The 56,908-nt window shown below is 61.8% G+C and carries 54 protein-coding genes and 3 tRNA genes (1 of these 57 cut by a window edge); 28 read left to right on the top strand and 29 right to left on the bottom strand.

Translation table 11 applies throughout. The features are described from left to right. The 4 genes in view from LDN70_RS00285 to LDN70_RS00270 are tightly spaced (at most 46 nt apart) and all read right to left on the bottom strand, a layout consistent with a single transcriptional unit that may run on beyond the window. Positions 1–64: the beginning of an acetyl/propionyl/methylcrotonyl-CoA carboxylase subunit alpha gene (locus LDN70_RS00285; protein WP_223941356.1), read on the bottom strand. 1,697 nt of this gene lie to the left of the window's left edge; only the first 64 of its 1,761 coding nucleotides appear in the window; its start codon is at positions 62–64; its stop codon lies beyond the left edge, outside the window. Positions 65–71: 7 nt separating this feature from the next. Further along, entirely contained in the window at positions 72–1,733 is a 1,662-nt protein-coding gene (locus LDN70_RS00280; protein WP_223941355.1) for a 5-oxoprolinase subunit B/C family protein, read from the bottom strand. Positions 1,734–1,738: 5 nt separating this feature from the next. Continuing rightward, entirely contained in the window at positions 1,739–3,088 is a 1,350-nt protein-coding gene (locus tag LDN70_RS00275) for an MFS transporter (protein WP_166842638.1), read from the bottom strand. Between the two features lie 46 nt (positions 3,089–3,134). Continuing rightward, positions 3,135–3,893 (bottom strand): LamB/YcsF family protein, encoded by a 759-nt coding sequence (locus tag LDN70_RS00270; protein ID WP_166842637.1) that lies wholly within the window; start codon positions 3,891–3,893, stop codon positions 3,135–3,137. Positions 3,894–4,002: 109 nt separating this feature from the next. Here LDN70_RS00270 and LDN70_RS00265 point away from each other — a divergent pair, with 109 nt between their 5' ends. After that, the gene (locus LDN70_RS00265; protein ID WP_142937262.1) at positions 4,003–4,701 is read left to right on the top strand and encodes a GntR family transcriptional regulator; all 699 of its coding nucleotides are present in this window, start codon (positions 4,003–4,005) and stop codon (positions 4,699–4,701) included. A 114-nt stretch (positions 4,702–4,815) separates the two neighbouring features. Here the strand turns inward: LDN70_RS00265 and LDN70_RS00260 are convergent, their stop codons facing one another. Next, positions 4,816–5,541, bottom strand: coding sequence for a LysR family transcriptional regulator substrate-binding protein (locus tag LDN70_RS00260; protein WP_166842636.1), 726 nt, complete (start codon positions 5,539–5,541; stop codon positions 4,816–4,818). A 33-nt stretch (positions 5,542–5,574) separates the two neighbouring features. On the opposite strand from LDN70_RS00260, the gene LDN70_RS00255 reads away from it, so the two are divergent. Continuing rightward, on the top strand, positions 5,575–6,024 hold the full coding sequence (locus LDN70_RS00255) for a DUF5997 family protein (protein WP_223941354.1): 450 nt from the start codon (positions 5,575–5,577) through the stop codon (positions 6,022–6,024). 54 nt (positions 6,025–6,078) lie between these two features. Here LDN70_RS00255 and LDN70_RS00250 read toward each other — a convergent pair whose 3' ends face one another. Next, positions 6,079–6,462, bottom strand: a complete 384-nt coding sequence (locus tag LDN70_RS00250) for a VOC family protein (RefSeq protein ID WP_223941353.1) — start codon at positions 6,460–6,462, stop codon at positions 6,079–6,081. A 169-nt stretch (positions 6,463–6,631) separates the two neighbouring features. On the opposite strand from LDN70_RS00250, the gene LDN70_RS00245 reads away from it, so the two are divergent. Further along, entirely contained in the window at positions 6,632–7,210 is a 579-nt protein-coding gene (locus tag LDN70_RS00245) for a hypothetical protein (RefSeq protein ID WP_223941352.1), read from the top strand. Here LDN70_RS00245 and LDN70_RS00240 read toward each other — a convergent pair. The 3 genes from LDN70_RS00240 to LDN70_RS00230 all read right to left on the bottom strand — a co-directional run bounded on the left by LDN70_RS00240 (position 7,182) and on the right by LDN70_RS00230 (position 11,146). Next, complete coding sequence (locus LDN70_RS00240; RefSeq protein ID WP_223941351.1) at positions 7,182–8,693, bottom strand: APC family permease; 1,512 nt, start codon at positions 8,691–8,693, stop codon at positions 7,182–7,184. The two genes, LDN70_RS00245 and LDN70_RS00240, sit on opposite strands and share 29 nt — an antisense overlap. A 23-nt stretch (positions 8,694–8,716) precedes the next feature. Next, a complete protein-coding gene (locus LDN70_RS00235) occupies positions 8,717–9,631 on the bottom strand; it encodes a universal stress protein (RefSeq protein ID WP_223941350.1) in 915 nt (304 codons plus the stop codon). Between the two features lie 90 nt (positions 9,632–9,721). Continuing rightward, the gene (locus tag LDN70_RS00230) at positions 9,722–11,146 is read right to left on the bottom strand and encodes a flavin monoamine oxidase family protein (RefSeq protein ID WP_223941349.1); all 1,425 of its coding nucleotides are present in this window, start codon (positions 11,144–11,146) and stop codon (positions 9,722–9,724) included. A gap of 55 nt (positions 11,147–11,201) precedes the next feature. On the opposite strand from LDN70_RS00230, the gene LDN70_RS00225 reads away from it, so the two are divergent. After that, positions 11,202–11,942, top strand: coding sequence for a TetR/AcrR family transcriptional regulator (locus tag LDN70_RS00225; RefSeq protein ID WP_223941348.1), 741 nt, complete (start codon positions 11,202–11,204; stop codon positions 11,940–11,942). On the opposite strand, the gene LDN70_RS00220 is transcribed toward LDN70_RS00225, so the two are convergent. Together LDN70_RS00220 and LDN70_RS00215 are read right to left on the bottom strand one after the other, a co-directional pair. Then, positions 11,927–12,751 carry a hypothetical protein gene (locus LDN70_RS00220; RefSeq protein WP_223941347.1) on the bottom strand — a complete coding sequence of 275 codons (825 nt, stop codon included), beginning with the start codon at positions 12,749–12,751 and terminating at the stop codon, positions 11,927–11,929. The genes LDN70_RS00225 and LDN70_RS00220 overlap by 16 nt on opposite strands. Then, complete coding sequence (locus tag LDN70_RS00215; RefSeq protein WP_223941346.1) at positions 12,748–13,356, bottom strand: RNA polymerase sigma factor; 609 nt, start codon at positions 13,354–13,356, stop codon at positions 12,748–12,750. The genes LDN70_RS00220 and LDN70_RS00215 overlap by 4 nt, the downstream gene beginning before the upstream one ends. Before the next feature lie 166 nt (positions 13,357–13,522). On the opposite strand from LDN70_RS00215, the gene LDN70_RS00210 reads away from it, so the two are divergent. The 8 genes from LDN70_RS00210 (at position 13,523) to LDN70_RS00175 (ending at position 23,494) form a co-directional block, all read left to right on the top strand. After that, a complete protein-coding gene (locus tag LDN70_RS00210; protein WP_223941345.1) occupies positions 13,523–14,650 on the top strand; it encodes an L-talarate/galactarate dehydratase in 1,128 nt (375 codons plus the stop codon). A gap of 10 nt (positions 14,651–14,660) precedes the next feature. Next, positions 14,661–15,359 carry a FadR/GntR family transcriptional regulator gene (locus LDN70_RS00205; RefSeq protein ID WP_142937273.1) on the top strand — a complete coding sequence of 233 codons (699 nt, stop codon included), beginning with the start codon at positions 14,661–14,663 and terminating at the stop codon, positions 15,357–15,359. Between the two features lie 299 nt (positions 15,360–15,658). Continuing rightward, complete coding sequence (locus tag LDN70_RS00200; RefSeq protein ID WP_223941344.1) at positions 15,659–17,068, top strand: FAD-binding oxidoreductase; 1,410 nt, start codon at positions 15,659–15,661, stop codon at positions 17,066–17,068. A 53-nt stretch (positions 17,069–17,121) separates the two neighbouring features. Beyond that, positions 17,122–18,774, top strand: a complete 1,653-nt coding sequence (locus tag LDN70_RS00195) for an ABC transporter substrate-binding protein (RefSeq protein WP_223941343.1) — start codon at positions 17,122–17,124, stop codon at positions 18,772–18,774. Next, positions 18,771–19,724 carry an ABC transporter permease gene (locus LDN70_RS00190; RefSeq protein ID WP_223941342.1) on the top strand — a complete coding sequence of 318 codons (954 nt, stop codon included), beginning with the start codon at positions 18,771–18,773 and terminating at the stop codon, positions 19,722–19,724. Before LDN70_RS00195 ends, LDN70_RS00190 begins: the two co-directional genes overlap by 4 nt. Beyond that, positions 19,721–20,575 (top strand): ABC transporter permease, encoded by an 855-nt coding sequence (locus tag LDN70_RS00185; RefSeq protein ID WP_223941341.1) that lies wholly within the window; start codon positions 19,721–19,723, stop codon positions 20,573–20,575. The genes LDN70_RS00190 and LDN70_RS00185 overlap by 4 nt, the downstream gene beginning before the upstream one ends. A 1-nt stretch (position 20,576) precedes the next feature. Beyond that, positions 20,577–22,298 carry a dipeptide ABC transporter ATP-binding protein gene (locus LDN70_RS00180; RefSeq protein ID WP_223941340.1) on the top strand — a complete coding sequence of 574 codons (1,722 nt, stop codon included), beginning with the start codon at positions 20,577–20,579 and terminating at the stop codon, positions 22,296–22,298. Continuing rightward, positions 22,295–23,494 (top strand): aminotransferase-like domain-containing protein, encoded by a 1,200-nt coding sequence (locus tag LDN70_RS00175; RefSeq protein WP_223941339.1) that lies wholly within the window; start codon positions 22,295–22,297, stop codon positions 23,492–23,494. The genes LDN70_RS00180 and LDN70_RS00175 overlap by 4 nt, the downstream gene beginning before the upstream one ends. A 61-nt stretch (positions 23,495–23,555) precedes the next feature. Here LDN70_RS00175 and LDN70_RS00170 read toward each other — a convergent pair. Further along, positions 23,556–23,638 (bottom strand) — tRNA-Leu (locus tag LDN70_RS00170). A gap of 375 nt (positions 23,639–24,013) precedes the next feature. On the opposite strand from LDN70_RS00170, the gene LDN70_RS00165 reads away from it, so the two are divergent. From LDN70_RS00165 to pknB, 7 genes are read left to right on the top strand one after another with little or no spacing between them, the layout of a single operon-like run. After that, positions 24,014–24,763, top strand: coding sequence for an FHA domain-containing protein (locus LDN70_RS00165; protein ID WP_142937274.1), 750 nt, complete (start codon positions 24,014–24,016; stop codon positions 24,761–24,763). Between the two features lie 5 nt (positions 24,764–24,768). After that, positions 24,769–25,248 carry an FHA domain-containing protein FhaB/FipA gene (locus LDN70_RS00160; RefSeq protein ID WP_024818875.1) on the top strand — a complete coding sequence of 160 codons (480 nt, stop codon included), beginning with the start codon at positions 24,769–24,771 and terminating at the stop codon, positions 25,246–25,248. A gap of 3 nt (positions 25,249–25,251) precedes the next feature. Continuing rightward, positions 25,252–26,967, top strand: a complete 1,716-nt coding sequence (locus LDN70_RS00155; RefSeq protein WP_223941338.1) for a PP2C family protein-serine/threonine phosphatase — start codon at positions 25,252–25,254, stop codon at positions 26,965–26,967. Beyond that, positions 26,964–28,391, top strand: a complete 1,428-nt coding sequence (locus LDN70_RS00150) for an FtsW/RodA/SpoVE family cell cycle protein (protein ID WP_142937276.1) — start codon at positions 26,964–26,966, stop codon at positions 28,389–28,391. Before LDN70_RS00155 ends, LDN70_RS00150 begins: the two co-directional genes overlap by 4 nt. After that, positions 28,388–29,845, top strand: a complete 1,458-nt coding sequence (locus tag LDN70_RS00145; protein WP_142937277.1) for a penicillin-binding transpeptidase domain-containing protein — start codon at positions 28,388–28,390, stop codon at positions 29,843–29,845. The genes LDN70_RS00150 and LDN70_RS00145 overlap by 4 nt, the downstream gene beginning before the upstream one ends. After that, positions 29,842–31,683, top strand: coding sequence for a protein kinase domain-containing protein (locus LDN70_RS00140; protein ID WP_223941337.1), 1,842 nt, complete (start codon positions 29,842–29,844; stop codon positions 31,681–31,683). The genes LDN70_RS00145 and LDN70_RS00140 overlap by 4 nt, the downstream gene beginning before the upstream one ends. A 10-nt stretch (positions 31,684–31,693) precedes the next feature. Next, positions 31,694–33,601, top strand: coding sequence for a Stk1 family PASTA domain-containing Ser/Thr kinase (gene pknB / locus LDN70_RS00135; RefSeq protein WP_223941336.1), 1,908 nt, complete (start codon positions 31,694–31,696; stop codon positions 33,599–33,601). A 10-nt stretch (positions 33,602–33,611) separates the two neighbouring features. On the opposite strand, the gene LDN70_RS00130 is transcribed toward pknB, so the two are convergent. Genes LDN70_RS00130 through LDN70_RS00120 form a run of 3 tightly spaced genes read right to left on the bottom strand, consistent with a single transcriptional unit; the run spans position 33,612 to position 35,251 of the window. Beyond that, positions 33,612–34,253 (bottom strand): aminodeoxychorismate/anthranilate synthase component II, encoded by a 642-nt coding sequence (locus LDN70_RS00130; RefSeq protein ID WP_105691191.1) that lies wholly within the window; start codon positions 34,251–34,253, stop codon positions 33,612–33,614. Next, positions 34,250–34,420 carry a hypothetical protein gene (locus LDN70_RS00125; RefSeq protein WP_011772805.1) on the bottom strand — a complete coding sequence of 57 codons (171 nt, stop codon included), beginning with the start codon at positions 34,418–34,420 and terminating at the stop codon, positions 34,250–34,252. The genes LDN70_RS00130 and LDN70_RS00125 overlap by 4 nt, the downstream gene beginning before the upstream one ends. A gap of 3 nt (positions 34,421–34,423) precedes the next feature. Beyond that, positions 34,424–35,251: a class E sortase gene (locus LDN70_RS00120; RefSeq protein ID WP_166842626.1), complete on the bottom strand. Its 828-nt coding sequence runs from the start codon at positions 35,249–35,251 to the stop codon at positions 34,424–34,426. A gap of 158 nt (positions 35,252–35,409) precedes the next feature. Here LDN70_RS00120 and LDN70_RS00115 point away from each other — a divergent pair, with 158 nt between their 5' ends. From LDN70_RS00115 to LDN70_RS00085, 7 genes are all read left to right on the top strand, one after another. Beyond that, entirely contained in the window at positions 35,410–35,664 is a 255-nt protein-coding gene (locus tag LDN70_RS00115) for a cell division protein CrgA (RefSeq protein ID WP_142937281.1), read from the top strand. Positions 35,665–35,709: 45 nt separating this feature from the next. Further along, positions 35,710–36,219, top strand: a complete 510-nt coding sequence (locus LDN70_RS00110) for a methylated-DNA--[protein]-cysteine S-methyltransferase (protein ID WP_142937282.1) — start codon at positions 35,710–35,712, stop codon at positions 36,217–36,219. Continuing rightward, positions 36,219–36,746, top strand: coding sequence for an RNA polymerase sigma factor (locus LDN70_RS00105; RefSeq protein WP_142937283.1), 528 nt, complete (start codon positions 36,219–36,221; stop codon positions 36,744–36,746). The genes LDN70_RS00110 and LDN70_RS00105 overlap by 1 nt, the downstream gene beginning before the upstream one ends. Beyond that, positions 36,746–37,375 (top strand): methylated-DNA--[protein]-cysteine S-methyltransferase, encoded by a 630-nt coding sequence (locus LDN70_RS00100; RefSeq protein WP_142937284.1) that lies wholly within the window; start codon positions 36,746–36,748, stop codon positions 37,373–37,375. Before LDN70_RS00105 ends, LDN70_RS00100 begins: the two co-directional genes overlap by 1 nt. Then, positions 37,372–38,097 (top strand): alpha-ketoglutarate-dependent dioxygenase AlkB family protein, encoded by a 726-nt coding sequence (locus LDN70_RS00095; RefSeq protein ID WP_142937285.1) that lies wholly within the window; start codon positions 37,372–37,374, stop codon positions 38,095–38,097. The genes LDN70_RS00100 and LDN70_RS00095 overlap by 4 nt, the downstream gene beginning before the upstream one ends. 104 nt (positions 38,098–38,201) lie before the next feature. Next, positions 38,202–38,801 carry a DNA-3-methyladenine glycosylase I gene (locus LDN70_RS00090; RefSeq protein ID WP_142937286.1) on the top strand — a complete coding sequence of 200 codons (600 nt, stop codon included), beginning with the start codon at positions 38,202–38,204 and terminating at the stop codon, positions 38,799–38,801. A 729-nt stretch (positions 38,802–39,530) separates the two neighbouring features. Beyond that, the gene (locus LDN70_RS00085) at positions 39,531–40,157 is read left to right on the top strand and encodes a GyrI-like domain-containing protein (protein ID WP_223941335.1); all 627 of its coding nucleotides are present in this window, start codon (positions 39,531–39,533) and stop codon (positions 40,155–40,157) included. On the opposite strand, the gene LDN70_RS00080 is transcribed toward LDN70_RS00085, so the two are convergent. Both LDN70_RS00080 and LDN70_RS00075 read right to left on the bottom strand, forming a co-directional pair. Next, entirely contained in the window at positions 40,154–41,008 is an 855-nt protein-coding gene (locus LDN70_RS00080; RefSeq protein WP_166842624.1) for a rhomboid family intramembrane serine protease, read from the bottom strand. The genes LDN70_RS00085 and LDN70_RS00080 overlap by 4 nt on opposite strands. 21 nt (positions 41,009–41,029) lie before the next feature. Continuing rightward, entirely contained in the window at positions 41,030–41,572 is a 543-nt protein-coding gene (locus LDN70_RS00075; RefSeq protein WP_011772794.1) for a peptidylprolyl isomerase, read from the bottom strand. 154 nt (positions 41,573–41,726) lie between these two features. On the opposite strand from LDN70_RS00075, the gene LDN70_RS00070 reads away from it, so the two are divergent. Together LDN70_RS00070 and LDN70_RS00065 are read left to right on the top strand one after the other, a co-directional pair. Beyond that, positions 41,727–42,662 (top strand): hypothetical protein, encoded by a 936-nt coding sequence (locus tag LDN70_RS00070; protein WP_142937289.1) that lies wholly within the window; start codon positions 41,727–41,729, stop codon positions 42,660–42,662. Positions 42,663–42,805: 143 nt separating this feature from the next. Further along, the gene (locus tag LDN70_RS00065) at positions 42,806–43,681 is read left to right on the top strand and encodes a glycosyltransferase family 2 protein (RefSeq protein ID WP_142937290.1); all 876 of its coding nucleotides are present in this window, start codon (positions 42,806–42,808) and stop codon (positions 43,679–43,681) included. Positions 43,682–43,699: 18 nt separating this feature from the next. Here the strand turns inward: LDN70_RS00065 and LDN70_RS00060 are convergent, their stop codons facing one another. From LDN70_RS00060 to dnaA, 12 genes are all read right to left on the bottom strand, one after another. Continuing rightward, on the bottom strand, positions 43,700–44,608 hold the full coding sequence (locus tag LDN70_RS00060) for a DMT family transporter (protein WP_142937291.1): 909 nt from the start codon (positions 44,606–44,608) through the stop codon (positions 43,700–43,702). A 146-nt stretch (positions 44,609–44,754) separates the two neighbouring features. Beyond that, positions 44,755–44,830 (bottom strand) — tRNA-Ala (locus tag LDN70_RS00055). Positions 44,831–44,900: 70 nt separating this feature from the next. Continuing rightward, positions 44,901–45,020 (bottom strand): DLW-39 family protein, encoded by a 120-nt coding sequence (locus LDN70_RS00050; protein WP_217639245.1) that lies wholly within the window; start codon positions 45,018–45,020, stop codon positions 44,901–44,903. A gap of 48 nt (positions 45,021–45,068) precedes the next feature. Further along, positions 45,069–45,142: transfer RNA gene (locus LDN70_RS00045), tRNA-Ile, on the bottom strand. 113 nt (positions 45,143–45,255) lie between these two features. Beyond that, on the bottom strand, positions 45,256–45,957 hold the full coding sequence (locus tag LDN70_RS00040; RefSeq protein WP_142937292.1) for a DUF3566 domain-containing protein: 702 nt from the start codon (positions 45,955–45,957) through the stop codon (positions 45,256–45,258). Further along, complete coding sequence (gene gyrA, locus LDN70_RS00035) at positions 45,954–48,623, bottom strand: DNA gyrase subunit A (RefSeq protein WP_223941334.1); 2,670 nt, start codon at positions 48,621–48,623, stop codon at positions 45,954–45,956. The genes LDN70_RS00040 and gyrA overlap by 4 nt, the downstream gene beginning before the upstream one ends. Before the next feature lie 63 nt (positions 48,624–48,686). Further along, a complete protein-coding gene (gene gyrB, locus LDN70_RS00030) occupies positions 48,687–50,768 on the bottom strand; it encodes a DNA topoisomerase (ATP-hydrolyzing) subunit B (RefSeq protein ID WP_286198871.1) in 2,082 nt (693 codons plus the stop codon). Between the two features lie 337 nt (positions 50,769–51,105). After that, complete coding sequence (locus tag LDN70_RS00025) at positions 51,106–51,660, bottom strand: DciA family protein (protein ID WP_062072222.1); 555 nt, start codon at positions 51,658–51,660, stop codon at positions 51,106–51,108. After that, entirely contained in the window at positions 51,647–52,840 is a 1,194-nt protein-coding gene (recF, locus tag LDN70_RS00020) for a DNA replication/repair protein RecF (RefSeq protein WP_223941333.1), read from the bottom strand. Before recF ends, LDN70_RS00025 begins: the two co-directional genes overlap by 14 nt. A 23-nt stretch (positions 52,841–52,863) precedes the next feature. Continuing rightward, positions 52,864–53,748 (bottom strand): phosphogluconate dehydrogenase (NAD(+)-dependent, decarboxylating), encoded by an 885-nt coding sequence (gene gnd / locus LDN70_RS00015; protein ID WP_166842621.1) that lies wholly within the window; start codon positions 53,746–53,748, stop codon positions 52,864–52,866. Between the two features lie 41 nt (positions 53,749–53,789). Then, positions 53,790–54,914, bottom strand: coding sequence for a DNA polymerase III subunit beta (dnaN, locus tag LDN70_RS00010; RefSeq protein WP_011772783.1), 1,125 nt, complete (start codon positions 54,912–54,914; stop codon positions 53,790–53,792). A 575-nt stretch (positions 54,915–55,489) separates the two neighbouring features. Next, positions 55,490–56,908, bottom strand: a complete 1,419-nt coding sequence (dnaA, locus tag LDN70_RS00005) for a chromosomal replication initiator protein DnaA (protein ID WP_024818846.1) — start codon at positions 56,906–56,908, stop codon at positions 55,490–55,492.

Below are 56,908 nucleotides of genomic sequence, written 5' to 3'. Positions count from 1 at the left end.
CGTCACAGGCTCGGGCGACGCGGACGGCGATCTCGCCACGGTTCGCGATCAGGACCTTGCGCATCAAATACTCACTTCTCTGGGGTCTTCGTAAAAGTCGTGGTGAAGCTTGGGGAATCCGGAACCAGCCGGAAGCGGATCTTTCCGCCGATGGGCACTTGCGCGGCGAGATCAAGATGTTCATCGCGCACCACACCAATCACGGGATATCCGCCGGTGATGGGGTGGTCCGCCAGGAACAGGACGGGCAATCCGGCCGGCGGAATCTGAAGGGCTCCGGCCATGGTGCCCTCGCTGGGAAGCTCACCTTCACGGGTGCGCTTGAGCGGAGTCCCGTCCAGGCGCATGCCCACACGGTTGGACTGCGGCGTGACAAGCCATTCCTGGTCGCAGAGCGAATCAAGGGCTTCCGGCTCGAACCAGTCCGCCCGCGGCCCGGGGACCACATCCAGTACCGTAACGCCGGCGCCCGGAAACTTGGGCTGCAATTCGGGCTCACCCACCGCGGTGGAAACTGTGTCCTCGCCGACGGGAAGCTCCTGACCAGCCATGAGAGGGCCCGGTCCGATCCCTGACATCGTGTCCGCTGAGCGACTACCCAGCACCTCCGGCACATCCACTCCGCCTCGGATTCCCACATAGTTTCGGAACCCTGACTCGGGAGCACCCAAGGTGAGCACTTCGCCGTCGAGCAGCGCGAAAGGTGTGGCCATCGGAACGGTCCGCATCGCGCCCGGCCGATCGCCGTCGTCGGACTCTTCGGACTCAACCCTCGACGGCGACTGGATGGTCAGCGTACTCGGCGCACCTGCCACGGCAATCACCTGGTCACCGACGGCCTCGACGGTGAGCCCGCCATTGACCGATTCGATGGCCGCAGCTGAAGGAGCGTTCCCCACCAGCCGGTTAGCCCGCCGCAGGGATGCCCTGTCCAGGGCCCCGGCGGCAGAGACACCCAGCGGACCGAAACCCCGGCGGCCGAGGTCCTGGATCAGGCTCTGTGCACCTGGATTGAGAATCCGAAGACCGGACTCAGTGTGGTGCTCCGTTTCAGGCTCGCGCGCCGAAGCTCCAGCAGTCACAACCTCGCGGACCGCGCGGTACTGAACCCGGTCGCCGGGCCTGACAAGCGCCGGCTGCGACCGGTCCAGATCCCACATCCGTGCGCCGGTCCGGCCGATCAGCTGCCAGCCACCCGGGGAACGGCGCGGGTAGACGGCAGAATACTGACCACCGAGGGCAACGGATCCAGCTGGAACCGCCGTACGTGGGGAGGAGCGTCGGGGTACCGTGAGGACCTCATTTTCGCCCACCATGTAGCCAAAACCGGGAGCGAATCCAGCGAAGGCTACGGTCCAGATCTGGCCTGTGTGCGCAGCTACAACGCCGTCCACGCTCAGCCCGGTGAGCTCCGCGACGTCGGCGAGGTCGTCGCCGTCGTACACGGTATCGATGACCACCAGGCCGGAGTCGGTGACCTCCGGGGCAAACAGTTCCAACTCCATGAGCCGCGCGCCGATGGCGCGGGTGGCGGCAGCGGACTCCCCCACCACCATCACCGTCTCCGCGGCGGCGAGAACGTCCACCTGTCCGGGAAGCGGGGACTTGTAGAGCATGTCCTGCAGTGCAAGGACATCCTGCAGCCCGTCCAGCTCGGCCAGAACCGCCCGGGTGCCGACGGGCCTGACGGAGCGGACCCTCTTAGCAGTGGTGGTTTGCATTACGGTTTCCATTTTCGCTACGCCGCCGGCTGAGCTTGGGTCCCCTGCATCAGTCGGACATCTTCTTCCGGCTTGGGGTCGCGGCCCAGGAGCATGCCGACGATGGTGACTACTGCAGCGACGAGGATGTAGACGGCGATCAAGTACCATCCGCCACCTGCTGCGCCGTAGAGGGCGGTGAAGATGATGGGAGCAACGGCTCCACCAATCACGCCGGCCAGGGTGTAGGCCAGCGAGCTGCCGGCGTACCGGAGCCTGGCCGGGAACTGCTCGGTGATGAAGGCCGCTTGGGGGCCGTACATGAACGCGTGGAGTGCCAGGCCGATCACGGTGCCGACGGTCAGCATGGCCACGGACTTGCCCTGGATCATCAGGAAGAACAGCGGGATGTAGGCTGCGGTGGCCGCTGCTGCGATGCCGTAGACCCAGCGGCGGTTGAAGCGGTCCGTCAGGGCGCCGGCCAGCGGAATCAGGAAGAGCTGGAACGCGGAGCCAATGAGGATGGCGGACAGGACGTTGCCGGTGGTCATGCCCAGTTCCTTGGTGGCATAAACCGCCACAAACACGGTGAACAGCGCGTAAAGGATGTCAGGGCAAACACGGGAAAGCGCTGCTGCCACCAAAGCCTTGGGTTGTGTGGTGAAGACTTCCTTGATGGGAGCCTTGGGGCGATCCCCGTGGGCCTGGATAGCCTTGAAGACGGGGGTTTCTTCAAGCTTGAGCCGGATGATCAGGCCGAAGACCACCAAGAGTGCGGAAGCCAGGAAGGCTACGCGCCAGCCCCAGGAGAGGAATGCTTCTTCGCTGAGGGAAGCGGCGAGAATGGCCAGAACACCGTTGGCCATGAGGTTGCCGGCGGGCGGGCCGATCTGGGCCGCGGAAGACCAGAAGCCGCGCTTGTTGGGGTCGCCGAATTCGCTGGACAGCAGCACTGCACCGCCCCACTCGCCGCCAACGCCAATGCCCTGCGCCAAACGCAGCAACACAAGAATGGTGGGGGCCGCGACACCGATCACCGAATAGTCCGGCAGGGCACCGATGAGGACCGTGGCCACGCCGATCAGGACAAGCGTGAAGACCAGAACGTACTTACGGCCAATCTTGTCTCCCAGGCGTCCGAAGATCACGCCACCAATCGGCCGGGCCAGGTAGCCAACTGCAAAGGCTGAGAAGGAAAGGAGCAACGCCACGAATTCGTCGTTGCCGGGGAAGAAGATCTTGGGGAATACGAGGGCCGAGGCCACCGAGTAGATAGCGAAGTCATAGTACTCAAGCGACGTTCCGGTAAGACTGGCGACGTATGCCTTGATAGCGCCAGGCGGTGGCTTCCTTGTCACTGCCTTGGCTGCGTTGTTGGTGCTGGTCATGATGTCCTCCGGGGGGATGAGGGATGGTGCGGGAGCCCGGGGCGGGCTAGAGGAACGAGCCGACCGTGACGCCGGCGTCGGCCAGAGCGGACTTCACAGCGGTAGCCATTGCAACGGCTCCCGGTGAGTCACCATGCACACAGATGCTTTCTGCGCGGATTTTCAGGATGGAGCCGTCAACGGTCCTGACGGATTGTTCAGTAGCCATCCGAAGGACGTGTTCGGCCACTTCGGCGGGATCATGCAGAACCGCGCCCGGCTGGGATCGCGAAACCAATGTTCCGTCCGGGTTGTAGGCGCGATCCGCGAACGCTTCGGAAACAGCCCGGAGGCCGGCTTCCTCTGCGAGGCGCAGGACCTCGGAACCAGGAAGGCCAAGGATCGGAAGGTTGGGGTCAACCGATCTCACAGCCTGGACGACGGCCCGTGCCTGGGCGGTGTGCTTCACGATTGCGTTGTAGAGACCACCGTGGGGCTTCACGTACTGGACACTGGCCCCGGTGGTGGCAGCCAACGCTTGCAGCGCACCAATCTGATAAAGCACGTCATCGGCCAGTTCCATGGGATCGATATCCATGAAGCGGCGGCCGAATCCCGCGAGGTCGCGGTAGCCGACATGGGCGCCAATAACGACGCCGGCCTTGGCCGCCTTCTCGCAGGTGCTGCGGATGACGCTGGGGTCGCCAGCATGGAATCCGCAGGCAACGTTGGCGCTGGAGACCGACTCGAACATGGCCGCATCATCACCGAGTGTCCAGCGCCCGAAAGACTCTCCGACGTCGCTGTTCAGATCGATGATTGCCATGATGTGATCCCTGCCTCGTGATGTGCGTTACATCTAGGATGCACCAATCTGCTGGATTGTTCAACAATCCAGCGATCCCAATTTCCGGCAATCGTGTAATTTTGGTGTCATGGCCGGTGTAGATCAGGAAAAAAACGAACACGTTGGCCTTGATAGTGCGCGGGCACGCGTCCGGATGAGAGTTCCGTCTGTTGCTGAGAGAGTCGCCGAAGAACTCCGGTATCAGCTCGCCGAGGGATTCCTGGTGCCGGGCGCCAAACTCACCGAAGCCACTATTGCCGAGGACCTGGGAGTATCCCGGAACACCGTCCGCGAAGCGTTCGCCGAGCTGGCCGGTGAGCGGCTGCTCCTCCGCCAGCCCAATAAGGGTGTCTTTGTGGCCACCCTTGAAGCAGGCGACATCCACGACGTCTACACGGTCCGCCGCGCCATAGAGGTCAGTTCAATCCGCGCGGGTGGTTCGCCGGAGCGGATCGCCGCCGTCAGGGCCGCCGTCGAGGAAGGGAAACGGGCGGCAGCTGCCAACGACAACGAAGGCCTGGGCAGCGCAAACCAGCATTTCCACGGTGCAATCGTGGCCCTGGCCGAGAGCAACCGGCTGAACACGATCATGGCGCAGATCCTTGCCGAGATGCGGCTCTACTTCCACAAAGCCACCATGAACGCGCATTTCTACAGCGACTGGCTGAAGGAAAATGAGCAGATCTGTTCAGCGTTGGAGTCCGGGGATCTGGAAGAGGCCGGGGATCTTCTCCTTGCCTACCTCAACCGATCAGAGCAGCAGCAAAGCGCTATCCACGGCGGGTAAGCCCGGACTAGGCCGCGTTCCTCCCCGGTTACCTCACTCGAAAGTGAAAGATACCAGCGATCTGGCCGCAAAGTCCGGCACTTCTACCCACTAACTGGGCAGGAGCGTCACCGCTTACCGCTTGCCCTTCTTGCGGGACCCCTTGCCACGGCCCTTGTCCGGGTTCGGCGCATAGCGCTGTGCGACTGCGGGCTTTTTGGGGCCACCGCCGCGTCGATCCGGCTTAGGCACCTTCTTGGGCTTCTCCTGCTGCGCCGAGGGCTGGCGTGAGCTCTGCGCCGTCCGGCCGCGCACGATCCCTATGAACTCCTCGATCACGGGACTGTCCGTTCCAACCAGCCAGGCCAAGCCGATCTGCGTGGTGGGAGCCCCGGTCAGGCGGCGCATCACCGTGTCCTTAACATTGAGATGCCGCGCCACGGACATCGGCAGGATCGCCAGTCCAGCACCGGATGCCACCACTTGGAGGGCCATGTCCGGCCCGCCCATCTCGTCAACATCCAGGAAGTTCTCCTCGACGAGGTCTTCCAGCGCGACCTCCTCAAACACTGAGATCTCGTGCCCCTTGGGAGCGACCACCACGGGCTGTTCCTCATACAGGGGGATGACGTTCAAACCTTCGCGGTCCACGGGCAACCGAACAAAGCTGAGGTCAGCCAAACCGTCACGCAACACCGAAACTTGAGCGGCGTCGTCGGACATGAACGAGTGCAACGGGAAGTTGGGCATCCGTTCTTCCCACCGCCGGATCCATTTCCCAGGAGTCACACCCGCAACATAGGCGAAGCGGAGACCGGCTAGGGGTTCGGTTGTTTCGGCGGATTCTTCAGCGTCTGGCACACACTCACAGTACCGGCCAGATACCCTTGAAGCATGACGTCCTCGAACTCCCAGTCCATGAAGCCGGCAACAGTTGCCAAGAAACTCGGTATCTACCTGCCCGCAACACCCCAGGAGTTCCAGGATTCGTCCATCACACGCGACGAATTCGCCGAACTCCAGGCCAACCCGCCGGCGTGGCTCGCCGAACTGCGCCGCAACGGCCCGCACCCGCGCCCGGTAGTCGCGCACAAGCTCAACATCTCCATCAGCGGCCTGGCCCGCGGCGGAGTAGAAGAAGCACTCACGACGGCGGAAATCGCCGAGCTGCTGCAGTCTCCCCCGCAGTGGCTGGTCACCGAACGCGCCACACACGCAGCTGTTCGCTCCGAGGCGCAGCGCGTCAAGGACGAAGCCGCCAAGAAGGCCGCCACCAAGGAAGCCAGGGACAATGCCGCTGCAAAGCGTGATGCTCCGAAGACCTCCAAGCGCGATCACGCGTAGCTTTCACTAACTGTGGCCGGGACCAGCGGGTCCCGGCCACAGTTATTTAAGGCACTAGTCCTGGTGGAGCTGAATGAAGTTGCCGCACCCGTCATCGAAGACTGCGCTGACGCCGGAGGGATCCTCAGACGGTTCACCTTGAAACTTCACGCCGGCGGCAAGCAAACGCTCATACTCGGCCTGGACGTCGGGCACACCAAAGGTGATAGCAGCCAGGCCGGACTCATGGAGTGCGTTCATGTAGTTCGCGGCGATGGGGTTATCGCTCGGCTCCAGAAGCAGCCCCGGCGACGTGCTGTTGTCCGCTCCCGGATCCTTGATGATGAACAAGTTGTATTCAGGCATCGCCATCAGGGTCTCGAAGCCCAGTGTCTCCGTGTAGAAAGCGTGAGCTGCTGCGGGGTCCTTGACGTGGATGCTGCACATTTTCATTCTCATGCTGCCTAGGCTACGCCCCGGGTGCGACACAGTCCCGGGCAGGAATCACCCTGATCCGGACAATTCACCTGCGTTTGCGGTGGTGAATTGTCCGATGGAGGGTGTCGCGCGGATCCAGCCACTGGCGCATACTGAATGCAAAGCAGCGAATTCGCCTGGAGGTGGTCCGATGCCCGCCATGATGCTCCTGTGGGGTGCAGCTCTGGTTCTCGCAACCGCAGCAACCACGTACGTCCTGCACAGGAAACTCAGCTATGGGCGTGGGCAGGAACCGGACGGCGTCTTTTGGGACGTGTTCGGCGGCCTCGTGGTCGTTACGCCCGCCATCCTTGTCCCGGCTGTGCATTGGCCACCGGCCGGGCTGATCATGATGTTCGTCGGCATCGCCACCGCGGCAGCCACCCTGGCGAGCATCCGCAAAGTCGAACGCCTCCACGCAGCCGAGCCCCGGCGTCGTACCGGTTTTGCCGATGACGCCGCCCGCCACGAGAACCTCCTTGAACAGTGGAGCCGCTACGAGCTTGATCCCGCCAGGACCATCGATTTCCCCGCCATGACCGATGTGCGGTCAGCGGAGACGGCGGCGCTGACGCGGGCCATGCGGGAGGCCGAGTTCTGCAAGGTGACGGCTGGGACGGATTACCGGGCCGCCGTCGAGCGCCTTGCGGGGGCCCTTGAAGCAGCCGAGCGAGCTGCGGGCGTGCCAGCCTCATCACTGGCTACGCCCGGGTCAACACCTTGCCCTTGAAGAACTCAGGGCGCACCTTGTACATCACCAGCATGATCACCACGCCGAGCAGGATGACGCCCATTCCCAGGACGAACACCAGTCCGACACCGCCCACCGAGGAGCCCGAGCCGTACTCCGGATCCATGGAATCAATGGCTGTTTTGACGAACATGACCAGCAGGATCACGCCGCCCAGCAAGGGTGCCAGGAACTTGAAGAAGAACGCCCGGACGCTGCTGAACGCCGATGTCCGGAAGAACCAGACACAGGCCAGCGCGGTAATGCCGTAGTAGAAGCAGATCATCATGCCCAGTGCGGTGATGGTGTCCCACAGCGCGTTCTCGGACACCGTCCTTGTGATGACGTAGAAGCCTGCGGCAGCGATGGCAGCTGCAATGGTGGCGAAGCTGGGCGACTTGAAAGTGGGACTAATGCTGCCAAAGCGAGGTGAGATAGCACGGTAGTGGCCCATGGCCAGCATGGTTCGTGCGGGCGACACGAACGTCGACTGCAAGGACGCGGCGGAGCTGCTCAGGATCGCCAAAGACATGAGGATCGCGAACGGACCCATCACCGGGCCGGCAAGGACGGCGAAGATACTGGACTGGTTCTCCGGGTTGCCGGCCCCCAAACCGGTCTCGCCAACGCCAGCAAAGGACAGGGTAGCCAGTGCAACGGTCATGTAGATGACCACGATCACCAGCACTGTGATGGTGGCTGCGCGGCCGGGTGTCTTCTCCGGGTTCTTGGTTTCCTCGTTCATGGTGAGGGTGACGTCCCAGCCCCAGTAAATGAAGATCGAGAGCGATACGCCCGCAGCAAACGAGGAGAAGGAATCCACAGCGAACGGGTTGAACCAGTCCGGCGAAATGGCGGTGGCGTCAAAGGCCGTGCCGTTGGCCACATGGGCGAACGCCGAGACCGCAAACCAGCCCAGGACCAGCAATTGGAAGGCCACCAGCACGTACTGCACGCCCTTGGTGGTCTCCATGCCGCGGTAGGAAATCCAGCAAGCCAAGGCGATAAACACGAGCGTGGTGGCGATGTTCAACGGCAGGATCTTGCTCAGCTCACCCAATGCCGGATTACTGAAGATCTGCCCGAGCATGAGGTAGAAGAAGTCCACCGCCACCGCAGCCAGGTTGGACAACACGATGATCGTGGCCGCGATCAGCCCCCAGCCACCCATCCAACCGATCCACGGACCAAAGGCGCGCGTCGCCCACGTGAAGGAGGTGCCGGCGTCGGGCATTGCGTTGTTCAGTTCGCGGTAGCCGAGCGCCACCAGCAGCATGGGGATGAAGCCCACCAGGAAGATGGCGGGCAGGTGCACGCCAACCTCAGACACTGTGGGGCCCAGGGCCGCGGTGAGCGTGTAGGCGGGCGCGATGCAGGAAACACCGATCACGACGGCGCCGATCAAGCCCACCGATCCGGCCTTCAGTCCCTTTTCACTCAGGGATGATTCCTTCGACTGGACCGTCTTTGGTGCAGTTGACATGGGTTCTGCCTCTCAGGCGATTGCTAGGCGCTGTGGCGCGTGTAGTCGCGGGGGACCACAATCATGGGAACGGGGAGGGCACGCAGGATCCGGTTTGCGGTGCTGCCCAGGAAAGTGGCCCGATGCTGGGCCAGGCGACTGGAACCGATCAGCAGGATTTCGCCGTCTTCCCAGTCGAGTCGGTCAACGGCTTCTTCGATGGTGCGGCCCTGCGCCACCACGATCTCCGGCTCACCTTGAAGGGAACCGGCGGCCGTCACGTCTGAAGAACCGGCGGCGTCCGCAGAACCGCCCGCGTCCGCGGAACCCCCGACGGCGGCAAGCCGGTCGGCGGCATGCACCCAGGCGGCGTCGGCCAACCCAGGCGAGTTACCGCCGTCGAGCGCCAACAAGGAGACGAGCCGCAGCGGAAGGCCGCGATCGCGCGCAGATTCAACGGCGACGTCGAGAAGTTCATCAGCGCCCGGGCGCGTCCCGAAACCGCAGCTCAAGCGCGTTATCGGATCCGTACGCTGATACCCTTGCGGCGCCAAAGCCACCGGAACCGGCGATGAGTGGAGCAGTGAACTCGCCACGGAACCGATCGTGAACCGCTTGAGCAGCCCGCCGTTGCTGGCGCCTATGACCAAGGCCGCGGCGTCGAATTCCACTGCGGCCTCGATCAGCGTGCGGGCCTCGGAATCGCCGCGGCGGATGTGCGCGCGTGCGGTGACATCCGCCGGGATCAACGCCAGGCCCTCGTCCAGCCAGCGCTTCGCTTGGTCGGTGAGGATGTCGTTGTAGCCGGCCTCGGGCGGATAGACGGCATTGAAAGGGGAATCCTCGGGGATCACCAGGACCAGATCCAGGCTCACATCGTGGTTCCTGGCCAGCGCGACGGCGAGGTGAACGGCATCGCGCCCCCTCGCATTGGCGGTGTAACCCACTACGTAGCGCATGGTGGTCCTTTCTGGAGTACCGCTTAAAAGGTGGTGCCGGCAGGCCGGGAATGACGCTCCCCCGGCCTGCCGCTTAGTTCTTTTCTGCCGCTAGACGGCTACCGTTGCCAGCTTGTTGGCTTCAACAATGCGTGCGGCAGTTGCTTGGCCCATGCGGACCGCACCATCCACGTGCTGGTAGCCCTCGGCTGCGAGGTCGGACGAGGACCAGTAGATCGGCCCGACGTTCGCGTGCTGGTCCTTGCCGTAGCGGTGCAGGCCGCCGAGGTCGTAGCTGGACGCGTAGGCACCGCGGGTCCACTCTTCGGAGCCCCAGTCGGATTCGTAGTAGACCTCGGGCGTGAGGGCCTTATCGCCCAGGAAGCCGGCGATCGATTCCAGGATGGCCTTCTTGCGGTCTTCGGCGCTGAGCTCGAACACGGCGTCGGCCTTTTCGTCGGATACGAAGCCCACCAAAGTGCCGCGGGAATCGCCGTGGTTGGTGTTGTCGTAAACCTCCTGGACCAGTGCGCCTGCGCTGAAGCCCGTGCCGGAAAGTCCTTCTTCGCGCCAGAACGGGGTCTCGTAAACAGCGTGGACCTTAATCACCAGGCCCAGCGACTGGTGCTGGTGCATCTGGTGCTGGCGACGCGGCAGCGGCGGCTCGAAGGAAACGCGGGAGTACAGGTTGGGCGGCACCGCCATGATCACGAAGCGGGCGTTGACGGTTGCCTCATCCGAAACAACGGTCACGGCGTTCTCTGACCAGTTGATGGTGCGGACCGGGCTGTTGAGTACGACGTCGTCACCCAGTTCTGCTGCCTGCAGCAGCGAAACCCGCTGCATACCGCCGATGACGCGCTTGTCCAGAATGAAGTCTTCGTCGGTCAGGTGGCTAAAGGAACCGGCCGAGGCCGCCATCAGGACTGCCTGGAGTGCGGAGAAGGCGTGTGCGGGCTTGGTGAGCATGCCACCGGCGATGAAGAGGCCAATGTTGTTGCAGGCTTCCTCGTCGCTGGAGTTCTGGCGGAGCCAGTGGTGGAAGGAGATGGTGTCCAGCTCGCGTGCCTTGGGGTGGGCCCAGGGTTCGGTGGGGCCGATCTCCGCAGCGAGCTCATCCAGGATGGCTACCAGCTTGTCCATCTCGGCCTTGGTGGTTTCGTTTACCGGGAAAGTGTCACCGGTGTACTGGGTGCGCTTGCCGTCTGCACCGATATAGACGGACTCGCCTTCGCGGTAGCGCGAGTACATTTTGAGTCCGAGCTCGTCCAGCAGTTCCATGAGGGCTGTCTGGTCCGGGGAAACCCACTGGCCGCCGATCTCCAGCATGGCGCCGTCGATGGTATCCGTCCAAGTGCGGCCACCCACGCGGTCGCGTGCTTCGAGCACCGCAACGCTGAGTCCGGCCTTCTTCAATTCGCGTGCTGCCGTCAACCCTGACGGTCCGGCGCCGACGATCACAACGTCGCGTTCAAGATTCTGCATGATGTCCTCTCCGTGGCCGTCCGTGGTGGCTGACCAATAAATGAATGGCATTCATTTATAACCATAATAGCGCTGGAGTCCGCCCCTGTGAAGACCCAGTGGAATAATGCTGGGGACACAGGCAGCAGAAAGGCTCCCGATGCCCGAACCCACCCCCGCTTCTTCCGCCCGACCTGCTCGCCGGCGCGCCGGCAGGCCGACCGCGGCTGTCTTGGACCAGGACGGGATCACGACGGCGGCACTGGAGTTAATCAGCAGCAAGGGTTACGACGGACTCACCATGGCCGCCCTGGCACGCTCCCTGGGCGTCGCGCCTTCCGCCCTTTACAACCATGTGGCCTCCAAAGATGACGTGCTCATTCTGCTCATGGACCATTTGGCCGCAATGGTGGACGTTTCCGCATTCGGCACCGAACCGTGGGATGAAGCCGTACGCCGCTGGGCCTGGTCCTATAGGGACGTTTTCTCCGCGCACACCCCCCTGATTCCGATCATTGCCGTACTGCCCGTGGCCAATGCCCCCAAAACGCTCGCCATGTACGAGTCAGTGACCGCCGGTTTCCGCGATGCCGGGTTCCCGGAGGACCGCATTATTTCCGCAATCGTGGCCCTGGAAGCCTTCGTGTTTGGCGCCGCTTACGACGTCACGGCCCCGGATGACATCTTCGACGCCGGCAGCCTCGCCCAGCAGGTCCCCAACTTCACGGCCGCTGTGGATAGGTTGTCCCTGGCAGGCCAGGAGCGGCCAACCGACGCAGCTTTCGTCCTGGGACTTGAAACCCTGATTGCGGGTTTCGGGGCGCTCCGGGATCAAGTTCCCAAAGGTGCGCATCAGAGGCTGAGGTAGCGGATTTCCCTGGTGTTGTCGCTGTAAGTCACCTCGACGGGTACTTTTTCCTCTGACGAGTTCGTCAGCTCCCCTCCCGGAAGCCAGAAGGCGAACTGGCCCTTCGATACTGTGGCCGTAATCTTCTCGCCTGCCGTGCTGATGTAGGTCATGGAGGCCACGTCCGGGCCAACTTGCCCTGAAGCCATCGAGAGCGGATTGTCACCGATGACGCCGGTACCGAGTTGGCTGGTTCTGATATCCCTGCCGGTGGGCTTCTTGCCATCTCCCGGCTTTCCTACTGAGCCAAAGGAACCCCTTTTGAACCATGGGGCCGAGGAATCGGTGGTGCAGTTAGCTTCGAAGCCGTCAGTGCTGCTGAGGACAACCGTGGTCCAGGCTCCCCGCTTTTCTGCAATTGCCACGTCAGCTACTGCCACGTCATTGACGTACATGCCATCACCAATCCTTTTGCTGGACCGGGCGCAGTCGGAAACCGCGCTATCGCGCTCGGCACCTATCAGCGCACCCGGCGCGGCGGTCCACGTTGCAAAGGCCGGGTCGCCTCCCGAGAGAGCCGGCCCCATCAGGAATCCAACTGTGGTTGCGAAAGCAACTGCACCCAAAGCAAGGGCGCGACGACGACGACGGCTTGGAATCGACGTCGACGTTTGGTGTTCTGCAGGTTCGGCGCCCCTGGCGGCTGGAGTTGGGTGGGACCGAAGAATCAGTTCCAGATCTTTCTGCGAACGTCGCGGGTCAGTAGGTTTGTTCTGCTCGGCGGCGTCCATGGACCGCAGAAGAGTATCGATGTTCCGGCTGTTTTTCATGGTGTGGTGGCCTTTTCGGAAGATGTGGCTGGCGCCGGCGACTCTTGGCGCGGGATGTGATCAAGGAGTAGCCGCAGGGCTCGCCTTGCGCGGGTGAGGCGGAGCCGGAACGCAACGGGAGAAATGCCCAATACCCGTGCTGCCTGGGGTGCGGCCAGGTTCTCGAAGATCGCCAGCCCGAGGGCCTCTTGATGGATCGCGGAGAGCAGCTCCCAGGCTCTGCCTAGATCAACGCGGCTGCTGACCAGATCAGCGTGGGAATCGGCGTTGGATACAGAGGTCGCGTCGGCGAGGCGGACGCCCAGCGCGTGTCGACGCTGCTCTCCACGGCGGGCGTTGAGCATGAGGTTTCGAGTGATGCCAAAGATCCATGCCCGCGCATCGTCCTCGTGCTGAGGCGTTTCAGAAAAGCGCCGCCAGACGATGAGAAATGCCTCAGCCACTACGTCCTCGGCATGTGCCGCGTCTGTGCGGCGCTGAACGAACTTGAGCAGGTCAGCATAGGCGGATTGATACAGCGCCCGAAAGGCTTCTTCCTGGTCGGGGGCTCTCGATAGGTAGCTCATACCCAGTACCTGTCCGCCACGTACCTCAGTGTGTTGCATTCGCGCGATAAATTCTTGGAACTCAGGGGAGGGTGTCCCCCCAAGCCGGGTGCCGCCGTCGTGCGTTCCCGTGTGACGTCGCTTGGGCAAACCTAACCCTTGTAGTACAAGTACAAAACTTGTATCCTAAGTGACAGGCAAGGACGCCGCATTTACTAGGAGAACCATGAGCACCGTAGATCTGATTCGCCACATCAAGCTGTCCACGGCACGTTTACCCCTCACCGTACCCATCAGCGATGCCAAGGTCTTCACCGGCAGGCAAAAGCCCATGACCGAAGTGGTCTTCCTGTTTGCCGAGATCGCCACGGAACAAGGCCACCGCGGCCTGGGATTGAGCTACTCCAAACGCGCCGGCGGCCCTGCGCAGTATGCGCACGCCAAGGAAGTGGCAGAAGGGATCATCGGCGAGGACCCTAACGACATCGGCAAGATCTACACCAAGCTCCTCTGGGCCGGCGCCTCCGTGGGCCGTTCGGGTGTGGCTACGCAGGCCCTGGCGGCCATCGACATCGCGCTCTACGACCTCAAAGCCAAGCGCGCCGGACTCCCCCTCGCCAAGCTCCTAGGCTCCTACCGCGACTCCGTGCAGACCTACAACACCTCCGGCGGGTTCCTCAACGCCACGCTGGACGAGGTCAAGGAACGCGCCACGCAATCCATCAACGATGGCATCGGCGGCATCAAGATCAAGGTTGGCCTGCCCGACTCCAAGGAGGACCTGCGCCGAGTTGCCGGAGTCCGCGAACACATCGGCTGGGACGTCCCGCTCATGGTGGACGCCAACCAGCAATGGGACCGGGCCACCGCGCTGCGTATGGGCCGCCAGCTGGAGGAATTCAACCTCATATGGATCGAAGAACCGCTGGATGCCTACGACTTCGAAGGCCACGCGCACCTGGCCCGGGTTCTGGACACCCCCATCGCCACGGGTGAGATGCTCGCCTCCGTAGCCGAACACAAGGGCCTTATTAACGCGAACAGCTGCGACATCATTCAACCCGACGCACCACGCGTCGGCGGCATCACCCAATTCCTGAGGCTCGCAGCGTTGGCGGATGAACGCGGGCTGGGCCTGGCACCCCACTTCGCCATGGAAATCCACCTTCACCTGGCCGCCGCGTACCCCCGCGAGCCGTGGGTGGAGCACTTCGACTGGTTGGACCCGCTGTTCGAGGAGCGCCTCGAAACCAAGAACGGCCGCATGATCGTTCCGGACCGGCCGGGGCTTGGTGTCACCCTCAGTGAGCAGGCCCGCGCCTGGACCACCGAATCAGTAGAGTTCGGCGCGTAATCTTGAACCCATGAGCCGAAACCTGACCGCGGATCTCGCCGCCGATCTTCGCAACCGCATTGTGGACGGCGTCATCCAGCCAGGTGAGAAGCTCCCCAGCGAAAACACGCTCATTAGTGAGTTCGGGGTGAGTCGGACCGTGGTTCGCTCTGCCCTGACCCGGCTGCAGGCCGAGGGGTTGGTGGAAACCGAACGCGGGCGGGGCAGCTTCGCGCTGACCCCGCCGGCAGACGGCCCGTCTCCGGCGCCCGGTTCCCGGGCTGTTTCCAGCATGGAAGATCGGCTGCAGATGCTGGATTTCCGCGTTGGCGTGGAAACAGAAGCTGCCGCTTTGGCCGCGCGGAACCACACGGAGCGCCAGCTCAAGGCGATGCACGGAGCTTTGGAACAGTTCATCGCCAGCTCCGGCCACCCGGCACACTCCATGAAAGCCGATTTCGAGTTCCACCGGGCCATTGCCGCCGCCACGGGCAACCCCTTTTACACGGACTGCATCTCCGCCCTGGGCCAAACCATGATCACCATGCCACGCCCGCGCCTCGTCGCCAGCGACCACCAGGACTCACCCGAGCGCTTTGCCCAGGTCGTCCACGAGCACTCCTCTATATATGCGGCCATCGCGGAGGGCGACCAAGTGGCTGCCGCAGCCGCCATGCGCTTGCACCTGAGCAACTCACGACGCCGGTTCGCGGCTTCCGCGCGCGCCTAACCTCCCGCACACCCAACTAAGTAGCACTTAAGCGCGTTTAGCGGTACCGCGACATATGACGTCGCGGCGCTTTTTACTGGGACACAATTCGACTTTCAGCGTCCCCTTTTGACGAAATAGGAATCCCCACGACGCCCCATTGAGAACTATTGATCGACATTTCAGAAAACTGGCGCGTAAATTCCGAGTCCCGCTAACTTTTGAAGAACCCGTCATTTGTGACCGGGAAATCCATCAAAAGCCTTTGGGTGCTTCACGCAGGAATGCCTTGTCATGCACCCGGACAGAGAGACGCCGGCATGACAACACAGCTCACCCATGAACACACCGCAATCCAGACTTACGTCCAGGAGCTCAGGCGCCAGGTTGAGGGCATCGAGGTCCTCGAGCCGGGCATCGGGACCACCCGCTACAGTCACGACGCAGCCACGGCCAAAACCGCAGCTTCAAGCGGAAACCCGGGCCCCGCCGTCGTGCTTCCGGCAACAGCAGCGGACGTTCAGAAGGCGGTAAGACTCGCAGCAGAACATGGCGTGACACTGGTCCCCCGCGGAGCCGGGACGGGTTTGTCGGGCGGGGCCACGGCACACCAGGACCAGGTGGTCATTTCCACGGAAAAACTGACCGCCATCATCGAGGTCTCCCCGCTGGACGAAGTAGCGGTGGTTGAACCGGGCGTCATCAATGCGGACTTGAATAAGCATCTTGAACCTTTCGGGCTTTTCTACGCCCCGGATCCCGCCAGTTTCGATATTTCCTCCATCGGCGGCAATATCGCCACGAATGCCGGCGGGCTACGGTGCGCCAAGTATGGGGTGACCCGGGAGTCCATCCTTTCTCTGGACGTCGTCCTCGCAGATGGCAGCCTCATCACTATTGGTCACCGCTCCATCAAGGGCGTCACAGGACTGGATTTGACCTCGTTGTTTGTGGGTTCAGAAGGCATCCTTGGCATCGTCACCAAGGCAACGGTCCGCCTCCGCCCCATCCCCGTGGCCCGCATGACGGTCAGCGCGTTCTTCAACAGCACCGCGGAGGGCACGGACGGGCTGGCAGCCATCACCTTGTCGCCCGTGCGCCCGGCCGCGATCGAGTTCTTCGACACCCCCAGCCTGGCCAACATCGACGCCCACTCGGGGACCAGCCTGCGCAGCCGCGGTGCTGCGTTGATTCTCATCGAGATCGACGGATACGGCATCGGCGACCAAGCGGCGGACCTCGCCACCGCGCTCAGTGCGGTTGGTGGCCGCGTCACCGTGGAGTCCGACGACGACGGCGTGCGGCTGTGGGAACTGCGCCGCAGTGGCCGCGGCCTCCCGCAGGACAAGTGGTACATCGGCGAGGACATCGCCGTTCCCAAGTCCCAGCTGCCCAAGGTCTACGCCTCCTTCCCGGCCTTGGAAGCGCGCTTCGGCGTGGACATCTCGGCGGTATCGCACGCGGGCGACGGGAACCTTCACCCGCTCATCACCAAGGACAAAACGCCCGACGACGGCGCGAACCCGCCTGCCCCGCTTCTGGAAGCTGCCACTGAACTGGTGAAGGTGGCGCTTTCACTCGGCGGCACGGTGACCGGCGAGCACGGGGTAGGAACCATCAAGCGCGAATGGGCCGCGCTGGAACTCTCGGAGCGCAGCCGCGAGCTGCAGCACGCCATCAAGGCTGCAATCGACCCCCAGCAACTTCTCAACCCTGGCAAGGCCATCTAGCACCCTGCCCCCAGCATCACCCAACGCAATCCCCCAACGCATCAGGAGCACCCATGAACACCTTCAAAACCCCCGAATTCCGCAGGCGGGCCTTCTTCGCAGGCCTCGGCGCCCTCTCAACCGCTGCCCTCGTCACAGCTTGCGGAGGGACGACGGCCAGCACTGGCGCCGGCTCCACCACTCCGGTGGACGGCGGCAACATCACCTTCCTCATCCAGGGCTACGACACCGGGTGGGTCTCCAGCAAGACGTCCATCTCCAGCTACGAGGGCAACCTCTGGGGCCAGATCACTGACAAGCTGGTGTACGTCAATGAAAAGGGCGTGTTGAGCCCGTGGGTTGCTGAGAGCTGGGAAGAACTCAACGGCGCCAAGGACTTCGTGATCCACCTGAAGAAGGGCGTGACCTTCTCTGACGGAACGCCGCTGGATGCAGCGGCGGTGGTGGCCAACCTCAACGCCTGGGCCAAGGGCGATTCCACGCGTGGCGTCAGCAAGGTGGGCCTCTTCCCGTCCAGCAACTTCGTGTCAGCAGAGGCCTCGGATGCGGAAACCGTGAAGGTGTCCTTCTCCTCTCCCGCGCTGGGCTTCATCGCCACTCTGGCGTACCACGGCTGCATCCTGCTCTCCCCGAAGACCCTGGCTCTGCCGGTGGAAGCCCAGGCCGACCTCAGCCAGGAAATCGGCAGCGGACCGTTCGTGGTCAAGTCCTGGAAGCAGGGCGACACCTACGTCCTGGAGAAGCGCAAGGATTACAACTGGGGTCCCGCAGCGCTCGGCCACACCGGTCCGGCGCGACTGGACACCATCACGTACAAGGTCATTAAGGACACCTCGGTCCGGACCTCCACGGTGGTCTCCGGCCAGGCCGATGTTGCCTTCAACGTTGAGCCCCAGGAAATCGAATCGCTCAAGGCACAGGGCTTCACGGTGGGGACGCCGCGCTACCTGGGTTTCGTGGACGGATTCCAGGTCAACACGCAGGCCTTCCCCACCAACGATCCCGCTGTTCGCAAGGCTATCCAGCACGGCATCGATCGCGAAGAGATCCGCAATACGGTCTACACCAGCGACTGGAACGCGGCCACCACGTTTATCCAGGGCAACGTCCCGGAGGCAGGCGAGTTTAGCGACTCCTTTGAGTTCGACGCAGAAAAGGCCAACAAGCTTCTGGAGGACGCCGGCTGGACCAAGGGTTCTGACGAGTACCGCACCAAAGACGGCAAAACCCTCGAATTTACCCTCACGCCTAATCCCTATGTACCGTCCACCAAGGCCGAGGACGAGCTCATTGCCCAGCAACTCAAGAAGGTGGGTATTAAGATCAACCTCAAGGTGGTGGACGTGGCCGGCTACGCGGCCGTGCAGGCCAGCAAACCGCCGCTGTTCCAAACCTCACGCAGCTTCGTCGACGTCGGAACGGTCGCCGGAGTCCTGACCAGCCAGAACAAGGGCGAGGACTGGTTCGGACTGGGTACCAGCGACCAGAAGCTCAACGACCTCTCCACTGCGATCGCCACGGCTTCGGACCGGGCATCCCGCGAGAAGGTCGCCGACGAGCTCCAGCAGTACGTCCTGGAGCAGGGCTACTTTATCCCTCTTAACCAACTCGTCCAGCGCCTTTACCTGATCAGCCCGAAGATCAAGGATGTCCAGTACAACGGCCTGGCCTACGCCAACTTCTACACCGCGTGGATCTCGCAGTGACCAGCGATTACAAGCGCTTTGCGTTGACCCGCGCGGGTCAGGCGGTCGTCGTCGTTCTTCTGGCGTATGTCCTCACGTTCCTGGTGATCAGCGTCCTCCCCGGTGACGCCATCACCAACACGCTCCGGGACCCACAGCACGGCCTGAGCGAAGAAGACATCCAGCGCATCGTGGCGTTCTACGGCCTGGATCAGCCGGTGATCGTGCAGCTGCTGCTCTCGCTGGGACGGTTCCTGACGGGAGAGTTGGGCTTCTCGCTGCAGTCCAATCTTCCCGTGTCCCAGATCGTGGGAGATGCGCTGCCTTCCACGCTCACTCTTGCCACCAGCGCGCTGCTCATCGCCATAGTTTTCGCGGTGGTCATCGCGTACGGCGCCCAGTATTTGCCGGGCAAGTGGGCGGCTACCGTCCGTTCCATTCCGTCGTTCTTCCTGTCGGTCCCCAACTTCGTGATCGGCCTGGTGCTGATCGAGTTCTTTGCCTTCCGGCTCCATTCCTTCACCACCACAGATCCCAACAGCCCGGTGGCGACGTTGTTCGCCGCGATCACCCTGGCCATTCCGGTCTCCGCTCCACTGGCCGAGGTGTTGATAGCGAGTTTGGACCACGAATCCCGGCAGGAATACGCCGTGGTGGCCCGTTCACGCGGGCTGACCGAGGCCAGGCTCTTCGCCAAACACCTGGTGAAGCCGTCCGCCCTCCCTTCCGTGGCCATGGTGGCGCTCATTGTGGGTGAGCTTCTGGGCGGCTCCGTCATCACCGAGACCATCTTCGGCCGTGACGGCATCGGCACCGTTGTCCAGAAGGCGGTGACGGGAGAAGACCAACCCGTGCTCCAAGCCGTGGTGTCCCTCTCAGCCGTGGTCTTCGTGGCCGTGAACCTCGTGGCGGATCTTGCCTCGCCGCTGTTGGATCCACGCGTCAAACTCCGGGAAAAGGTGGGCGCATGACTGCCACGCTTGGCTACACCCAACTACGCAATGTTGGAACAGCATCCAAAAAGCTCAATGCGGGACTGCCTCCAGTCACCGTAATCCTGTCTTTCGCCGTGGTCCTGCTGGTCATCCTGTGGTCACTCGTCCCGGGCTTCTTCACATCCTTCAGCCCGGTCACGGGCGATACCGCGAGCAAACTGGCGGCACCGAGCGCCGCGCACTGGTTCGGCACGGACTACCTCGGACGCGACCAGTACGCACGCGTCGTCTACGGCACGGCGTCCTCCGTCACCAGCGCTTTGGTGGCGGTGCTCATCGGATTGGTGGTGGGCAGCATCATCGGGCTCGCCAGTGGATTCCGTGGCGGCTGGCTGGACTCCATTCTGGGCCGGTTCGTTGACGTTCTCCTCGCCATCCCCGGGTTCCTGCTGGCCGTGGTCATCGTCAGTTCGCTGGGTTTCCAAACCATCAACGCCGCCATCGCCACCGGAGTGTCCGCCGTCGCGGTCTTTGCCCGGCTGATGCGCGCGGAAGTGATGCGCGTCCGCAGCGCCACGTACGTGGAGGCGTCCTATCTGGAAGGCGGGAACCGGCTGCACGCGTTGCTCGGCCATATCCTCCCCAACGCCTACAGGTCCGTGCTGGTACTGGCGGTGCTCCAGTTCGGCACGTCCATCCTGATCATTGCCTCACTGGCCTTCCTGGGTTACGGCGATCCGCCCCCGGCCTCCGACTGGGGTCTCCTAGTGGCCTCGGGCAAAACCTACGTAACCGCTCCATGGCTCGTCTACGCGCCGGCGCTGGTCATCGTGGTCACCGTTTTATCCGTCAACCGCATCAGCCGCTGGCTGCGAAAGGCGAAATGACATGACCCTGAACACCAAGGACCGCAACGTGTCCGCAGACCTATTAACAGTGCACGGTTTGTCCATCGCCTACGGTCCCACCGCCGTGGTCCATGACGTCTCCTTTTCGGTGGCCAAAGGCGAGAGCCTGGCGCTCATCGGAGAGTCGGGATCGGGCAAGTCCACTATCGCCAAGGCCATCCTCCGGTTGCTTCCCCACGGAGAAGCGACGGCCACGGGGCGTGTAGCGCTCAACGGACAGGATGTCCTGGCGCTGCCCGAGAAGCACTTCCGTCCCCTCCGCGGCCGGGAACTGGGCTTCATCCCCCAGGACCCTGCATCGGCTTTGAACCCCGTGCGGACCATCGGCGCGCAGGCCCACGAGGCCGCCGCGCTGCTCGGCGAAACAGACCCAACGGTCCGCCGCGCAAAAATCCTGGACGTGCTGGAGCAAGTAGGCCTCCCGGACCCTGCCCGGGTTTACGATTCCTACCCGCACCAGCTCTCCGGCGGCATGCTTCAGCGCGTGCTGATCGCGCTCACGGTGTTGCCTCGTCCGGCGCTGATCGTGGCTGATGAACCAACTTCCGCTTTGGACGTAACGGTTCAGAAGCTCATCCTGGACATGCTGACCGAGCTCCGCCGCGAGCTGGACATCAGCCTGCTCCTCATCACGCATGACCTCGCGATCGCCGCCGAGCGCGCCGATTCCCTGGTGGTGCTGAAGGACGGCTCAGTGCAGGAAAGTGGACCGTCCCTGGAAGTGTTCGCTTCGCCTACCACCGATTACGCGCGGAGCCTTCAGGCCGACGTCCCGGCGCTCCACCCGGACCGGTACCGCAACCAGCGCATCACCCTTACGGAAGCGAACCACCTTGAGGAAGCGCACGACGGCGGCTCCCGCACTCAGGCTGTTGCTTCACCGACAGCGGGACCCCAGATCGATGTTCAAGGGGTGACCAAGCGCTTCTCCGCCGGCGGAAAGGACGTCCTCGCCTGCGACGGGGTGTCCTTCTCCGTGGAACGTGGCCGAACGCACGCGCTCGTCGGCGAGTCCGGGTCCGGCAAAACCACTGCGGTCCGGCTGCTGCTGGGTCTTGAACAGCCGGACGCTGGGGAGATTACGGTAGCCGGCCAATCGACGTCGGGCCGTTCCAGGTCCGACGTCCGCGAGATCCGCCGCCATCTCCAGTTGGTCTACCAGAACCCGTTTACGTCCCTCGACCCCACATGGCGGGTGGGCAGGATTGTCCGCGAACCACTGGATGAGTTCGGCGTGGGCACCAAGGCAGAGCGTGCCCAGCGGGTTCGCGAGGCTTTGGAAGCCGTGGGCCTTCCATCCGATGTGGCCTCGAGGCGGCCTGCGCACCTGTCCGGCGGCCAGCGCCAACGGGTGGCGATCGCCCGGGCGCTGGTGGTGAGGCCCGACGTCGTGGTTTTGGATGAACCCACCTCCGCACTGGACGTGAGCGTCCAAGCGGGAATCCTCGAGCTGCTGTCCAAACTGCAACGTGAATTGGGGCTGACGTATCTCTTCGTTTCGCACGACCTCGCACTGGTGAGGCAGGTGGCCGACACCCTCTCCGTCCTGCGTCGCGGCCAAGTGGTGGAGGACGGACCTGTGGAGGAGATCTTCCACAGACCACAACACCCCTATACCCGCGCCCTCCTTGAAGCGATTCCCCTGGCAGCCGTGGCCTCAGAGCCGGCAGCCGACCAACAACTAGCGAAGGCAACAGCATGACCGTGAACCTGATATCCACCCGTCGGCCCGCGCTCATCGAGGCCTTTACCGCCCCCAAAGGCTTTGGGGACCAGACGCTGCGTGATCGGCGGGCAGATGCGATCGAGCTTCTTGGTGGCATTCCGGATCCCAGCGTCCTCCCCACGGAGGAACTGGCCGCCGCCACAACACGTGTGCTGTCCAAGCCCGGCGTCCCTGCGCTCCAATACTCACGGACAGAGGGTATTTCGCCGCTGCGGGAGTGGATCGCAGAACGCGAAGGCGTCTCTGTTGACCGGATCCTCATCACCAACGGCGGGTTCCATGGACTCTCCTTGGCAATCCAGTCCGTAGTGGAACGCGGCGACCTGGTGGCCGTGGACAACCCGATCTTCCCGCTGTTCCTCCGCGGGCTCCAGCTCTCTGACGCACGGACTCTGCCCGTATTTGTGGGTCCGCAGGGTCTGGACGTCGATCAGCTCTCGGACCAGCTCAGGGGCGGTGCCCGACCATCCGCCCTATATACAGTGCCTGACTTCCACAACCCCTCCCAAGGCACGCTGTCCGGAGAGGCCCGGAAAGAACTCGTGCGGCTGGCCGAACACTACGGATTCGTGGTCCTGGCGGACAACCCGTACCGTGAGCTTCGCTTTACGGGCGAGCAAGAGACTGTGGAGGAGTTCAATAACTCGGACCACGTCCTCCACATCAACACCTTCACCAAGACACTGGGGCCGGGGTTGCGCCTTGGATGGACCGTGGCTCCGGAGCGCTTGGCGCGTGATCTGGTGGCATTGCGCAGCCGCCAGGATTCCCACAGCTCCACGCTGGTCCAGGCCATCATCGGGGAACTGGTCACGTCCGACCCTGGAATTTTCGACGCAACCCTGAACCGGGCCCGCGCCCTGTACCGGAACCGCGCTGAAACGCTGGTTGCCGCCCTGCACCGGGAAGCTCCTGGAGCTTTTGAGACTGTTCTCCCGGACGGCGGACTGTTCCTCTGGCCCAAACTGGCAGACAACTCCGTGGACCCTGAGCAACTGGCCGCTGATGCCAGCGCAGAAGGGGTGGAGTACCAGCGGGGTTCGTTCTTCCCCTCAGGGCCCGGAACGGACGCTGACCGGCACCTGCGCCTGGCGTACGGCGACGTTGCGGCGTCAAAGCTGGAGGAAGCGGCTGCGCGCCTGGGACGTGCGCTGAAGCGGCAAGTTCCATAGGCCTCACCCAACTGGAAAACAAAAGAGCCCCGGTCCTAAGACCGGGGCTCTTTCACTTGCGTGCGCGAGGGGGGATTTGAACCCCCACACCCTTTCGGATACTGGCACCTGAAGCCAGCGCGTCTGCCGTTCCGCCACTCGCGCGCAACTTCTTTTTCCGGACTTCCGCTGGTCTCCCAGCTTCGTTTCCTTCAAAAGCAGCGAGATCAAGCATAACGGACAGTCGCCGCAAAACACCAATCGAAAGGTAGGAGGCGTCCCCGAAGAGGCCAGGAGTCCCCCAACAATGGCTTAACCAGGTGAGAATTTCAGCCCTCCCCTCCCGCGCTACCATGGGCCGGAAACGAACTTTTCCGGGTCGCAAGGCGTTGTGGATTAAGGCCATTCCCAGTCAGTCCCAGTAGTATCGGGAAGTGGAAGGGCCGTCAGGCGCGTACTTCGCTGTGTGTGCGGACGGATCAATGGACGGACTATCGGACCAGGCACAACGGGTGCCGCGGCAAGGAAAGGAGAAGGACCATGGGTTTGCTGGATAAAGTCGAGCGCGGCATTGAAAAGGCTGTCCGCAACGTCTTCTCCACGGGGTCGCGGGCACGTGTTGAGCCAGTGGAGATTGCAAGCAAGCTGAGGCGCGAGTTGGACAATAAGTCCATCACCATCGCTGCCGGGCGGACGCTGGCTCCAAATGTCTTTGATGTCCTGTTGAGTGACGAGGACTTTGCCCGGGCCCAGGAATGGGGAACACCATTGGCCGAGGAATTGTGCGACGTCGTCATCCAGCACGTCCGTAGCCAGGGCTACACGCTCCAAGGCGCCGTGCGCATTTCGTTCCGACGCAACGACGAGGAACGTGCCGGTCACTTCGAGATCGCTTCGCGAACAGAGAAGCAGTCAAACGACGGATCAGCACCGGCGCCGTCCCCCAGGGCCAACGTCCCCGCCGCTCCGGTGCGGCAGCCCACGCGCATGCAGCCTGTACTGGACATCGGCGGTCAGCGGTATTCGCTCAACGCCCTGTCCGTGGTGCTTGGTCGCTCCTCCGAAGCCGACATCCTGGTGGATGACACAGGTGTTTCACGGAAGCACCTTGAGGTCCGCACGGAAAATGGCACCACGTGGGCCGTTGATCTCGGCTCCACCAACGGCAGCTACGTTAATGGACATAAAGTGAACGGCAGCGTGGAGCTTACAGACGGCTCAACCATCACGATGGGACGTACCAAGATCATTTTCCGCCTCCTCCCCCAAACCCCGGGCGGTCACGCGTGAACGACATCAGCGAACTGACCATCACAGCGCTTCGCTTCGGATTCCTCCTCCTACTCTGGGTCCTGATTTTCAGCATCGTCACCACCATGCGCCGCGACTTCCAGATAGGCCGCAAGGCTGTCACCGGCGTTCCCACGGCACGGGAAGTCCGCAAGCATCCTGAACTAGCGGCTTCGCCGCCGCCGGCAATCCAGCATGCGCGAACACTTGTAGTTACTGAGGGTCCCCTCAAAGGCACCACGGTCCCCCTGGCGGCCAGCCCCATTCTGCTGGGCCGCGCGCAGGAAGCCACGCTTGTCCTGGAGGACGACTACGCTTCCGGCCGGCATGCACGCCTGTTCCCGCAGGGTAGCCGCTGGTTCATCGAGGACCTGGGCTCCACCAACGGCACCTACCTGGCCGATCAGCAGCTCACCCGCGCATTGCCTGTTGAGCTTGGCGTCCCCGTGAGAATCGGCAAGACGGTCATTGAATTGAGGCCGTAGTCCATGGCCTCCCCCGAGACCCCCAAAGGCCAGGAAAAGCCTGCGGAGCGCCCGCTCATCATGCGCTACGCCGCTCGTTCCGACGTCGGACGGATCCGCTCCAAGAATGACGACTCCGCATATGTGGGTCGCCATCTTGCCGTGGTGGCCGACGGCATGGGCGGTCACGCCGGCGGCGATGTCGCTTCCGCTTCAACGGTTCTGGACATGATCCACCTTGATCATGACGACTATCCGGAGGGTGCGGACACCGTCCTGGCCGACGAGATCCAGACCGCCAATTCCCTTCTTTCCGAGCTCGTGCACCAAAATCCCAAGCTTTCGGGGATGGGCACCACCGTGACAGCCCTGCTTTTGGAGGGCCGCAAGCTCCACTTCGCCCACATTGGCGATTCCCGCGCCTACAGGCTGCGCAACAAGAAGTTTGAACAGGTCAGCATTGACCACACGTTCGTGCAGCGGCTCATTGACGAGGGCCGGCTGCGCCCGGAGGAAGCCGAAACGCATCCGCACAAGAACGTCTTGATGCGAGTCCTCGGCGACGTCGATGCCAGCCCCGAGCTGGACCTGGATGTCCTGGATGTGGAACCTGGCGAACGCTGGCTGCTCTGCTCCGACGGACTCAATTACGTTGCCGGCCACGTGGTGGAGCGCATGGTCCGTGAAACCAAGGACCTACGCGAATGTGCTGAGATCCTTGTTGACCTGACCCTTGAAGCCGGCGCCCCGGACAACGTCACCGTGGTGATGTTGGAGATTGCGGAGGAGACCGACGACGACGTCAACACGGCCGCCGTCGACGTCGTTCCGGCAGCGGCGCTTGCCGCGGTTGACGAGCCTGACGCGGTGACGGCCACCAAGTCCGCCGATGATGTGGCTGCGGACAAAGCTGTAGAAGACAGCAAAACCGAGTCGAAGCCCAAAGCCGAGCAGCAGGCAGGCGCTGGATCGTCGTTTAGTGCGGGCAATCCTGACAACAAACAAGACGCGGCTGACGACACTTCAACCGGCGAGTCCACTGAACCTCCTGCCACCACCGACCCGCACCTCGGCGAGCATTTGTCGGCGGAAGTGCTGCGCGAGGAATTGGCCAGTCGGCCTCATGAGCTTGTTGGTGCAGCTGCAACCGCCGCCGAAACGGGCTCCATTCCCACGGTGGCCGGCCGCACTGTGGCACGGAGGGCAGCTACTGTCCTGACACACAAGGCTGAACAGGACCGCGTTGAGGTGGAAGAGCCGCCGCGACGCCGCGTGCGCTGGTTGATGCCTGCGGTTGCAGCGGTGGTTGTCCTGGGTGTGGTGGTGGGCCTCTGGCTTGGCTATGCCTGGACCCAAACGCGCTACTACGTGGGCGAATACGATCAGCGGGTCGCCATCTTCAACGGAATCTCGCAGCGGCTCGGCCCCATTCAACTTTCCCGGCTTGAAGCCGTAACCGATATCAGGGTGGATTCATTGCCGGAATACGGCCAACAGAGCGTACGCCAGACAGTACCGGCGGGCGACCTCGACGGTGCGCAGGACATCGTGGAGAACCTGCGGAACACCGGCAGCGCCTCTGCGAACTGCCCCAGCCCCGCGCCCACGGCCGCGGGCACCGCGTCGGGATCGGCAACCCCTACGCCAGCACCTACGGCCACTGTGCCCATTCCCAGCACGGCCGCCGTCGCCAGCCCCACTCCTTCGCCCGTCCCGACTCCCTGTGAGGCGGCCAAATGATGCAGACTGAGATAGCCCCCAAACCCCGCCGGAACGTTGAGCTGGTGCTCATCGTCCTGGCCCTTGCCGTGGGCATCGGCGCCAGTGCCTTGGTGAGTATCAACTCGGAAGTCGGACTCGATAGCGACTTCTGGTTCCAGTCCAGCCTTTTGGCCGTGGCTGCTTTCGCATTCCACGTCGTCCTCAGGCTGCGCGCGAAGTATGCAGACCCGGTAATACTTCCCATCGTGGTTGCGCTCAATGGCCTCGGCCTGGCGTTGATCCACCGGATGGACGGTCCCGGGGACGATACGGGCAACAACCAGCTCCGGTGGACCCTTATTGCCATGGCGGTCTCCATAGCCGTGATCTGGTTCCTCAAAGACCACCGGATCCTGCGCCGGTTCACGTACATCTCCCTGGCGGTCAGTGCGTTCCTCCTGGTCCTTCCTTTGATCCCCGGCATCTCCGCGGGTGAAATCCTTGGCGCTCGGGTCTGGATCCGCGTTGGGCCCATGACGTTCCAGCCCGGTGAAATCGCCAAGATCACCCTGGCCATATTCTTCGCAGGGTATCTGTCCTCCAACCGGGACCTCATTCTGCTGGCGGGCCGGAAGATCGGCCCTATGCAGTTCCCCCGGTTCAAGGACCTTGGCCCCATGATCACCGCCTGGCTGGTGAGCATCGGCGTCCTCGTCTTCCAGCGCGACCTCGGATCTTCCATCCTCTTCTTCGGCCTGTTCATTGTGATGATTTACGTGGCCACCAGCCGTATCTCCTGGGTGGTCATCGGCCTGCTGCTGATTCTGGGCGGAGGCTTCATTGCTTCCCAGATCTTCTCCCACGTCGCTTTCCGCATCGATAGCTGGATCAATGCCTTCACACCGGAGGTCTTCGGCAGGTCACCCGGCGGTAGCGGCCAGATCGTGGAGGGCTTGTTCGGCATGGCCGACGGCGGCCTGGTGGGCACTGGTCTTGGCCAGGGCCGGCCGGATCTGGTCCCGTTCGCCAACAGCGACATGATTGTGGCCCTCATTGGTGAAGAGCTCGGCTTGATAGGCCTCTTCGCCGTGGTGATGCTGTACATGTTGCTCTTCACCCGCGGTTTCCGCGCAGCTTTGGGCACCCGGGACGCTTTTGGAAAGCTCCTCGCCTGCGGCTTGTCCTTTGCCATTGCCCTGCAATGCTTCGTAGTGATTGGCGGCGTCACCCGGCTCATTCCCTTGACCGGCCTCACCACTCCGTTCCTCGCAGCCGGCGGCTCTTCGCTTCTGGCCAACTGGATCATCGTTGGCCTGCTGCTCATGATCTCCAACACGGCCCGCGGCCCGGTGGACACCACCCCCATGGTTAACAAACCGCCCGCAAGCAGCACGCCGGACAGCCGCAAACCGGCTACAGGACAGACACCCAGCGCACCAACAGAGGCGGTGAAGCAACAATGAACCAGGCTATTCGCAGCAGCTGGATGGCTGCCGTCGCCATGTTCGCGTTGATCTTCGGCGCCATTAGCTACGTCCAGGTGATTGGTGCTGACGACCTCAACGCCAACCCCTGGAACCAGCGCGCTGTTTTGGCATCCTTCTGCAACGAGCGCGGCTCCATCATTGTGGGTGGAAAACCGGTGGTTGAGTCGGTTCCCGGAACGGAGTCCTGCGCCTTCCAGCGCCAGTACAACCAGCCACAGCTGTATGCCGGCATCACCGGATACTTCTCCAAATTCTTTGGTTCCACCGGCTTGGAACAGTCCATGGGGGAAACCTTGGCGGGCAACTCTGATCAGCTGTTCCTGGATCGCATGAGCCAGATGTTCCTCGGTAAAGAGCCAAAAGGAGCATCTGTGGAGTTGACCTTGGATCCTGCCCTGCAGCAGTTGGCCATGGATCTGATTCCTGAAGGCCAGCGGGGCTCCATTGTGGTCACCAACCCCAAGACCGGCGCCATTTTGGCCATGGCTTCCAAGCCGACCTATGATCCCAACCTGATTGCCACCCATGACCGGACCACAGCGGAAGCAAATTATGCACAGCTGAACCAGATTCCGGGTATCAACCTGAACCAGAACGTCAGCGGTCCTACAGGTAACCTGCTTTCGCCCGGCTCGGTCTTCAAGCTCATTGATACTGCTGCGGCACTGAATTCCGGTAAGTACAACAAGGACAGCGAACTCCCGAATCCCAGCAGCCTTCCCTTGCCCGGCAGCAGTGCCAGCCTGCCCAACTATGCCGGCGGCAACTGCAACGTCCGTGAGACAGCGTCCTTCGCCTTTGCCCTGGAGCAGTCGTGCAACACCCCGTTTGCGAGCATTGCACTTGACCTTGGCCAGGACGCCATCAGGGAACAGGCGCAGAAGTTCGGCTTCGGCCAGGATTTCGGTGACCAGCTCAAGCTGCAGCAAGCCATCAGCGTCTTCCCGGAGGACCTGGACCAGGCCCAGTTGGCACAGTCGTCTGTGGGTCAGCGCGATGTGAAGGCCACGCCGCTGCAGATCAACATGATGACGGCGGCCATTGCCAACGGTGGGGTGCAGATGAAGCCCAACCTGGTTGAGGCCATCCGTGCGCCTGATCTTCGGGTCATCAACGAACCCAAACCTGAAAAACTGCGGACCAGCACTACGCAGCCAATCGCCAGCCAGATCACTGAGTGGATGACCAGTGCCGTAGACAATGGCATTGCCAAGGGTGCAGCCGTTCCGGGCGTCAAGGTGGCCGGCAAGACAGGTACCGCCGAGCTCGGCGATTCAGGTTTGAATAACTCATGGTTTACCGGGTTCGCCCCGGCAAACGACCCGCAAGTAGCCGTCACCATTGTCATGGAGAGTGTGGACGTGCTAACCGGGGCCCAGCTAACCAGTCCGAACGCAAAGAAGATTTTTGAGGCGGTGTTGAATAAGTGAGGCCTACTTCAGGAATCACACTCGGCGGCAGGTTCCAGCTGACCAGTCGTATTGCGATTGGCGGCATGGGCGAGGTCTGGAAGGCCAAGGACCAGATCCTGGGCCGGATCGTTGCCATCAAGGTGCTTAAGGAGGAATACACGGGTGACCCCGGCTTCCTCCAGCGCTTCCGTGCCGAGGCACGACACACCGCGCTGCTCAACCACGTGGGCATCGCCAATGTCTTTGACTACGGCGAGGAAGCCGGTTCGGCCTACCTGGTCATGGAGCTTGTGCCCGGACACCCGCTGAGTGGCATCCTTGAGCGCGAACAGGTCCTGTCTCCGGACATGACGCTCTCCATCATTTCCCAGACAGCACGCGCCCTGGCAGTTGCGCACGCGCAGGGTCTGGTCCACCGTGACATCAAGCCGGGCAACCTGCTCATCACGCCGGACAACCGGGTCAAGGTCACCGACTTCGGCATTGCCCGATTGGCAGATCAGGTGCCGCTCACGCAGACCGGCCAGGTCATGGGCACCGCCCAGTATCTGGCTCCGGAACAGGCAACCGGACAGACGGCAACGGGATCCTCGGACATCTATTCGCTCGGTGTCATCGGCTATGAGTGCCTTACAGGCCACCGACCGTTCTCCGGTGAATCGCAGATTGCCATTGCCCTCGCCCAGGTAAACGACGCACCGCCGCCCCTTCCGGAGACGCTGCCCACGCCCGTGCGCGCCCTCCTGATGTCCATGCTGGCCAAGGATCCCAAGAACCGCCCGGCCAACGCCATCAAGCTGGCCGAAGCCGCTGAAGCCATCCGCAACGGTGACATCGCCACGGCGCACGCCGACGTACCCGGCATGCTGTTGTTCGAATCCACTACCGGGCCCATCACGGCACCGGTGGACACCGCAACGGCACCCACCGGCGTCGTCACCTCGCCTTACGGCAAGGAGCAGTCGACGACGGCGACCTCCGCACTTCCGGTGCTGGGCGCCGGCGCTGCAGGAGCTGCTTTGGGAGCCGCAGCCGCATCTGACAACCCCCTGACGCGGGCGAACGCCTTGGAGGCAGAGCGTCAGCTCACCGACGACGAAGAAGTGGTCTACACCGACGACGAGAACTTCGATGACGCTGAGCCGGAGCGCAAGAAGCGCAGCCCGTGGACATGGCCTCTGGTGGCCCTGATCCTTCTGGTCCTGTTTGCTTTGGTTGGTTTCCTGATCTCCCAGTCGGGATTCTTCTCGCCGAGCCCCGCGCCCAGCGAGTCCACCACCACCAGCACCAGCCGGAGCGCCAGCCCTACCTCTACGTCGGCCACCCCGACGCCGAGGCCCTCGGAGACCACTGAGGCACCCCAGCCCACGCAGTCGGTTCCCCAGAAAATCAACGTCATTCCTGAGCAGTACCAGGGCCAACCTTTCGAGACGGTGAGCGGACAACTTCGCGCCTTGGGTCTTGGAGTGAACGGTCAGGAAGTCTTCGACGACACCGCCCCCGTTGGAATCGTTATTAGCCTCAACCCCACCGGTCCTGTTGACCCGGGACAAACCATCACCGTGACCTACTCCAAGGGCCCGGAATTGGTGGCCGTACCTGCCATCGCGCCGGGAGTTGACGAAGCCCGGGTCCGGCAAGCCATTGAAGGAGCCGGACTGCAGTGGGTGGCAGGAGAACCCGTCAACGGTGCCATCGGCCAGCAGCCGGGAACGTTCGTGCGTTCCTCACCTGCGGCCGGCACCCAGGTGGCAGCGGGCTCAACGGTCACTTACTACCTGTCCAAGGCTCTGGTGCCCACCGAGCCTGAAACTCCCACTTCCACTCCCAGCGGCTCCGCCAGCCCCAGGAACTAAGTAAGCCGCCATGTCAACGCCACGTCCAGGTCCTGCGCACCGAGAGGAGAACACGCCCGTGTCTTCCCAGCGCATCCTCAATTCCCGCTATGAACTTGGCGAGTTGATCGGTCGTGGCGGCATGGCCGACGTTTACCGGGGAACAGACACACTGCTGGGACGCACCATCGCCGTCAAGGTGCTACGCGCCGACCTTGCCCGGGACCCCCAGTTCCAGGCCCGTTTCAAACGCGAGGCCCAGGCTGTCGCCGCGTTGAACCACCCGTCCATTGTGGCCATCTTCGATACCGGGGAATACTCGGTTCCTGGAGGCCCGGGGGAAGACGTGCGTGTCCCGTACATCGTCATGGAGTACGTGGCCGGACGCACGCTGCGCGACATGATCAAGGCCAACGAGCTTGGCGTTGAGGATTCCGTCGGTTTTACCCTGGGTGTCCTCGGCGCTCTCGAATACAGCCACCGCGCAGGCATCGTCCATCGCGACATCAAGCCTGCCAATGTGATGGTCTGTGCCGACACCGGCGATGTAAAAGTCATGGACTTTGGCATCGCGCGCGCCATGGCCGATTCTGCCGCCACAATGACCCAAACGCAGGCCGTGGTGGGCACCGCCCAGTACCTTTCGCCGGAGCAGGCCCGTGGTGAAACGGTGGATGCACGCAGTGACCTCTACTCTGCCGGTTGCCTGCTCTTCGAACTGCTGACCAGCAGGCCTCCGTTCATCGGCGATAGCCCAGTATCGGTGGCCTACCAGCACGTCCGTGAAATCCCGGACCTGCCCAGCGCCCATAATCCCGAAGTTTCCGAGGCACTGGATTCCGTCCTGGTAAAGGCGCTGCAGAAGAGCCGCACGGATCGGTTCCAGGACGCGGCAGCCTTCCGCCGCGCCCTGCGTGCGGCAAGCAATGGCATCCCCGTGCCCGCTGTGGCAGCCAGCGAGGCTCCCACGGACCCCAACGACCTCGTTGATCCTGAAGACCCGGCAACAGAGCTTTTGAGTGCCACGGCCGTGGGCTTCCTCGATGCCAACCAGTTCAAAGATGAGCCTCTTGATCCGCCCCAGGAAGAACCACTTCCCTTGGGCCTCCCTCCGGAACGTGAGCTGCCGGCGGCCCAGAAGTCCCGGCGTCGTGCCTGGGTTGCCACGTTGGTGATCTTCACAATCCTGGTACTGGCTGGCGGCGGTTTCTGGCTCTACAGCCTCATGAACATGCAGCCGCCGCCCCCCGCGAAAATAGCCGTGCCGGTGGTAACAAACATGTCTGAATCACAGGCCATCCAGGAACTGTACTCAGCCAAACTGAAGCCCAAATCAGTTCGCGAGCCAAACGACACCGTGGCCAAGGACATGACCATTGGGACATCACCGATAGCCGGTGCCTTGTTGGAACAGGATGCTGAAGTCATCCTGAAGATATCCAATGGCCCCAGCTCAGTGATCATCCCGGCGGACATCGTGGGGCGCACTGAACCGGACGCACGCGAAGCTTTGCGGCGGCTCGGCATCACAGGCGAAGTAGTGACCGCCTTGACCCACAGCCCAACTGTCCCCGCGGGCGTAGTGCTCGGCACGGCTCCCGCACCGGGCGGCGCGATCGCCGTGGAAAGCAAAGTGGAGCTGCAGGTATCCACCGGCAAGGTCCTCATGCCGCAGCTGATCGCCTTGCCGTTGGCCGAAGCGGAAGCCGCGCTGAAGGCCAACGGGCTCAACATCGCAGTTGTGGAACAGGAAAACTCGCAGGTTGCAGCTGGGACAGTCACGGCTCAAAGCGATGCCTTCAACACCGAGGTGGCTCAGGGCAAGGTTGTCACTGTCACGGTGGCGAAGGCCCCGGCTCCACCACCCACACCTACTCCCACGCCGACTCCCACGGAGACTGAGAAGCCGACCCCGACGCCTAAGCCCACCAAAAAGTAAGGAACCTCACCTACTGCTTGATGAGTGGGCTCAGTTTCGAGGCTCGTTCGGCCGCACCGGTCATGCCCAGGGACTCCAACCAGTTACCCAGCATCTGATACCCGCCTTCGGTGAGCACCGATTCCGGGTGGAACTGGACGCCGCAGAGGGGAGCGGTCTTGTGCTGCAGACCCATCACCACTCCGTTGGTTGTCTCGGCGGTGATTTCCAAAACGTCCGGGATGGAGTCCCGAACCGCCGCCAAGGAGTGGTAGCGGGTTGCCGTCACGGGCGACGGGAGACCAGCAAAGACACTCTTGCCTTCGTGCTGGACGGGTGAGGTCTTGCCGTGCATGAGTTCCGGTGCGTGTGTCACCACTCCGCCGTAGGCCTCGGCCAGGGCTTGATGTCCCAGGCAGACACCGAACATGGGCTTGGCGGCCTCGCCACACCACTTGATGAGCTCTATGCAGACTCCTGCTTCGGCTGGCGTACCCGGGCCGGGGGAGACCAGGACGCCGTCGCGGCTTGCTGCCAGCTCTATGGCCTCTGCCAGCGTCACGTCGTCGTTGCGGACCACCGTTGTTTCGGCACCGAGTTCCTGGAGGTACCCCACCAAGGTGTAAACGAAGCTGTCGTAGTTATCCACTACAAGGATTTTTGTTGTGCTCATGGCTGCTGCACTGAACCAATCGTTGAGTCGGTCAAAGTGGTGAATTGGGAGAACCACGGGAAGAGGAACTCCACCATCAGTACCAGGGCTACGCCCACCAGTACCAAGGATGTCAGGATCCGCACCCACAAGGGTCCCGGCAGATTGCGGAAGATCCACGCGTACATTGGTTACCCCTTTCCGTGTGCCCGCGCTACTTGGGCGGCGATTTCCGACGGCGGACCGGCTGAGGCAGGTTGCCAACTATCCAGCATCGAGTAAGCGATGATGCGTTCCTGTGCACCAAACCTCGGGTTGCAACTGGTCATGGTCAGGATACTTTCCGTGGGCTGGACTCCCGCTTCGGTGGGAACGGGCATCAGGACGTCCGTACGGTCCGGGAGGACGATCTGGTTGTTGCGGAAAACGTAGGTGTAGTAGCCGTCTGCCGTCTGGATGTAGATCTTGTCTCCGGGAACCAATGTGTGGATGTTGTCCAGGACTGCACCGTGGGTTTGACGGTGGCCAGCTACCGCAAAGTTGCCCGGCGCGCCAGGCATGCTGGTGCTTCCGTAGTGGCCCAATCCCAAGGTGTCCAGAACGTCCGAGCCGGTGCCTTCGATGATGGGGCGTGTGTAATCCGGGCCGAAACGGGGGATGTACATGATTCCGATCATTCCCGCGTAGGCGGGCGCCGGTGTAACCACCGGAGGTCCATAATCCACGGGGGCGGCAGGCGCCGCAGGGGTTATGGGGCCGGAGAATTCCTGAGCAAAGCTCTTGACCGCTTCTGTCTGCTTGGCGTCAGCTTCCACGTTGGTCCACCATAGTTCCCAGCCCACAAAAAGGAGCAGCACTATGCCTGCCGTAATCAGCAGTTCACCCAGAATCTGACTGATCTTGCGGACAACGTCAGAGGCCCGGAGTCGCTTGCGTGGGCGCAGTTCGTGCCCTTGGCTGGCGGACGGCATGGCGGAGGCCGCCGTCTGCTGCTGATGCGCCACAAGGTCTCCTTGCATAGGGCGCGGGCGGCACAGGCGGACCCCCGGTTGCGGCTAGACTTGACAGCTAGAACCAACCCGGAACGCCGTGTGGCCGTTAACCGCTGGAATTTTCCTTCCTGCAGGATATCAAGGCTGGCGGAAACGGGTATTAAACCGAACAGCCAGGAGGATCCGTGCCCGAGTCCAAGCCCCGCAAGCGGCCTGCCCGTCAGGCCCAGCAGACTTCCGCAGCACAGCAGTACAAGCCCAACCCGGTTTGGTACAAGGCTGTCATGTTCGGCCTGATGATCCTCGGCTTGGTCTGGATCATTACTTTCTACATTACCGAGGGCCAGTTCCCCGTCCGCGAGTGGGCCTCGTGGAATATCGTGGCCGGCTTCGGCATAGCGATCGTCGGATTCCTGATGACCACACGCTGGCGCTCCTAGGAATTCCGCACCTCACATTTCCGTGCCCGTGAACGTCTACAAGATATGAGAAGCCGGCACGCAACCTTGGATTCCCCGCTGGGGCAGTTGACTTTGACTGCCCGCGGGGAATTTTTGACGGGGATCTTCTATGAGGGTCACTGGCATATGCCTTCGGAGGACTACTTTGGGGATCAGACCGGGATGGACGATCCGGTGTTCGCACGGACTCGGACCGAGCTCACCGAGTACCTGAATGGTCATCGGACTATGTTCGATGTTCCTTTCGAGGCAGTCGGAAACCCGTTTCAAGAGAAGGTCTGGGAACGACTGCAACATATTCCGTTCGGTGAAACCGTCAGCTACGGGCAGCTGGCCGCAGAACTGGGGGATCCCCATCTGGCTCAGGCGGTGGGCTCTGCTGTGGGACGCAATCCCATCAGCATCGTCATTCCTTGCCACCGCGTGGTGGGGCGTCATGGTCAACTCACCGGGTACGCAGGTGGGCTTCGGAATAAACGGTTCCTCCTGGAATTGGAAGAGCCGGTAGAGGTGCGGGAGGGCAAGCTGTTCTGATGAAGCCCAGGCAGATGGTCGACAAGAAGCCGTTCGAATCCGTGGTCCATGAACATGGCACCACAGTGCTTCGGGTGTGCCGTGCCATTCTTGGCGTGCACGACGCCGATGATGCATGGTCAGATACGTTCCTGGCTGCCCTTCAGGCATACCCGGCACTGCCTCCCGAAGCGAATGTTGAAGCCTGGCTGGTCACCATCGCCCACCGGAAGTGCATCGACCATGTACGGGCCGGTACCCGCCGTGCCCTGCCGGTTGACCTTCCACCTGAGCAAGCGTCCAGTCTCGGGATTCCTGGTGACGGCCACGATGAACTGCTTGAGGCCCTTGCGGGTCTTCCCACGAAGCAGCGCCAGGCGGTGGCCTACCACTATTTAGGGGGCCTTCCCTATAAGGATGTTGCTGCTTTGTGGGGCGGCACCGCCGAGGCTGCCCGTCGCGCCGGAGCTGACGGCGTGAAGTCTCTCCGCTCTGCCCTCGCCTCCCACCAGTCGCTGGCCCGCACATCCTCGAAAGGTGACATCTGATGACCCTTGAACTCAGTCCCGATCACGCCGAGGTTCTTTCGCTCCTCCATCCCTTGGACATCGGGCTCGAACCGGCCATTGCCAGCCTTCATGCCCGCTTGGCGCGCGACGCTCAGCTCACCCACACTTTGGACGTTGCTTACAGGATTGTGGACTCCCCGCTGGGTAAGCTCCTTTTGGCTGCTACGGACCGGGGAATTGTCCGTGTCGCTTTCGAGCTGGAAGACCACGACTCCGTCCTTCAGTTTCTGGCAAGCACTGTCAGTCCGCGCATTCTTCAGGCTCCGGCACGTTTGGATGACGCCGCCCGTGAACTCGACGAGTACTTCAAGGGCACCAGGACGGAGTTCGATCTCACGCTGGATTTCCGGCTATCCCGCGGTTTCCGTCTCAATGTCCTGCGTCACCTGCCTCGGATCCCTTATGGCAGCACAGCCAGCTATGCCCAAGTGGCCCAGGCAGCCGGCAGTCCCAATGCTGTCCGGGCTGTCGGAACCGCTTGTGCTACCAACCCCTTGCCCCTCATTGTGCCCTGCCACCGGGTAGTAAAGTCTGACGGCAATTTCGGTGGCTACCTTGGTGGAAGCGAGGCCAAACGCGCACTGCTCCGCCTTGAGGCGGCGGCATGAGCGACGACGCTTTGTTTCCGCGGGAGCTCGTTCAGCCGGAAAGGCACGACGCCGGTCCCCGCCTGATTGCGCCCGGGGCCGTCCATGTTCCTGCTTGGCTTACCCTTGAGCAGCAACGATGGATAGTAGCCCGCTTTGGCGAATGGACCCAAGGGCCGGTTCCCCTCCGTGCCGCTACTCTTCCGGGCGGACATCAAATGTCGGTGAGAACTGTGTGCTTGGGTTGGCATTGGCAGCCTTACCGTTACACACGGGAAGCCACTGACGTCAATGGCCGTCCCGTGCTCGATTTCCCGGACTGGATGGTGCGCCTGGGGCGGAAAGCAGTGCAAGCGGCCTACTCCTCAGGCTATGAGGGCGTTGAAAGTGACGAAGCGCTGAGCGCACTGGCGAACAAGTACACGCCCGACGCCGCGCTGGTGAACTTTTACGACGACGGTGCCGCCATGGGAATGCATCAGGACAAGGACGAGCGTTCCAACGCCCCTGTGGTCTCCCTGAGCATTGGTGATACGTGCCTGTTTAGGTTTGGCAATACCCAAACCCGGACCAAGCCATACACAGACGTTGAGCTTCGATCGGGAGACCTCTTCGTCTTTGGAGGACCGTCCAGGTTTGCTTATCACGGGATCCCCAAAGTTTTCCCAAAAACGGCGCCGGATGGCTGCGGCCTCTCGCAGGGACGGATCAATATCACTATGCGAGTCACGGGCTTGTCATGATGCCGGGGTCCCACCTCAAAAATGTCCGAGGCTCCGGGGAGAATATTCCCGAAAGCTGAATTACCGCCTTGGCCCTCGAGTTGGCCGGCATCGAAGGAGCGTGCATGACCGCGGATAGTGGCATAGTCGTGGGTGAGGATGGTTTGGCGCGTCCGCTGTGGGCGTCCTCGGATCCCCTCATGCAGGCCTACTACGATCACGAGTGGGGAATGCCCGTCCGCGATGAGCAGGGCATGTACGAGCGCATCAGCCTCGAAGCGTTCCAAGCGGGTTTATCCTGGGCAACCATTCTTCGGAAACGGGATGCCTTCAGGGCAGCGTTTCTGGACTTCCATCCGGAGAGTGTCGCGGCCTTCACCGAGGCCGATGAGGAACGGCTCATGCTCGACGCCGGAATTGTGCGCAACCGATTGAAAATCAAAGCGGCCATCACCAACGCCAAGGCCACCATCGCGTTGCGCGAAGAGGGCGGTCTTGTGGACTTCGTCTGGTCGTTCCAGCCGCACACCACTCCCAAACCCACCACCATGGCGGACATCCCTACCACCTCGCCGGAGTCGATCGCCTTGTCAAAGGCATTGAGGAAGAAGGGTTTCGCTTTTGTGGGACCCACCACGATGCATGCCCTCATGGAAGCCGTGGGAATCATTGACACCCACTTGATGGACAGTCATCGGCGGGGGACCTCCGGGGTATGGGTCTAACCCGAACCCCGGCGGGCCTGCGGCCCCGATAGTCCACAGAGCTGTCCACAGAAGTGTGTAACTTTATCCACAGGCGTGGATAACTTCTGTGGACATCCACGTACCAGGGTCCATTATTGGTGTCAGTCCGGCGATCCGAGGGCACAGGGCATCCAACTCCACTTATGCCCACTGTGTATTGCGCTGTGGATAGTCCACTAAGCTTCACTAGGAATTCAGCATTCTAGGATTGTCGGCTTCGCCAAATGCGCTCTTTGGAGTGCTTCTTGTCTGACATCCACCACCTGCGCGCTATGCCTCCGTCATGATGAGCGGCGGGAAAGTTACCCACTTAACAACAGCCCCTGCACACAAGTTATCCACAGCTGGGGAAAAACTTGTGGGTTTCGACTCCGGGATCCCTGGTTTGCAGGCGAACAGGAGACCCTTGTTCCCTCTGAACTACAGCTATGTAAGTTATTAACACTGTTGATAAGCCTGTTGATACTCGGCTCTCCACGGCGTCATTAACAGGCTTGTCCACAGATGCTGGTGAAGTCGCCCTTTTGTCCACATTTCCGTTGCCGCGGGGGACAAAGTTATCCACAGGTGTGGAGAAACCCATGCCTTTCGGGGGATATCTTGCAATTTGACGAGTCCTCGGACGGCCAAGGTGGATAACTACATGCGTGTAAGTTACACACACTGTGGATAACACCTGTGGATAAGGTCTCCGAGTACGGTGGTGGCATGAAGAGCGATCATAAGAAGCTGATACCCAGTTACAGGGCCAGCCAGGGGCACTTTTCGGTCATCACGGTTCCCGTTATGCAGTACCTGATGATCGACGGTCATGGGGACCCCAACACAGCCCAGTCCTATAAGGATGCGCTAACAACGCTGTATCCAGTCACCTACGCTTTGAAGTTCCTCAGCAAGCGCGAGCTTGGCCAGGATTACACAGTGATGCCGCTGGAGGCGCTGTGGTGGTCCGATGACATGGATTCATTCACCATCACCAGGGACAAGTCACGCTGGGACTGGTCGCTGATGAATATGGTCCCCGACTGGATAACCCGGGAACACCTGAACATGGCGCGGGAGACGGTCGCCAAGAAGGGGGAAGGACCCGTTGTGGAGGCTCTCCGTCTGGAACCGTTCAACGAGGGTTTGAGCGTGCAGACACTACACGTAGGTCCGTATGACGATGAAGGACCAGTGCTGGAGGAGATGCACAACAAATTCATTCCGGAACAGCAGTTGGTGATGACCGGCAAGCACCACGAAATTTATCTCAGCGATCCTCGGCGCACCGCACCGGAGAGGCTCAAGACCATCCTGCGCCAGCCCGTCATGAAGGCCGGAGAGGCCAGCTAACCTGCAGTGACGCGGAACCAGGTGACCACGGCCAGCAGGCCCGCTACCAAAACGAGTCCTCCAGCCTGGAGAAGTGCTTGGTTTTTGCCCTTGGGAGCATAGGCGATCGCTGCAGCAGCAAGGCCACCGGTGATCAACCCACCCAAGTGGGCCTGCCACGCAATGCTGGGCACGAAGAAGCCAATGGCGCCATTGATGGCGATCAAAATCCACAGCTGCTTGGTTTCTCCACCCCTATGGCGCTGCACAACAAGCATGGCGCCGAAGAGGCCGAAAATGGCACCGGAAGCACCCACTACTCCCACCGGCGGGAATGTGGGAGTCAGGGCAAGGAAGCCCACGGAACCGCCAATTGCGGAAATAAGATACACAGCCAGGAATCGGATCCGCCCGAGCAAAGGCTCAAGGGCCTGTCCGAAGATCCACAGCGTATACATGTTCAGGACGATATGGAGCAGGAAACCCTGCGAGTGCAAAAACGCTGCCGTGACCATGCGCCATGGCTCACTGACAGCAAAGATGTTGGCGAACGCAAAATTCTCGAAGACCGCGTCACCGGGCACAATCCACTGAAGGACATAAACCAGTGCGCACAAGCCGATGATCACGTACGTCACCAAAGGCCGGCCTACTGCCAAGGCTCCGCCATACGGGGAGCGGTATGTCGGCGTCGTACGTTTTTGTTCGTTGACGCAGTCAACGCATTGGAACCCGACGGCGGCCGCCCGCTGGCACTCGGGGCATGCAGGGCGCCCGCAGCGCTGGCACCGCACATAGGAGGGCCTGTCCGGGTGCCTGGGGCACACCGGAATATCAGCGGACGGCTCGGCCGACGGAATTCCGTAACTCATGGGCTCTGGTTCAGTGTGTGACTAGAGCTGTTCGATGTCGATGCTGTTGATGACGACGTCCTCAACCGGGCGGTCGCCCATGCCGGTGCGGACGGACTCGATCGCATCCACAACCTTGCGGGATTCCTCATCCGTGACCTCGCCGAAGATGCTGTGCTTGCCGAACAGCCAGTCGGTGTTCACGGTGGTGATGAAGAACTGTGACCCGTTGGTGCCCTTGCCCATCTGGATGCCCGCGTTGGCCATAGCCAGCTTGTACGGAGCGTTGAAGGTCAGTTCCGGGTGGATTTCGTCGTCAAACTGGTAGCCGGGGCCACCCACGCCGCGACCCAGGGGATCGCCGGCCTGGATCATGAAGTCTTTGATGATCCGGTGGAAAATAGTGCCGTTGTAAAGGGGGGTACCGGTCTTGTCTTCGCCGGTTTCCGGGTGGTTCCAGGACTTTTCGCCCGTGGCCAGGCCAACAAAGTTGGCGACCGTCTTGGGGGCGTGGTTGCCGAAGAGGTCAACCTTGATGTCGCCGAGGCTCGTGTGGATCGTTGCTTTTGCGGTTGCGATGGTCATGGCCCCATTCTTCCATGCAGGGTCAACGCCCGTCCGGCCGTAAAGCCGGTTCCGCGCTGGGTGAAATCCTGGACGTTCTCGGACAGATGAATAGCCGGTGTTCCACAAGCGACGTAGGCTAGCAACAAACGAGCATGTGTATCGGGAGGTAGTTGTGAAGAAATCAGACCGTATTGCCCGCGAACTCGAACAATCAGTCACGGCCGGTGTGGATAACGCCCGCGACTGGGCTGCACCGCGTGTGGAAGCAGCCGTGAATTGGGCTGTTCCGCGTATCCAGCACGGCATTGATAGCGCTTCGCCCAAGATTCAAGAGGGTCTGAAGTCCGCTGCGCACAACCTCGCTGACGGCGTTGCAGTTGTCACACCGCGGATTCAGGATGGGCTGGCGCACCTCGCGCCGAAGATCCATGACGTGGTGGAAGACGCCACACCTAGGATCCAGGAGACGCTCAACAGGGCTACCCCGGCGCTCGGCCATGCACGGGACAAGGTGGTGGACGAATACCTCCCCAAGCTGTCCGAGCAGTTGGGACAGGCTTCGGTAGCGGTCCACCACGTCCTTGAGAATGCCCCCGCGCAGGTTGATGCTGTGGCACAGAAGCTGGTTGATTCCGGCGTTGTCCACAGCGTTCAGGAGCAAGCCCAGGCCACCGGCAAGCAGATCAAGGCTGTGACGGACCAAGCCAGCAAGGCGGTCTCCTCTGCATTGGTGAAGGAACAGCCCAAGCCCAAGAAGCGCGGATGGCTGATCGTCACGGTCATTGCCGCCGCCGCTGCTGCCGGTGTTGCTGCCTGGAAGGCTTCCAAGCCGGTTGAAGATCCGTGGAAGACGCCTGCTCCGGTCACACCGACGCCTGCTCCTGTTCCTGCAGCGGCTCCGGCAGTTGCCGAGCCCAAGGCTGCGGACATCACACCGGAGGAAGCCGCAGCTGAGGCAGAGCAGGCAACCAAGGATGCCTTCAAGAACGTCGAGGACTCCACGGAGAAAGTGGCGACGGACGCAAAGACCGCCGTCAAGAACATCGCGGCCAGCCTGCACAAGGACACCGATGGCAAGGAGTCAGATGCCAAGGGTGCACAGAACTAAACACTGACTCACCGCCTCGAAGTGGGGCAGAGAACGTCAAACACTGAAGGGATCCCGGCGATTGCCGGGATCCCTTCAGTGTTTGCCGCCTTGTCATCAATGCCTCCATCACCTGCCCGGGCACGGGTGTTAGATTTATGGTGATGTCAGCCGATAGACCCCTAGCGGGTTCCCTTAAGGATGCTCCGGAACCTCCCGGCGTATCCATCGTTATCCCGGCGTATAACGAGGAAAGCGTCATTCGCCAGTGCCTCATCGCGGCCATCTACCAGTCGGTTCCCGCGCAAGAGATCATTGTGGTGGATAACCTGTCCACAGACCGCACGGCCAGAATAGTGCGCCAGATGCAACAGGAATACCCTGAAAGCCCCATCCTGCTCATGCGGCAGGAGGCCGCGCAAGGTCTCATCCCCACCCGTAACCACGGGCTGAACAACGCCTCAGGGGACGTCGTAGGCCGCATCGACGCTGACTCAGTCCTTGAACCGGACTGGGTGGAACAGGTCCAAAAGGCCTTCACGGATCCCTCGGTAGCCGCTGCCACAGGTCCAGTGGTCTACTACGACATGCCAATGCGCCGGTTCGGGCTCAAAGCGGATGACAAGATGCGCCAGCTCATGCTCCGCCTGGCCAAGCACCAGTACCATTTCCTCTTCGGATCAAACATGGCCCTTCGACGCTCGGCATGGGAAACCATCCGCGATGAAGCGTGTTTGGACCCCAACGACGAGATGCACGAGGACATTGATCTTTCGCTGCACCTGTTCGAGCACGACCTCAAAGTGCAGTACCTTCCCCAAATGGTGTCCGGGATGTCTGCCCGGCGACTTGAGGACTCACCCAGGGACTACCGCTACTACGTCCAGCGCTTCGATCGGACGTACAAGGCGCACAACGTCAAGAAGATGGCTTTGAAGGCACCTATGGTGGTGTTCTTCTCGGTGTACTTTCCGGCGAAGCTGCTGCGTGCCATCCACACGGCCAACTCGGGGCAAGGCACCCGCCGCGGCGGAGTCTAAACGCCCGACGGCGGCATCTTAGTCTGCGCCCAGTTCGGCTTCGCGTCGGTCTGCTTCCGGCCTGCCACGCCGCTGACCGGCTACAACCACGGCCAGCCCTACAAGGATCAGCGCCAACCCCGCATAAGTACCGGCAGGCAACGTTTCATTCAGGAAGATGGCCGCCAAAAGGGCAGCACCTGGAATCTCCAGCAGGATGATCATGGACACCAGTAGCGGGCTCATCGTAGCCAGTAGATGGTTAAAGGCCGTGTGCCCCACCAGCTGCGCACACACGGTGATGGCGATAATGCCAAGCCAACCGCCGGCGTCGAACCCTGAGAGTGGCTGGGCAGTGAACAAAGCCAGCATGGCCACAATCGCCGCACACATGCCGTAGCAAAGTGTGGTGTACGTTCCAGTCCCCATGGACTGCCTCGCCTTGCCACCGGCCAACGTGTACAGGCCGGCCAGGGCGCCGCCCGCAAGTGCCAGGAGGTCACCGAGGAGCGCTTCCGGGGACGAGCCCATATCGAATCCAGTAATCGCCACCACGCCGCCAAAAGCAATGCCAAGCCCCGCCAGGACCGGCCAACGGTGCCGGGTGCCCCGGAACACCTGGAACACGGCGATCCACCCCGATTGCAGGCATACCAGGGCAGTAGCCGCAGCCACCGATGTCAGCTGCAGTGCCGTGATGAAACAAGCGAAATGGAAGGCCAGCGCCACGGCAGCCACGGCAGACCAACCAAACTCACGCCGCGTGATCCTCCCGAACGCTTTCGGTTCCCGAATGATGACGGGGCCCGCCATCACCACGGCACCTATTGCGTTACGCCAGAATGCGATGGCCAGTGCGGTCACCGAAGTGGCACCAAGCGTGCCGGCAATGAGCGGGCCGGAGGAGGCAACACCCAGGACGCCGAGCGCAGCAATGAGAAGGGTCACGGATCCACCCTAGTGTGATTGAAGGTGGCCCTTCCTCCCACGCAGCATTAGCCCGCCGCAAATTTCGAATACATAGAATCCCGACGACTTGGGAGGAAGGGCTTAAATGCAAAAGTCCCGGTCATTTCTGACCGGGACTTTCCTTATGGTGGAGGCACGGGGACTCGAACCCCGAACCCCCTGCTTGCAAAGCAGGTGCGCTACCAATTGCGCCATGCCCCCATAAGAAGCAACCCGTCAATCATACCCCATGTCAGGACTGGAATTTACCAATCCGCACCGGGCTCTTCGGCTAGTCCACCGTATCGGTTGACTTGCTCCAGACATCCTTCCGGGCTTCGGATTCCTGAGCCTTTTTATAGACCAGGACGCCTGCGATAGCAGCTGCTACAACTACCAGCAACTTCTTCACAAGCACCTCATTCCGGTTCAGTTTTACCTGAACCTCTTTGTGGTTCCGTGGGCGTACCAGGACTTGAACCTGGGACCTCTTCGTTATCAGCGAAGCGCTCTAACCGCCTGAGCTATACGCCCCGATGCCTCATCGGGCCGAGATATGACTGTACAGCACATCCCGGCCCGATCTCAAATCGAGGCATTTCCCCGGTGTAATTCCGCCTATTTCGGCTGATTTCCGGGAGTTTTTGCTAGTCGTCAGTCAGGGTGACGCCGACGCCACCAACCAACGTTGCGGAAATGTTATACAGCACGGCCGAAAGCATGGACAGCGCAGTCAACAGAACCACGTTCACTACAGCAATGATGGTGGCAAAAGATGCCACTTGGCCGAGTGAAGCAATCTTCTTGAGTTCGAACCCGCTGCCCTCGGAGCCTGCCAGGGTGCCAAGGAGGCTGTCCACCTGGTCAAAGATGCCCGTGAGATCCAACACAGTCCACAAGACGATTGCTGCAACCACGGTGACGATGCCCAAAGCAACAGACAACAGGAATGCCATCTTTAGGACCGACCACGGGTCAACCTTGCTGACAAGAAGCCGCGCGCGGCGAACCTTGGCCTTGGGAGCCGGCTTCACCAAGCCGGGCCCACCCTGCGAGGGACGCTGGGCAGGGGTGCCGGCCGGGCGCTGGCCGGGCTGTGCAGGCCGCTGTCCGGGGGCGCCAGCGGGACGCTGACCGGCCTGTGCCGGGCGTTGTCCGGGAGCGCCGGAAGGACGCGGAGCGGAATTAGCTCCGCTCGCGGGCCGCGCTCCGGCACCGGATCCCGCGGACCCGGTTCCAGGGCGCTGCTGGGGACGTGCAGGCGTTCCCGACTGCGTGTTGCCTGAGGGCTGCCGGAGTCCGCCGGGGACACCTGTGCTCGGCTTGGGATATGAGTCGGAATTACTCACTCGTTACCTCCGGTGTTGTCTTCGTTCAGCTCCGCGCCCGTTTCGATTTCCGGGTCTGCGTCGTTTTCCGTATCGGCAGTCACGGTCGCCTCAGAGGCGCCGTCGTTTGCAGCCAACGTTACGTCATCGTCGAGTCCGTCCTCGGACTCTTCGCTTTCCAAGCCGCGTTCGCTGTTGCGCGCAACCTCGATGATGCGGTCATTCTTATCCGGCTTCGCAAAGATGACGCCCATGGTGTCGCGGCCCTTGGCAGGGACGCCGGTCACTGCCGAGCGGACCACTTTGCCACCCTCCATGACCACCAGAACCTCGTCTTCTTCCTGCACGATCAAGGCGCCAACAAGGTCACCACGGTCTTCGGCAAGTTTGGCTACCTTGATGCCCAGGCCACCACGGCCTTGGAGTCGGTACTCATCAACGGCAGTCCGCTTGGCGTATCCGCCCTCGGTGACGATGAACACGAACGAACCATCCTGGACCACGTCTGCGGCCAGGAGTTCGTCGTCTTCACGGAACTTCATACCCGTCACACCGGAGGTGGCACGACCCATGGGACGCAGAGCATCATCGGTGGCCGTAAAGCGGATGGACTGGCCCTTGCGGGACACCAGGAGCAGGTCATCGGTTTCGCTGACCAACTGGGCGGATACCAGTTCGTCCTCGTCGCGCAGGTTAATGGCAATGACACCGGCTGTGCGGTTGGTGTCGTAATCCTCCAACCGGGTCTTCTTGACCAAACCATTCTTGGTGGCAAGCACCAGGTAAGGGGCCTGCTGGTAGTCCCGCAGGTCAAGGACCTGGGCAATGTGCTCATCCGGCTGGAAAGCCAGCAGGTTGGCTACGTGCTGGCCCTTGGCGTCGCGTCCGGCTTCAGCCAATTCGTAAGCCTTTGCCCGGTACACGCGTCCAAGGTTGGTGAAGAACAGCAACCAGTGGTGGGTGGTGGTCACAAAGAAGTGCTCCACCACGTCGTCGCCGCGCAACTGTGCACCCTTGATGCCCTTGCCGCCGCGCTGCTGCGAACGGTAGTTATCACTACGAGTGCGCTTGACGTATCCGCCGCGAGTGATGGTGACAACCATTTCCTCTTCAGGGATCAGGTCTTCCATGGACATATCGCCATCGAAGCCCATCAGGATATGCGTCCGGCGATCGTCTCCATGCTTGGCAACGATCTCGGCGAGTTCTTCGCTGATGATCTGACGCTGGCGCTCTTCCGAAGCCAGGATCGAGTTGTACTCCAGGATCATCGCTTCGAGTTCCGCGTGGCGGTCCTGGATCTTCTGGCGTTCCAAGGCAGCCAAACGGCGCAGCTGCATGTCCAAAATGGCGCGGGCCTGGAGTTCGTCGATCTCCAGCAACTCCATGAGCCCTTCGCGGGCAGCTTCGGTGGTGTTGGAGGCGCGAATAAGGGCAATAACCTCGTCCAGCATGTCCAAAGCCTTGAGGAGTGCACGCAGAATGTGCGCTTCTTCCTCGGCCTTGCGCAGGCGGTACCGGGTCCTGCGTGCAATGACGTCCATCTGGTGAGCCACCCAGTGCCGGATAAAAGCATCCAGGCTCAAGGTGCGCGGAACGCCGTCGACAATTGCCAGCATGTTCGCCGAGAAGTTGTCCTGCAGCTGCGTGTGCTTGTACAGGTTGTTCAAGACCACCTTGGCAACGGCATCGCGCTTGAGCACGATCACCAGGCGCTGACCGGTACGGCCGGAGGTTTCATCGCGGAGGTCCGCGATACCCGAAATCTTGCCGTCCTTGACCAGCTCGGCAATCTTGATGGCCAGGTTGTCCGGGTTGGCCTGGTAGGGCAGCTCGGTCACCACCAGGCAGGTACGGCCCTGAAGTTCCTCAACATTGACCACTGCGCGCATGGTGATGGAGCCACGGCCGGTGCGGTAGGCGTCTTCGATGCCCTTGTGGCCGAGGATGGTAGCGCCCGTGGGGAAGTCAGGTCCCTTGATTCGCAGCAGCAGAGCCTCGAGAAGTTCTTCCCGTGTGGCCGTCGGGTTCTCAAGCGCCCACTGCACACCGTCGGCAACTTCGCGCAGGTTGTGCGGTGGAATGTTGGTGGCCATACCGACGGCGATACCCGAGGAGCCGTTGACCAGCAGGTTGGGGAAACGCGCCGGCAGGATAGTGGGTTCCTGGTTCTTGCCGTCGTAGTTGTCCTGGAAGTCGACGGTTTCCTCGTCGATGTCGCGGACCATTTCCATGGCCAGCTGAGCCATCTTGGTTTCGGTGTAACGCGGTGCAGCAGCGCCGTCGTTACCGGGCGAACCGAAGTTACCCTGTCCCAGCGCCAGCGGGTAACGCATGGTCCAGTCCTGGATCAGGCGGACCAAGGCGTCGTAGATCGCCATGTCGCCGTGCGGGTGGTAGGTACCCATGACGTCGCCAACAACGCGTGCGCACTTGTTGAAGGAGCGGTCAGGGCGGTACCCGCCGTCGAACATTGCGTACAGAACACGGCGGTGGACCGGCTTGAGGCCGTCGCGGACGTCCGGGAGGGCACGGCCGACGATGACGGCCATGGCGTAGTCCAAGTAGGACCGCTGCATCTCGGTCTGCAGGTCAACCTGCTCCACGCGGTCAGTCAGCACATCACCCTCGAGACCGACATCATCGACGTCGTTCGATTCCGGGACTTCGGGAGTTTCGTCACTCATAATCTAAGGTTTCCGTTTCAGGTATATGTCAGTTCTGGAATATTCAGTTGCCCCTGTGGGCCCCTAGATATCGAGGAACCTGACGTCCTTGGCGTTCTGCTGAATGAAGTTACGACGCGATTCGACGTCCTCGCCCATCAGGACGGAGAAGGTCTGATCTGCGGCCAGGGCGTCATCCATGGTGACCTGCAACAGGGTGCGACGATCCGGGTCCATGGTGGTGTCCCACAACTCGGTGTAGTCCATCTCGCCCAGGCCCTTGTAGCGCTGGATGCCGTTGTCCTTGGGCAGGCGCTTGTTCATGGACGCACCCTTACGGATGGTTTCGTCGCGTTCGCGGTCGCTGTACACGTAGTCGTGGGCGGCGTTTGACCACTTGATCCTGTACAGCGGCGGTTGGGCCAAGTACACGTAGCCATTCTCGATGAGCGGACGCATGTAACGGAACAACAGTGTCATCAACAAGGTGGTGATGTGCTGGCCATCGACATCAGCGTCGGCCATCAGGACGATCTTGTGATAGCGAAGCTTGCTGATGTCGAAGTCCTCGCCGATGCCAGTGCCGAAGGCGGTGATCATTGACTGGACTTCGGCATTGCCCAAAGCCTTGTCCAAACGAGCGCGCTCCACGTTCAGGATCTTGCCACGCAGCGGAAGGATGGCCTGGGTCTCCGGGTTGCGGCCACGTTTGGCCGAGCCACCGGCGGAGTCACCCTCCACGAGGTAGACCTCGCAGCGCGAAGGATCCTTGGACGAGCAGTCGGACAACTTGCCGGGCATGCCGAAGGACTCCAGCGGGCTCTTCCGGCGGGCATTGTCGCGCGCTTTACGAGCGGCCATACGTGCCTGGGCAGCCGAAATGGCCTTACGGATCACGTCGCGGGCCGGGCCGGGGTTACGTTCCAGCCAGTCACCCAACTGATCCGTGACAACACGCTGGACGAAGCCTTTAACCTCGGAGTTGCCCAGTTTGGTCTTGGTCTGGCCTTCGAACTGCGGTTCGGAAAGCTTCACCGAAATGACGGCGGTCAGACCTTCACGGATGTCATCACCGGTAAGGTTGTCTTCCTTTTCCTTGATGATGCTCTTCTCGCGCGCATAGCGGTTGATGAGCGAGGTCATCGCGGCACGGAAGCCTTCTTCGTGCGTTCCACCCTCGTGAGTGTTGATGGTGTTTGCATACGTGTGGACGCTTTCCGAGTAAGCGGTAGTCCACTGCATGGCGACCTCGACGGCGATGTGCCGCTCGGTGTCTTCAGTTTCGAAAGCGATGACGTCCTCGTGGACAATCTCCACCTTCTTGTTCGAGTTCAGGTGCTTGACGTAGTCCAGCAGACCGTCCGGGTACTGGTACACAACGGTACGGTGCTCGGCGGCTACCTCGCCTTCGGTTGCCACGGCATCCAGATCGAGATCATCGTCGTCGCCGCCGCGGTTAACCGGACGCTCATCCGTCAGCGTGATGCGCAGGCCCTTGTTCAGGAAGGCCATTTGCTGGAAGCGTGCACGCAGTGTCTCGAAATCGAACTCGGTGGATTCGAAGATGGTGCCGTCCGGGTAGAACGTCTGGGACGTCCCCGTGACATCGGTAGCCTCGCCCTTGACGAGTTCGCCCTGAGGCTTGCCGCCGTCGGCGAAGGTCATGCGCCAAACGTGACCCTGGCGGCGGACTTCCGTATCAACCCGGCGCGACAGGGCGTTGACTACGGAGATACCCACACCGTGAAGGCCACCGGACACGGCGTAGCCGCCGCCGCCGAACTTACCGCCTGCGTGCAGGATGGTCATGACTACTTCAACAGTCGGCTTGCCCTCTGTCGGGTGGATATCCACGGGAATACCGCGGCCATCGTCCACCACGCGCACTCCACCGTCAGCACGGAGCGTGACTTCAATGTGGCTGCAGTAACCAGCCAACGCCTCATCAACAGAGTTGTCCACCACCTCATAAACCAAGTGGTGCAGGCCGCGGGGACCGGTTGAGCCGATGTACATGCCGGGGCGTTTACGCACGGCTTCGAGGCCCTCCAGCACGGTGATGTCGCTGGCACCGTACTCCCTGCGCTCCTCCACGGGCGTGTCAGGCTTGGGAACAGTCTCCTCTTCGGGCTCTACTGCCAAGGTCTCTGCATTGTCGTTAGCCACAGGCGCTTTCGACTCCTCTGTACTCGATGTCGGCCGTTCCCGGAGTTGCCCACGGCTAACCGCGGCCGCCAACGGGCACGTGACTGATTGCGCCGTCTAGTCCGACGACGGGGGTCCCCGATGCCACAGGAGTGGATTCAGGACCCGACGACGTTTCACCGGCGCTCAGTGATCTACGCCAATTCTATCGTGGAAAGGCGCAAATCCTTGCAAATACGGGGGCAGCCGACAGCTGAATGTGGCCGTGGGAGACCGCTGGCCCTATCTTCAATGGCCCTACGGTGGTCCCGACGGGGGCCTATACGACTCGGGGGCGTTGAAACGCCCTGCACGCCGTTTAGCCGTACGTGTCCCTCGGGCCTCGACCGTTAACACTGCGTCCGCCTTTTCGCCAACTTGGAGCCGAAGGTCCCAACACCTGGATGCTGGTTACAACCCCTTCGCCCAGTTCGTTGCGGAACATCTCCAGAAGGCTGGTGCTCAGCAACCGCAGCTGCGTCGCCCACGCGGTGGAATCGCAACGAACATGGAGTGTGGTGTCAGTAAAGCTCTCCGGCGTGCAGTGGGCGGAGATATCCGGCCCCACCAGCGTCTCCCACTCCGCCATGACGGAACCAACGGCCACGGGCGATGTCCAACCACGTTCGGCCACCAAGCGTCCCACCACTTTTCCCAAACCCAAGGGATCACGGCCGCTGCCGTGGAATTGGGCAAAACCCCTGGTATCCCGGAGCCCCTTACGTTTGGGAGCAGACCCGGGCCGCGGCGCCCGCTGCCGCACTTCTCCGCGGGCAGCCGCAGCCTCGCGCATACGGTTCAGCGCCGCCTGTGCAGCATCAATCTCATCCGGTTCACGGCCAGGTTGAAGTCCCTCGCGGCTATCCTTCGCCATCGATGCCTCCCGGAACAACGGTTACGCGCCGTCCGGCCAGCTCCTCGGGGATATCGGCATCGACGGCGGCGGTCACCAGCACTTGCTCGGCGCCGGCGACTATTGCAGCCAGTTTACGCCGGCGCTGGACGTCCAGTTCAGCGAAAACATCATCCAGGATGAGGATCGGAGCGGTGCCCCCGGTCCGAGCATCGTCCAACATCACATAGTAGGAAGCCAACCGCAGCGAGAGGCACATGGACCACGTTTCACCATGGGACGCATAACCCTTCGCGGGTGCCTGCCCCAGAACAAGTTCCAGTTCATCCCGGTGCGGCCCTACCAAGGAGATGCCCCGTTCGAGCTCCTTTTTCCTCGATGCCGCGAAGGCCTGGACATAGCGCTCCGTGAGCTCGTCAACGGACAGCAGCCGGAGGTCGTCCACCGACGGCGAAGGTTCCGTTCCGTGGTCGGCTGGACCGCCGTCGTCGTCAAGTACGCCCTGGATGGTTGAGCGGTAAACAGCGCCGGCGTCCTTGGAACCGTCGGTGAGCTGTGCATAAGCGCTGTTCAGGTGAGGACGCAACCGCTCCACAAGCTCGAGGCGGGCATGAAGCAATTCCGCGCCGGCGCGTGCCATGTGCTGGTCCCAGACATCCAGGGTTGCCTCATGTCCGGCGGTGAACTTACCTGCCCGGGCGGATTTGAGCAATGCGTTGCGTTGCTTCAGAACGCGGTCGTAGTCGCTGCGGGTGGCAGCATGCCGCGGAACGAGGCTCACCAGCAATTCGTCCAGGAAGCGTCGGCGGTTTGAAGGATCGCCCTTGACCAGCGCCAAATCCTCGGGTGCGAACAACACCGTTTGGCAAATTCCCAGTATGTCCCTGGCCCGGACCGGGTTGCTGCGGTTGATGCGTCCCCGGTTTGCCCGGCCGGAATTGATCTCGAGCTCTATGACCGTTGACTGTTCTCCACGGACCAGCCTGGCCTGGATCAAAGCGCGCTCCGTACCGAATCGAAGCAGCGGAGCGTCCGTGCTGACCCGGTGGGAGCTCAGCGTGGCCAGGTATCCGATTGCTTCCATGAGGTTGGTCTTGCCGATTCCGTTGGAACCGACCAAGACCGTCACACCGGGGCCGAGTTTCAGGTCGACCTGTGCATAGCTTCGGAAATCCGTCAGCGAAAGATGTTCTAGGTACACGCCGTTTGCAGGACTCCTGCGGCCTAGTTGGCCGGACGGGTGGCGTGTCCGCCGAACTGGTGGCGCAGGGCGGAGACCATCTTCATGGCCGGAGAATTATCTTCGCGCGAGGCAAAGCGGGCAAAAAGCGCAGCCGTGATTGCCGGGGCGGGCACTGCGTTGGCGATTGCCTCTTCCACAGTCCAACGTCCTTCGCCGGAGTCCTCAACGTAGTCGTCAATCGAAGCCAGACCCGGATCTTCGTCGAGTGCCTTGACCATGAGGTCCAGGAGCCAGGACCGGACAACCGTGCCCTTTTGCCATGCACGGAAAGTCCCGGGAAGGTCCTTAACGATGTCCTTTGCCGCCAGCAATTCATAGCCCTCGGCGTATGCCTGCATGAGGCCGTACTCGATGCCGTTGTGAACCATCTTGGCGTAGTGGCCCGCACCGACTCCGCCCACGTGGACAAAACTGTCGGCTCGTTCACCCTCGGGGCGGAGAGCGTCGAAAACGGGCATGGCGAGTTCGATGTCTTCGTCGGCGCCGCCTGCCATCAGCCCGTAACCGTTCTGCAGGCCCCACACACCGCCGGATACACCGCAATCCGCGAAGCGGATGCTCTTCTCGGCAAGTGCAGCAGCGTGCTTTTGGTCTTCCGTGAAACGCGAGTTGCCACCGTCGATCACCATGTCACCCGGGCTGAGCTTCTCACCGAGCTCCGTCACCACCGCATCAGTGATGGCACCGGAGGGAACCATCACCCAGACCAACCTCGGAGTGGGCAGTGCAGCGATGAGTTCATCCACCGACGCGACATCCGTGACCTCGGGATTGCGGTCAAAACCGGTGACCTCAATGCCACCGTTCCGCATGCGTTCCCGCATGTTGAAACCCATTTTGCCGAGGCCGATCAATCCGATGTGCACGGTGTGAACTCTTTTCTGCGAAGGTGGCTGCTACGTTCCAGCTAGTTGGGGAGGCGGACCGGCATCACGAGGTAGCGGTAATCGTCCTGGTCTTCGCCATCCGCCTCAGCCTGGGCCGTGATCATGGCAGGCTTCGGTGCAGTGGTGAAGGAGAAACGAACGTACTTGGTTTCGATCACGCTCAGGCCCTCAACGAGGTAGTGCGGATTGAAGGCAACGGTGATGTCCTCGCCGGAAAGCTGGGCTTCCAACTCCTCGGATGCCTGTGCGTCCTCGCCTGTACCTGCGTCAAGATTCAGCAACCCCTGGGTGAAGGCAAGGCGGACGGGAGTGTTTCGTTCGGCCACGAGCGACACTCGGCGAACGGCCTCGACGAGTTCCTGAGTCTGGACTGTTGCGTGGATCGGAGTGGAGTCCGGGAAAAGCGAGCGGATCTTGGGGTAGTCGCCATCCACCAAGAGTGATGTGGTGGTTCGTCCGCCGCTTTCGAAGCCAATGAGCCGGCTGTCGTCGTCAGCAAGTGCGAGGTTGATGTCGCCGCTGCCACCGAGCGTTTTTGCTACCTCGTTCAGTGTCTTGGACTTGACCAGTGCGCTGGTGGAAATGCCCGGAGTGACCGGTTTCCAGGGGACCTCGCGCATGGCGAGGCGGTAGCGGTCCGTGGCAAGGAGTGTGATGAGGTCATCCTCGATTTCCATGCGGACGCCGGTAAGGATCGGCAAGGTGTCATCCTTGCTCGCTGCGATGATCACCTGGGACACGGCTTGGGCGAAAGCGTCGCCCGGCAAGGTTCCGCTGATTGCCGGAAGCGCCGGAAGTGCCGGGTACTCGGACTCGGGCATGGTGGCCAGGTGGAAGCTGCTTCGACGGCACGTGAGGGTGACCTTGCTGCCGTCGGTCTCCACTTCGACAGGAGCCGATGGAAGGCTGCGGCAGATGTCTGCCAACAATCGTCCGGAAACCAAGATGGTGCCCTCAACAGCTATATCTGCCGGGATTTCCAATCGAGCCGAGGTCTCGTAGTCAAAGCTGGAGAGGCTAACGGTTCCTGCCTCGGCTTTGAGGAGGAGGCCGGAGAGCACAGGTACGGGCGGCCGCGGAGACAACGACCGCGCGGTCCACGTAACGGCTTCTGCCAGGACGTCGCGGTCGACTCTGAACTTCACGGAAGGGTGCCGCCTTTCATTGCTGCTGCCATGTAGTAGCTGCGGATTCCTGCTTGGAAGCCGCTAAATCTTCGCGGTCCGGCACCGGAACCTGCATGGTCCGCGCTGAGCGAACTACAAACAGACCCAAGGATGGGAGCGCTGCTGACAGCTTAGCCGGAAGATCCGCGATTAACCCATCCCCGTCAGGCCAGCCCCCTCGTATGTGGATAGCCACGGGCCAGCCTTGGCCGGTCTGGTTGCCCGTGATCTGCAGAAGGGGATGGGCGCCGGAACGAGATTGTTATTTGAGGGATTTCAATTTTTTGGGATTCGTAGTGTTAATAACTGCTGTGGAAACTGTGGATAACTCGATCTCGCCCCGCAGTTCCGCGGTTAAGCCCTGTTCACGGATTGTGTGTTAACTGGGTTTTAAACAGGGTGTGGATGGGGACAACTCCCAGGCCCGTTTTTAACGATCCACAGGTGGCTTAAGGGTTTTAAGCCCATTAACCGAGCTTGTCCCCTTAAGTATCCACAGGCTTATCCACATGCACCTGTTAATAAGGTATGTAATGGCGGGTGCGATGTGGATTTCAGGAGTCGCGCTGCTGTTGTTTGATCCGGTTGGTGAGCTCAGTGACCTGGTTGTAAATCACACGGCGCTCCGCCATCAGCTCACGAATCTTGCGGTCCGCGTGGATGACAGTGGTGTGATCACGGCCTCCGAGTTCCTGGCCGATCTTCGGCAGGGACATGTCCGTCAGCTCGCGGCACAAGTACATGGCGATCTGTCGAGCTGTCACCAAGGTGCGTGTACGGGACTTGCTGCAGAGCTCTTCCATGCTGAGCTTGAAGTAGTCGGCCGTCTGGTCCAGGATCTGCTTCGCCGTGATTTCCTGGGCGCCGTCGTCGGTGATCAGGTCTTTCAGAACCATTTCCGCCAAGGCCACGTCCACCGGTTGGCGGTTGAGGCTCGCGAATGCCGTCACACGGATCAGTGCGCCCTCAAGTTCGCGGATGTTGCTGGAAATCTTCGACGCGATGTACTCCAGAGCATCATCCGGTGCAGAGAGGCCTTCGCTGAGGCCTTTCTTGCGAAGGATCGCAATCCGGGTCTCAAGTTCCGGCGGCTGGATATCCGTCAACAGGCCCCATTCGAAGCGCGACGTCATGCGGTCCTCGAAGCCTGCCAGCATCTTGGGAGGCTGATCCGAGGTGATGACAACCTGCTTGTTGGCGTTGTGCAGGGCGTTGAACGTGTGGAAGAACTCTTCCTGGGTCCGGTCCTTGCCCGCCAGGAACTGGATGTCATCGATCAGGAGCACATCCACGTTGCGGTACGTGGTCTTGAAGCTGGTGCCTTCGTCATCGCGGATGGAGTTGATGAAGTCGTTGGTGAATTCTTCGGAGTTCACGTAGCGGACCCGAATGCCGCTGTAGAGCCTGCGGGCGTAGTGTCCGATCGCGTGGAGCAGGTGGGTCTTACCCAAACCCGAATCGCCATAGATGAACAACGGGTTGTAGGCCTTCGCGGGCGCTTCCGCCACAGCCACGGCGGCAGCGTGCGCAAAGCGGTTCGAGGAACCGATCACGAAGGTATCGAAGATGTACTTCGGGTTCAGGCGCCCGAACTCATGTGAGGTACTCGGGGGTGTGGGCTGAGGCTTCGGTTCGGCGAAGTCAGAAACAGCAGAAAGCTCGACGACGGGTTCCGGCTCCGCGTGGACGGGCACCAGATCGGTGTCCACGTCGATTGCGCAGCGAATGTCGTCGGAGAAGACGTTGCGGAGGGCATCGTCCAGGGCGTCCTTGACCTGCGTCTGGAGGACTTCGCGGGTGAGCTCGTTGGGAACGGCCACCAGCAAGGTTGAACCGATGAGGCCCTGGGCTTGGGCGAGGATGACGAAACCGCGCTGACGGGGTGAGACCCGGTCGTCCTGTTCCATAAGGCTCAGTACCCTGCGCCAGGAACTTCCGACAGTGTTGGCGTGGTTGGCTTCGTCTACTGTCAT

The sequence above is a fragment of the Arthrobacter sp. StoSoilB22 genome (assembly GCF_019977315.1).
In the GTDB taxonomy this organism is placed as follows: Bacteria; Actinomycetota; Actinomycetes; order Actinomycetales; family Micrococcaceae; genus Arthrobacter.
The sequence above is the reverse complement of the archived record's forward strand: the minus strand, read 5'-3'. Positions and strand labels throughout refer to the sequence as shown.

Bases quoted from the DNA above. Each gene is read 5' to 3' on its own strand.
- LDN70_RS00075 (WP_011772794.1), bottom strand. From the start codon at position 41,572: ATGACCATCGCAACCGCAAAAGCAACGATCCACACGAGCCTCGGCGAC.
- LDN70_RS00250 (WP_223941353.1), bottom strand. From the start codon at position 6,462: ATGAGAATGAAAATGTGCAGCATCCACGTCAAGGACCCCGCAGCAGCT.
- LDN70_RS00220 (WP_223941347.1), bottom strand. From the start codon at position 12,751: ATGAAAAACAGCCGGAACATCGATACTCTTCTGCGGTCCATGGACGCC.
- LDN70_RS00095 (WP_142937285.1), top strand. From the start codon at position 37,372: ATGAGCGACGACGCTTTGTTTCCGCGGGAGCTCGTTCAGCCGGAAAGG.
- gyrA (WP_223941334.1), bottom strand. From the start codon at position 48,623: ATGAGTGACGAAACTCCCGAAGTCCCGGAATCGAACGACGTCGATGAT.
- LDN70_RS00085 (WP_223941335.1), top strand. From the start codon at position 39,531: ATGAAGAGCGATCATAAGAAGCTGATACCCAGTTACAGGGCCAGCCAG.
- LDN70_RS00145 (WP_142937277.1), top strand. From the start codon at position 28,388: ATGAACCAGGCTATTCGCAGCAGCTGGATGGCTGCCGTCGCCATGTTC.
- LDN70_RS00150 (WP_142937276.1), top strand. From the start codon at position 26,964: ATGATGCAGACTGAGATAGCCCCCAAACCCCGCCGGAACGTTGAGCTG.
- LDN70_RS00280 (WP_223941355.1), bottom strand. From the start codon at position 1,733: ATGGAAACCGTAATGCAAACCACCACTGCTAAGAGGGTCCGCTCCGTC.
- LDN70_RS00125 (WP_011772805.1), bottom strand. From the start codon at position 34,420: ATGTACGCGTGGATCTTCCGCAATCTGCCGGGACCCTTGTGGGTGCGG.
- LDN70_RS00275 (WP_166842638.1), bottom strand. From the start codon at position 3,088: ATGACCAGCACCAACAACGCAGCCAAGGCAGTGACAAGGAAGCCACCG.
- LDN70_RS00270 (WP_166842637.1), bottom strand. From the start codon at position 3,893: ATGGCAATCATCGATCTGAACAGCGACGTCGGAGAGTCTTTCGGGCGC.
- LDN70_RS00230 (WP_223941349.1), bottom strand. From the start codon at position 11,146: ATGCCATTCATTTATTGGTCAGCCACCACGGACGGCCACGGAGAGGAC.
- LDN70_RS00165 (WP_142937274.1), top strand. From the start codon at position 24,014: ATGGGTTTGCTGGATAAAGTCGAGCGCGGCATTGAAAAGGCTGTCCGC.
- dnaA (WP_024818846.1), bottom strand. From the start codon at position 56,908: ATGACAGTAGACGAAGCCAACCACGCCAACACTGTCGGAAGTTCCTGG.
- LDN70_RS00130 (WP_105691191.1), bottom strand. From the start codon at position 34,253: ATGAGCACAACAAAAATCCTTGTAGTGGATAACTACGACAGCTTCGTT.
- LDN70_RS00120 (WP_166842626.1), bottom strand. From the start codon at position 35,251: ATGCAAGGAGACCTTGTGGCGCATCAGCAGCAGACGGCGGCCTCCGCC.
- LDN70_RS00210 (WP_223941345.1), top strand. From the start codon at position 13,523: ATGAGCACCGTAGATCTGATTCGCCACATCAAGCTGTCCACGGCACGT.
- LDN70_RS00200 (WP_223941344.1), top strand. From the start codon at position 15,659: ATGACAACACAGCTCACCCATGAACACACCGCAATCCAGACTTACGTC.
- LDN70_RS00215 (WP_223941346.1), bottom strand. From the start codon at position 13,356: ATGCAACACACTGAGGTACGTGGCGGACAGGTACTGGGTATGAGCTAC.
- LDN70_RS00225 (WP_223941348.1), top strand. From the start codon at position 11,202: ATGCTGGGGACACAGGCAGCAGAAAGGCTCCCGATGCCCGAACCCACC.
- pknB (WP_223941336.1), top strand. From the start codon at position 31,694: ATGTCAACGCCACGTCCAGGTCCTGCGCACCGAGAGGAGAACACGCCC.
- LDN70_RS00100 (WP_142937284.1), top strand. From the start codon at position 36,746: ATGACCCTTGAACTCAGTCCCGATCACGCCGAGGTTCTTTCGCTCCTC.
- LDN70_RS00175 (WP_223941339.1), top strand. From the start codon at position 22,295: ATGACCGTGAACCTGATATCCACCCGTCGGCCCGCGCTCATCGAGGCC.
- LDN70_RS00090 (WP_142937286.1), top strand. From the start codon at position 38,202: ATGACCGCGGATAGTGGCATAGTCGTGGGTGAGGATGGTTTGGCGCGT.
- LDN70_RS00245 (WP_223941352.1), top strand. From the start codon at position 6,632: ATGCCCGCCATGATGCTCCTGTGGGGTGCAGCTCTGGTTCTCGCAACC.
- LDN70_RS00195 (WP_223941343.1), top strand. From the start codon at position 17,122: ATGAACACCTTCAAAACCCCCGAATTCCGCAGGCGGGCCTTCTTCGCA.
- LDN70_RS00080 (WP_166842624.1), bottom strand. From the start codon at position 41,008: ATGAGTTACGGAATTCCGTCGGCCGAGCCGTCCGCTGATATTCCGGTG.
- LDN70_RS00240 (WP_223941351.1), bottom strand. From the start codon at position 8,693: ATGTCAACTGCACCAAAGACGGTCCAGTCGAAGGAATCATCCCTGAGT.
- LDN70_RS00025 (WP_062072222.1), bottom strand. From the start codon at position 51,660: ATGGCGAAGGATAGCCGCGAGGGACTTCAACCTGGCCGTGAACCGGAT.
- LDN70_RS00235 (WP_223941350.1), bottom strand. From the start codon at position 9,631: ATGCGCTACGTAGTGGGTTACACCGCCAATGCGAGGGGGCGCGATGCC.
- LDN70_RS00205 (WP_142937273.1), top strand. From the start codon at position 14,661: ATGAGCCGAAACCTGACCGCGGATCTCGCCGCCGATCTTCGCAACCGC.
- LDN70_RS00105 (WP_142937283.1), top strand. From the start codon at position 36,219: ATGAAGCCCAGGCAGATGGTCGACAAGAAGCCGTTCGAATCCGTGGTC.
- LDN70_RS00155 (WP_223941338.1), top strand. From the start codon at position 25,252: ATGGCCTCCCCCGAGACCCCCAAAGGCCAGGAAAAGCCTGCGGAGCGC.
- LDN70_RS00265 (WP_142937262.1), top strand. From the start codon at position 4,003: ATGGCCGGTGTAGATCAGGAAAAAAACGAACACGTTGGCCTTGATAGT.
- LDN70_RS00255 (WP_223941354.1), top strand. From the start codon at position 5,575: ATGACGTCCTCGAACTCCCAGTCCATGAAGCCGGCAACAGTTGCCAAG.
- LDN70_RS00065 (WP_142937290.1), top strand. From the start codon at position 42,806: ATGTCAGCCGATAGACCCCTAGCGGGTTCCCTTAAGGATGCTCCGGAA.
- LDN70_RS00180 (WP_223941340.1), top strand. From the start codon at position 20,577: ATGACCCTGAACACCAAGGACCGCAACGTGTCCGCAGACCTATTAACA.
- LDN70_RS00110 (WP_142937282.1), top strand. From the start codon at position 35,710: ATGAGAAGCCGGCACGCAACCTTGGATTCCCCGCTGGGGCAGTTGACT.
- LDN70_RS00185 (WP_223941341.1), top strand. From the start codon at position 19,721: ATGACTGCCACGCTTGGCTACACCCAACTACGCAATGTTGGAACAGCA.